This window comes from Caballeronia sp. GAFFF1, assembly GCF_023630705.1.
GTDB lineage: Bacteria > Pseudomonadota > Gammaproteobacteria > Burkholderiales > Burkholderiaceae > Caballeronia.
The window spans coordinates 115,343-172,415 of record NZ_JALQEM010000040.1; the positions used below are offsets into that span (position 1 = coordinate 115,343).

The window sequence follows — 57,073 nt, forward strand, 5'->3', positions numbered from 1 at the left end:
TTCGGCGTGAGCTCGCGGAATGCGAGCCAACCGACGACGAGGGCATAGACCACGGCGAACGCCGACACTTCCGTCGATGTCGCGATGCCCGAAGTCACGCCCTTGCCGATCATCGCGATCATGACCAGTGCGACGAGCGCGCCGCCGAGCAGCGGCAGCCACGCACGCGGGTGCGTCAGGGCATCGGCGAGATTGATGCGCCGGCCGCAGATCACGGCGACGATCGCGAGCGCCACGGCGAGCACCGCGGCCGGCACCACGCCTGCGAGAAACAGGCCGGCGATAGAAATGTTCGCGACGAAGCCCATGATGATCATGTTGACGCACGGCGGGATCGTCTCCGCCATCACGGCGCTGCATGCGAGCAGCGCGGCGGCTTCGTTCGGGTCTTCGCGGCTCTGGCGCACTGCGGGCATCACCACGCCGCCCACCGCCGCGATATCCGCCAGTTTCGAGCCGGACACGCCCGAGAAGAACGCCGTCGCCATGATCGTGATGAGGCCGAGTCCGCCGCGTACCCGCCCGAACATGCGCAGCAGCAGTTCGATCAGGCGCGACGACATGCCGTTCGTTTCCATCAAGAGGCCGGCGAGCACGAAGAACGGAATGGCGAGCAGTACGAAATGATCGGTGCCGGCCATGACCTGCTGCGAATAGACGAGCATCGGCAGCGACGGTTCCGCGAGGAAATAGAGCAGGGCCGAGAAGGCGAGCACGAAGCCGATCGGCACGCCGAGCACGAGTCCGCCGATGAAGCCGATGGCGAGCAGCGCGCCGGGCCTCATCGCGTGACCGGGAACGAGGACGTTCCACGCACACACTGCCGCCGCAATCGCCGCGCAGCCGACCAGCGTGCCGAGCACGAGTCTGCGCGTGCCGTTGAACGCATGGGCGAGGGCGAACACCGTCATGAACAGGCTGCCCGCGACGAGCGGATACACGTTGATCCACGCGGGCAGGCCGCTCGGCGTCATCTGCCCGTATGAATCGACGAGCAGCAGACACGACGACACGCAAAGATTGGCGGCGACGCCCGCGATCACCCAATGGCCGGCATGCACGAGCGACGGTTGCCAGCGCTTCGGCAGCATGCCGCGAAACAGATCGACCCCGACGTGCTGGCTTCGCCCGAGCACGGTGGCCGCGCCGAAGAAGACCAGCACGATCATCAGCGCGCGGGCGACTTCCTCGGCCCAGTCGAACGGGTCGTGCAGGAAGTAGCGATAGATCACGGACAGAAACACCACGAGCACGTCCGCCGCGAGCACAGCCGCACACAGATATTCGATGCCCTGCATCAGGCGCACGAGACCGCGGGCAAGCGGCGTCTCGCAACCGAAGTCCGGCGCGGCGAGCGTAGCTTCAGGGCCGGGCGTCGCGGAGAATGTGGTCATGGCGTCGTTCCTCCGTTCAGGCCCGGGCCGAGGCGATGGCGGTGAAAAGCGGCGCGGTCGCGGGATATTGCTTCGCGAAGCTCGCGTACAACTGCGTCTGCATTTCCTTGCGCGCGGTGTCGCGATCGGCCGGCGACATCGGGTAGAAGGTCATGCCGCGCTTTTTCAGTTCCTGCTCGGCGCTGGCGGCGGTCTGGATGGCCGCGACGCGTTGCTTCGCGGTGGCGTCCTGCGCGGCCTTCTAGAACGCGGGACGCAGGTTCTCGGGAATCTTTGCGAGTGCGCGCCGGCCCATCACGACGACGAGCGGGCTGAAGACGTGCTGCGTTTGCCAGCATGATTTCACGACCTCGTCGTACTTGCTGGCGAGCACGGTGGCGCAATCGTGCTCGAAGCCGTCGACGACGCCCGTCTGCGCGGCCATGTACAGCTCTCCGATGGGAATGGGCGTCGGCACGGCGCCCATCAGCTTGAAGGTTTCCATGAATGCCGGCGTGGGCAGGACACGCAGCTTCACGCCCTTGATGTCCGCGAGCGATTGCGTCGGCTTCTTCGTAAAGACATTGCGGCCGCCGAACGAATAGCCCCATGTGACGACGGAGCAGCCGGCGCGCTGTTGCAGCATGCTGTCGAACGACTTGCCGGGGCTGCCGTCCATCGCGCGGCCGACATGGTCGAAACTGTCGAATACGTAGCCCAGGTCGAGCATGCCCAGCTCCGGCAGCACGGTCGCCCAGATCGACGAGCCGGTGACCATCATGTCCACGGCGCCTACCTTGACCTGCTGCACGACGTCGCTTTCCTTGCCGAGCTGGTTGTTCGGGAAGTAGTCGATGCGGATCTGGTCGCCCACGCTCGCCTTCAGGTTGGCGGCGAGATTCTGATACCAGACGTAGTGCGCGGCGTTTTCGTTCGCGGGCATCGAGGACGACAAGCGCAGCGCGACGGCCGGCTGCGCGCGCGCGATGGCGGGAAAGCCCGCGCCCGCCGCCGCGAGCGACGCTGCCGAGGCCGTCTGAAGGAACCGTCGCCGGGAAATCGAATGCATGGTGTGTCTCCTGATTGCCGCGTGAGCGCGGACGAGTTTGCGCGCATGGAGCACCCGCTGCGCGACTGTATCGATTTAGTGTATCGATACAGTAGGCGAGGCGTTTTCGACGGTCAACCGGGCGTTTTCCCGTAGGCTCATCCGCTGTGCCGACTGCGTTCGCCCTGAATAACCCGCGATGCGCCGCAACGGACTGCGACAGTGCCCAACACGAGAATGCAAACGCCTCGGCGTTTTCACCTAGTTGACTCGTCCCGAGACTCTGCCCAAACTGCGTTCCATGCGGTGTGATCACACATCACAACGTCAACCGGCATGCCTTTGGGAGGCTCTCTCGTGGCGACTCGCGCATCACCGGACTTACCGGCACTCGAACTGGTCGCACGAGAGACGATGGCGAGCCGCGTCTACACGCAGTTGAGAGAAGCGATCATGACCGGACGCTTTGCGCCCGGGCAGTTGCTGAGCCTGCGCAGCGTCGCGGAAGCGGTCGGTTCCTCCACGATGCCGGTGCGCGCCGCGCTCACCCGCTTGCAGGCGGAAGGCGCGCTGATCGACGGACCCGGCCGCGCGCTCATGGTCCCGCCGATGACACTCGAACTCCTCGAAGAACTCCGCGACGTGCGCATCGCGCTCGAAGGCGCGGTGGCGAAACGGGCGGCTTCGCGGATGAGCCGCTCGCATCTCGCTTCGTTACAGGAGATCTTCGACGAGATGGATGCTCACGTGGAAGCGGGCGACGTGGCCGCCTACCTGCGCAGCAACTTCAGATTTCATAGCGCGATCTACGCGCATGGCGCAAGCGAGATCACCCAGGCGACGATCCAGAACCTCTGGATGCGCATCGGGCCGTTTCTCAACCTCGTCGCGCCTGACATTCCCCACATGCGCCGTTCGATGGACGCGCACCGTCATATCGTCGAGGCGCTGTGGCGCGGCGACGGCGAAGGCGCGCGCGCGGGTATCGAGGAGGACATCGGCGACGCCGCCGCCGATTTGCAGGAACGCCTGCAAAGCGCCACGAGCGACGAAGAAAGCGACGACGGCGGCGGCAATCTGGCGCAGGCCTGAATCGAACGAAGATTCGTACAACGAATGAAAACAACCGGACACGGACAATGACGGTTCTGCAGATGCTGAAACCGCACGCGGGCTTGCGCGTGCTCATCACGGGAGGCGCATCGGGCATCGGGCTCGTGATCGCGCGGGCGTTCGTCGATGCAGGCGCGCGCGTTCACGTATGCGATGCGAGCCAGCAAGCCATCGACGAACTCGCCCACGCCGAAGCGGGCGCGGAATTGAATCCGATCACGGCGACGCTCGCGGATGTATCGGATCGCGACGCGGTGGAGCGCGTGTTCGCGGACGTGCAAAGCCAGCTCGGCGGGCTCGACGTGCTCGTCAACAACGCCGGCATTGCCGGACCGACGGGCGGCATCGACGAGATCGACGTCAAGGCGTGGGAAGACACCGTCGATGTCAATCTGAACGCGCAGTTTTACTTCGCGCGCCGTGCGGTGCCGCTGCTGCGCGAAGCGAGGGAAGGCGGGACGATTATCGCGCTGTCTTCGGTGGCGGGGCGTCTCGGCTACGCATTCCGCACGCCTTACGCCGCGACGAAATGGGCCGTGGTCGGCATGATCAAGAGCCTCGCGATCGAACTGGGTCCCGACAACATACGCGTCAATGCGATACAGCCGGGCATCGTGAAGGGCCCGCGCATCGAACGCGTGATCGACGCGCGCGCGAAGCAGCTCAATCTCTCTTACGAAGAGATGGAGAAGCAATATCTCGCCAAGATTTCGCTGCGCCGCATGACGACGCCGGAAGAAGTCGCGGCCACCGCGCTCTTCCTGTGCTCGCCTGCGGGCAGCGGCATCTCGGGACAGGCTATCTCGGTCTGCGGCAACGTCGAAGTTCTCTAATCGCACGAGGATCATATGGCAACGAAACGCAAGGTCATCATCACCTGCGCGCCGACAGGCGCCATTCATACGCCGTCGATGTCGCCGTATCTGCCGGTCACGCCGCAGGAAATCGGCGATGCCGCGCTCGCCGCCGCCAAGGAAGGCGCCGCGATCATTCACCTTCACGCTCGCGATCCGAACGATGGCCGTCCGACGCAGGACCCCGCCGTGTTCCAGGAATTCCTGCCGCGCATCAAGGCGGAAACGGATGCCGTGATCAACCTGACGACCGGCGGCAGCCCGCACATGACGGTGGCCGAGCGCCTGAAGCCCGCTCATCACTTTCAGCCGGAGGTGGCGTCGCTGAACATGGGCTCGATGAATTTCGGGCTTTATCCGATGCTCGATCGCTTCAAGGAGCTCAAGCACGACTGGGAACGCAAGCATCTCGAGAACAGCCGCGATCTCGTGTTCAAGAACACGTTCGCGGATATCGAATACATCCTGACTTCTTGCGGCGCGAACGGCACGCGCTTCGAGTTCGAGTGCTACGACATCTCGCACTTGTACAACCTCGCGCATTTCGTGGATCGCGGGTTGGCCAAGCCGCCGTTCTTCGTGCAGAGCGTGTTCGGGCTTCTGGGCGGCATCGGCGCGCATCCTGAAGACCTCGCGCACATGAAGCGAACCGCCGATCGCCTCTTCGGCAGCGATTACGTCTGGTCGATTCTCGGCGCGGGCCGCAACCAGATCGCGCTCGGGTCCATCGGCGTCGCGCAAGGGTCCAACGTGCGCGTCGGACTGGAAGACTCGCTGTGGATCGAGCCCGGCAAGCTCGCCGATTCGAGCGCGGCGCAGGTGCGCAAGATCAAACAGGTGATCGAAGGGCTGTCGCTCGACATCGCGACGCCCGCTGAAGCGCGCCAGATGCTTCAACTGAAGGGCGCGGACAACACTAACTTCTGACCGGGAGCGCATCGTGAGCGCGAAGCTGAAAGTCGTCGCGATGCCGACGGGATGGCTCACCGTCGATCGGTCATCGCAAGTCTATGGCCGCTACTTCGGCCAGCAGATCAAGGTGCCGGTGTGGTCCACGGCCATCGTCGGGGCGAGCAAGAAGATCGTGGTGGATACCGGCATCCACGATCCGGGCTGGGTTTCCAGCTTCGTCTGCCCGTGCGATCAGGCGCCGGAAGAAAGGCTGGAACGCGCGCTGAAGGAGTACGTCGGCTGGAGCGCGGACGAGGTCGATATCGTCATTAACACGCATTTGCACTACGACCACTCGGGCGGCAATACGCTCTTCAAGAACGCGCGATTCATCGTGCAGGCGCAGGAATGGGAGTACGCGGGTCGCCCGCTGCCGACGCAGGCCACCTATTACCAGGAGTTTCTGATCGGCCGCGAGCCGCTCGCGTACTTCCGCTGGCAGTTCGTGCACGGCGTCGCCGATATCGTGCCGGGCGTGCGCGTCGTGCCGACGCCGGGTCATACGCCGGGCCATCAGTCCGTCGCCGTGGACACGGAAGAAGGCGTCGTGCTGATCGCGGGAGATTGCGCGAACTGCATGGAAAACATCGTCGATCTGGTGCCGGTCGGCATCGTGCACGAGACGCTCGCCGAAATGGGCTCGCTCGCGCGCATACGCCAGATCGCCGACTTCGTGATTCCCGGACACGATCCCAACGTCGTGCCGGGAACCGCGGGCATCGCATTGCCGGCGAGCGCGCGCTTGCCGCATGTAGTGAAAGAGGCGTAAGTCCGAAAGCAGTCAAGAAGACAACCAGCGGAGGAAGACATGAAAGCATGGACGAATACGATCCGTCATGCGGGCCGGGCAGCGCTCGGACTCGCGATGGCGACGGCGCTCGCGATGTCGGGAAGCGCGCACGCAGCGGGCAAATACAAGATTTTCCTGTCGATGAGCTATGTCGGCAACGACTGGCAGACGGAAGCCGCGAACATGGTCAAGGCCATGGCGAACACGCCGGCGCTCAAGGACAAGGTCGATCTCGAAGTGCAGGTCGCGGGCACCGATGCGCAGAAGCAGATTCAGCAGATCAACTCGATGGTGCAGGCGGGCGCGAAGGCCATCATCATTTATCCGATCTCGCCGACTGCGCTGAATCGCGCGATCAAGAATGCCTGCTCGAAAGGCGTGGTCGTCGCGGCGTATGACGCCGAAGTGACCGAGCCGTGCGCGCACAACGTGAACATCGACCAGCATCAGGCCGGCACCGTGACCGCAGAATGGCTCGCGAAGACGATCAACGGCAAGGGCAACATCGTGATGATCAACGGCGTGCCGGGCACCTCGGTGGACCGCGCGCGCACCGAAGCCGCGAAGGCCGTGTTCGCCAAGTATCCGGGCATCAAGATCGTCGCGGAAGGCACCGGCATGTGGAGCCAGGCGACGGCGAAGACCGAACTGTCGAAGATTCTCGCCACCAACAGCTGGGACAAGATCGACGGCTTGTGGATGCAGGTCGGCTGCTTCACGGCGGCGTCGATGCAACTGGACGCGGGCATCGCGGACGACAAGATCAAGCCTTGCGCGGGCGAATCGTCGAACGGCCATCGCGTGCAGATGCTGCCGCCGGGCGAGGTCAAGGGGCAAGGCGCGTATCGCTCGATCGGCTACCGGTCGATCTCGTACGGCGCGCCGCCGTACTCCGGCGCGATGGCGCTCAAGATGGCTGTTGCGAAGCTCGACGGCAAGGACTTCCCGCAGCACATCACGCTGAAGCTGCCGCTCGTGGAGAGCGGGCAATCGAAGCTGTGCAAGACGGGCGGCATCGACGAGCTGAAGGCGGGCTGCACGGCGTTCAGCCCGGACAAGGTGCCGCCGGGCTGGTTCGCGGACATCTATTCCGAGGACACGAAGGAAGTCGGCTTCAACGCGGCGCTCACGGGCAACCAGGACTAAAGGCGCTTACCATGAACGACGCATCTCTGGCGATCGATCTATCGAACGTGACGAAGCGTTTCGGCGTGACGGTCGCGCTCGACGGTGCGTCGTTCCGCGTGAAGCGCGGCGCGGTGCACGCGCTGCTCGGCGAGAACGGCGCCGGCAAATCCACCACGGTCAAGCTGTTGTCCGGCTTGATGCAGCCGGACGAAGGCAACATCCGCGTGATGGGCGCGGAGGTCGCCATGCGCGGACCGAAGGACGCGCATCGGGCGGGCGTGCAGACCGCGTTTCAGGAAATGACGCTGGTGCGCGATCTCACGGTCGCGCAGAACCTGCTGATGTCGTATGAGCCGACGGGTTTCTTCGGGCGCATCAAGAAGCGCGAAGCGCAGCGGCAGGCGTCGGAGTGGCTGGAAAAGCTGGAACTCTCCGACGTGCGTCCCGGCGCGTATATCCGCGACCTGTCCTTGCCCGTGCGACAGAAGATCGAGATCGCGAAGGCGATCGTGCGCGGACCGCAAGTGCTGCTGCTCGACGAGCCCACGTCCGCGCTTTCCGGGCGGGACGTGGCGTGGTTGTCGCGCCGCATCGATGAACTGAAGGCGAAGGGCGTGACCTTCGTGTTCATCTCGCACCGCATGCAGGAAGTGCGCGAGTTCTGCGACAGCCTCACCGTGTATCGGAACGGTCGCGATGTCGGCGAGTTCGATGCCGCCGATATTACGGACGACGAAGTAATCAAGCTCGTTATCGGCAGATCGCTCGAAGCGAAGTATCCGCCGAAGATCGAGCCGCCCGCGCTGCGCGAAGCGGCGCCGAAGCCGCCTGCGATGGAGGCGCGCGGCGTGCGCGTGGACGGCGTGGTGACCGACTTCGATCTCGTGCTCAAGCCTGGCGAGGTGCACGGCATTGCCGCGTTGCAGGGAATGGGGCAGCGCGAGCTGTTCGAAGCGCTGTTCGGCGCGACGTATGTCGACGACGGGCAAATCCTCATCGACGGCAAGCCGGTCACGCTCACATCGACCGCCGATTCGCTCAAGGCGGGCGTTTCGACGAGCTTTCTGCCGGAGGATCGCAAGACCGAAGGCCTGTTCCTCCGCCTGGCCGGCGGCGACAACGTGTCCCTGCCGGTGATCGGGCGTTATTCGCGATTCGGACTGATTGACCGCAAGCGGGAGCAGGCCGCCATCCGCACGTCGCTCGCGCAGATGGAAGTCAACCCGCGCGCGCTCTACAAGCCCTGTCTGTCGTTTTCCGGCGGCAACCAGCAGAAGATCGCGATGGCGAAATGGCTGCTCACGCAAAGCCGCGTGTGGCTCATGTTCGATCCGACGCGCGGCATCGACGTCGGCACCAAGCATCAGATTTTCGTGCTGATGCGCGCTTTCGCGGCGGCGGGCGGTTCCGTGCTGTTCTATTCCACCGATGTCCCCGAGCTCGTCAACGTCTGCGACCGCGTGTCGGTGATGTATCGCGGCCGCAATGTCGGCGAGCTTTCCGGCGACGCGCTCACGGAAGAAAACGTGATGCGCAAGATGCTTTCGACTTGAGAGGTGCTTCCATGAAGGTAGCCATTGCGTCGCCCGACAGCGAGACCGTCAAGCCGGGCACGGGAACGGGATGGGGCGCGCGTCTGGATCATCATCGCGGGCTGATCATCGCGATCGGCGCGTTGCTCGCCATGCTGGCCGCGTGGGTCGCGCTGTCCGCGACGCCGGTCGGCATGTACGACCTCGGCTCGGTCATTTCCAGCGCGACGACGCTCGCGCTCGCGGCCATCGGACAGACCATCGTCGTGCTGACCGGCGGCTTCGATCTGTCGGCCTCCGCGGTCGTCTCACTCGCGAATGTGCTTGCAGTGCGATTCGTCCAAGGCACGCCGCTCGAACAATGGATGGGCGCGGCGCTCATCATCGCGATCGGCGGCGGCATCGGGCTCGTCAACGGCGCGCTCATCGCCTGGTTCCGCCTGCAATCCATCGTCGTCACGCTCGCGACGATGTTCATGGTGCAGGGCATGACGCTCCTCATCCAGAACAAGCCGGGTGGCAGTGTCGGCGATCAGTTCGGCGCATTCCTCACGTCGGATCTGATTCCCGAGAAGTTGCCGATGTCCGCGGGCGTCCTGATCGTCGCGTTGTTGATCTGGGCGTTCGTGAAGCGCACGCGCTTCGGCGTCGGCCTGTACGCGCTCGGCAGCGATCCCGACGGCGCGTTCGCCAACGGCATGCCGGTGACGCGCTATCGCATGGCGACGTATGCGCTCGCCGGCATGTTCTACGCGGCCGCGGGGCTCTACGTGTCCGCGCAGACCGGTTCCGCCGATCCGCTCGTGGGCCGTCCGCTGCTGCTGTCGATGTTCACTGCCGTCGTGCTCGGCGGCACCTTGCTCGGCGGCGGGCGCGGCGGCTGTGTGGGCACCGTGTTCGCCGCGATGACGCTGATGATTACCGTGAACATTCTACTGGTGCTGAACGTGTCGGCGTTCTTCACGACGATCGCCGAGGCGGTCATCCTCATTCTCGCGGTGCTCGGTGCGTCGATCGGCAAGGAATCTGCGGCGCATGAGTCCATGCGTCACGCGGCGCAGTGGCTGAAGGCGGTGCGCACCGGAACGCGCGTCAGGAGCGACGCGCAGGCGCGGCGCGTGACGTTCCAGGTGAACGACTTCCGCCCGATCGAGAACACGGAACTAAAGGGGCGCGCAATCGGCGACTGGATCGAGCGCAATCGCGAATGGGCGAAGTATGTGCTGCCCGCCTATCTGCTTTTCATCGGCGTCGTCGCGGTGACGGGTGTCGTGTACGGGCCGGGCGTGCTCTTCAGCGCGAATTTCTATAGCAGCCTGCTCACGCTCACGCTGTTTCTGGCGATCCTCGGGCTCGGCCAGGGCGCGGTCATCCTGACCGGCGGCCTCGATCTGTCGATGCCGTGGCTCATCACGCTCTCCGGTGTGCTGCTGACCGGTCTCACGCACGGCGTCAATGGCGCGGCTGCGTGGGCCGTGCCGGTCGTGCTGGGCGTGGGCCTTCTCGTGGGTCTTTTCAACGGCATCGGTGTCGTCATGCTGGGGCTGCCGCCTATCGTCGTCACGCTTGCGGCCAACGGACTGCTGCAAGGCCTGACGCTCATCTACTGCAACGGCTCGCCGCAAGGTTGGGCCCCGTCGGCGGTCAGCGACTTCACCAATGGCCGGCTCGGGCCGCTGTCGCTCGCGGCGTGGAGCGTGCCGCTGTTTCTCGCGTTCGCGCTATTGCTTTTGCATCGCACGCCGTTCGGGCGTCGCATCTATGCAGTCGGCAACTCGCAGATCGCGGCGAAGCTCTCCGGCGTGCGCGTGGGCGCGGTCCTGATCGCCGTGTACTGCGTCTCTGCCGTGTGCGCGGCGCTCGTCGGGCTGCTGCTCGCCGGCTTCAGTTCGCAGGCATTTCTCGGCATGGGCGACCCGTATCTGTTGCCGTCCATCGCGGTCGTCGTGGTGGGAGGCGCGCTCATTACCGGTGGACGCGGCCACTATCTCGGCGTGTTCGGCGGCGCGCTGCTGCTGACGGCGCTCGGGACGCTGCTCGCCGGCACGACGGTTCCGCCGGCGGTACGCGACATCATCAACGGACTGGTTGTATTGGCTGCCGTCATCACGCTGCGCGACAAACGCGCCTAATATAAGGAAAACGAAACATATGAGCACCAGAGAGATAGCAGTGATCGGTTCGGGGCGGATCGGCCGCGCATGGGCCATCGTGTTCGCCCGCAGCGGCTTTACCGTGAAAATCCACGATGCCTCGCGAGAGATGCTTTCGGGCGCGATCCCCGCGATTCGCGAGAGCGTCGAGGATCTCGCTTCCTTCGGCCTGATCGACGAGAGCGTGGACCGTATCGTCGGGCGCATCGAGGCGTGCGATACGCTTGCCGAAGCGGTGGCCAATGCGGATCTGGTGCAGGAGAACATCGCCGAGATCGTCGATGTGAAGCGCGCTATGTTCGCCGAACTCGACCGTCTGACGAAGCCCGAAGCGCTGCTTGCCAGTTCCACATCGGGGCTGCCTGCGTCGACGTTCACGGAGGGTCTGGAGGGCCGCGCGCGGTGCCTCGTCGCGCATCCTGTCAATCCGCCGTCGCTCGTGCCGCTCGTCGAACTTTGCGGCACGCCGTGGACGTCGCAAGAGACGCTGCAACGCGCGCGCGCCCTCTACGAGGAAGCGGGGCAGAGCCCCGTCACGGTCAACCGCGAAATCTCGGGCTTCCTGCTGAACCGCATTCAGGGGGCGGTACTGGACGAGGCGTTGAGCCTCTACGAGCAAGGCTACGCGAGCGCCGCCGATCTCGACACCGTCATGCGCGACGGGCTCGCCATGCGCTGGTCGTTCATGGGCCCGTTCGAAACCATCGACCTGAACGCGCCCGGCGGCGTGGCGGACTATGCGTCGCGCTATGGCGGCACGTATCGCAGCATCGCCGACACGCGCGTGCCGTTTTCGTGGTCCGAAGAAGCCATCGCCAGTCTGCACGCGCAGCGCCGCGAACAGCTTCCGGCCGATCAGATCGAGGCGCGCAGCCGGTGGCGCGATCGCCGTCTGATGGCGCTGCTCGCGCACCGGCGCGCCGAGAAGAACAAGAACGACTGACAGAACGAACCCATCAAGGAGACGACGATGCCCGAAGTACGCTTGCTGGTCGATGCCAATAATCACCTGGGCGAGGGACCGCTCTGGGATGTGCAGCAAGATCGGCTCTACTGGATCGACAGCACGGCAGCCGAAATCTACAGTTGCCGCGCGGATGGAAGCGAGGTCACGCGTTACTTCGTGCCGCATCATATCGGCTCGATGGCGTTGCGCGAAAAGGGCGGCGCCGTGGTGGCGCTCGCCAACGGTCTGCATTTCTACGACTTCGAGTCGCAGACCGTCGAGTTCATCGCCGATCCCGAATCCGACGATCCCGAGACGCGCTTCAACGACGGCAAGGTGGATCGGCGCGGCCGCTTCGTCGCGGGCACGATGGCCTATGACTTCGACCGCTATTTCGCGGATCGCGGCCAGCGTTCGACGCGCAGCGGCGCGTTGTACCGGCTCGATGCCGACGGGCGGGTGACGCGGCTCGACAGCGGAATCACCTGTTCGAACGGTCCGTGCTGGAGTCCCGATAATCGCACGTTCTATTTCACGGATACCTACAGCAAGGAAATGTACGCCTACGACTACGATATCGAAACGGGCGGCATTTCGAACAAGCGGCTTTTCGCATCGGCGCGGAACATGGCGGGAACCTTCGATGGCGCGACTGTCGACGAGGAGGGATATATCTGGTCGGCGCTGGTGTTCGGAGGACGCATCCTGCGCTTCTCGCCGGATGGAAAGCTCGATCGCGTGGTGCCGTTTCCGGTGCGCAATCTGACGAGCGTGATGTTCGGCGGTCCGAACCTCGACACGCTCTACGTATCGACCATGGGCCGGCCCATGTGGGGCATTCCGCAGAAAGAGCAGGACAAAGGCGGATTGTTCGCTGTGACCGGACTCGGCGTGCGAGGTCTTCCCGAGCCGCGTTTCGCTGGATGAATGGCATATGCGCCGGAACGGCCGAGTCAGGCGAGGAAATGCGTTCCGGCCTATTCAATGAGCATCCGGACTGAATCGACAAGGGCTGCATCGCGCTGAACGAATGCCAGCGCTATCCGAAACAAGCAACCCCGAGGCTGCGGAGCGCAAGGCAATCACCCGCGCTCCGCTCCTCCGCGCGCGCTTTACTTCGCCACCTGCTCGCGCCACTTGTAGGCCTGTTGCCAGCCGAGCAAGCGCTTGAGCTTCTCGTTGCTGAGCAGGGTTTCGGATTCCGCCAACTGCTTCTTCACCGGCACGTTTGGATAGAAGCGCTTCAGCAATTCAGCGGTGGGCAGATCGGACGAGACGTCGTCGGCGGCGACGTTCATCACCTGGAACCCCAGACCGTCCTTCTCGATGGCGAGGCGCGCTGCCGTCGCGAGGTCGCGTCCGTCGATGTAACTCCACGCGATGCGCTTTCTCAACGCGGGGTTTTCGAGCCACGCCGGGAATTTCTGGTAATCGGCGGGATCGAGCACGTTGCCGATGCGAAAGCAGTAGATATCCGCGCCCGTGCGGGCGTGAAACGCTTTCGCCGTGACTTCGTTGATGACCTTCGAGGTGGCATAGCTGTCCATCGGATCCACGGGATACTCTTCGTCCAGCGGGAAATACACCGGGTCGCGATGCCGGTGCGCGAACACCACGCCGTATGTCGTCTCGCTCGATGCGACGATCACCTTCTTGATGCCGAGTTTCGACGCCGCATCGAGCACGTTGTAGGTGCCCATGACGTTGATGCGAAAGACTTCATTGTCGGTCGTGACCAGAATGCGCGGAATTGCCGCGAAATGCACGATGGCGTCGATCGGCTTCGGCTCGATGTCATCGTCGAACTCCTTCGGCGTCGTCGTGGATGCGAGCGCGTTGAAGACCTGCCCCGCGTCGGTGATGTCGGTGATGAGCGTGCGAGCGGTGCCCCTCGCCATGGGCACGCGGTCCACGTTCAGCACTTCGTAACCGTGCGCGACCAGATCTTCCACCACCCACTTGCCGGCCAGGCCGCTACCGCCGGTCACAATCACTCGCTTCGTCATGCTGCGCTCCTTTGAAATCGATAAGTGTGTCCGCGCATCGTAGCCCTTCTTAGCGTTCCATTTCTGTGACGCGCGTCATAGCGGCGCGCGAGTTGTTCTACGGGTCATCCCCGATGCCCGACTATGACGCGCGTCACAGATTTGCCGTTTGCATCGCGCCTATGATCGGCCTCAGCCTGAACGGAGGAGCGATCGGTGAGCGCACTATCGTCGAACAAAGCGTCGGACAAGCCGCAGCAGTCATCTCGCGGCGTGGCACTGCTGCGTGCCTGTCTGCGCATCCGCGAGCTGAATGTACTCTCCGTGGTGTTGCTGGTCGGAATCCTGATCAGCGCGTTCTCGCCGTACTTTCTCACCACCAACAACCTGATGGGCGTGTTCCGCTCGTTCTCGCTCGTGGCGCTCATGTCCATCGGCATGATGCTCGTCATCATCACGGGCGGCATCGATCTCTCTGTCGGCTCCGTCATGGGCCTGTCGTCGCTCGTGACGGCGCTCGCCTTCCAGCACGGCATGACGGCGCTCGCCGCAATTCTGTCGGGGCTCGCGGTCGGCGTGATCGTCGGCGGCTTCAACGGCCTGATGATCACGTGGATACAGTTGCCGCCCTTCATCGCGACGCTCGGCACCTTGTCGATCGGGCGAGGGCTCATGTACATCATCACCAAGGGCGTGCCGGTCACGCCGGACGTGCCGGATGCCTTCACGTTCATCGGACAGGGGTATATCGGCTTCGTGCCGTTTCCGGTCGTCATCCTGCTCGCCATGACCGGCGTATTCTCCGTCGTCATGCGTCAGACGCGCTTCGGCCGTCACGTCTACGCGACGGGCGGCAACGAAGTGGCCGCGCGGTTGTCCGGCGTGCGCACCGCCCGCGTGAAATTCGCGGTGTACGTGCTGTCCGGACTGATCGCGTCGATGGCGGGCGTCATCGCGTTCTCGCGCTTCGTGTCGGCGGAGCCGGCGTCGGGGTTCGGGGCGGAACTGGATGTAATCGCGGCGGCGGCCATCGGCGGCGCGAGTCTTTCGGGCGGCGCCGGCAGCGTCGAAGGCGCAATCATCGGCGCGGCGCTCGCCGGGATCATCACCAACGGCGTGGTGCTCCTCAACATTGATACCTATGCGCAGCAGGCCATTACCGGCTGCGTGATCCTGATTGCGGTGAGCATCGACATATGGCGCGTGCGCCGCAAAGGGCCCTGATTCGAGCCTGATCGACAGAAACCAGAACGGGAGACGAAGCATGAAGACCACGCCAAGGATCATCGCGGGCTTGACGCTCGCGCTTTGCGCCACGCTCGGCAGCGCTGCGCACGCAAAAGAAGGGAAGGACATATCGGTCGCCGTGATTCCCAAGGTCGCGGTGCCGTTCTTCGACGACTGCAACAAGGGCGCGCAGTCCGCCGCGGACAAGGCCGGCGTCAAGTATCAATGGGTCGTGCCGCAAAACACGCAGGGCTCGACGCAAGTGCAGATCATCGAAGACCTCATCTCGCGTCACGTCGATGGCATCGCCATTTCCGTGAACGAGCCCAAGTCGGTGGAAGGCGTCATCAAGCGGGCCGCGCAAAGCGGCGTTAAGGTGTTGACCTACGATTCGGATTCGCCGAAGAGCGGCCGCTCGATGTACATCGGCACGAACAACGTGCAGGCAGGCGAGACGATGGCCGACACGATGGGCCGTGCGTTGAACGGCAAGGGCGAGGTCGCGATCGTGACGGGCCAGCTCGGCGCGGTGAATCTCAACGAGCGCATCGCCGGCATCAAGAAGGGTCTCGCGAAGTACCCCGGTATCAAGATCGTCGAGACGCAGGGCACGGACGACGACCTTGCGCGTGGCGTGTCGGTCGTGGAGACGACGCTGCGCGCGCATCCGAATCTGAACGGCATCTTCGGCGTGAGTCAGGTCGGCGGCCCGGCGGTGGCGAAGGTGCTCAATACGAAGGAATTCGGCGCGATGAAAGGCAAGCTCGAAGTGCTCGCCTTCGACGACCTCCCGGATACGCTCAAGGGCCTGAGAGATGGCTACATTCAGGGCATCATGGTGCAGCGTCCGGTGACGATGGGTTCGCTCGCGGTTCAGCATCTCGTCGCGCAGATCCAGGGCAAGGAAACGCAGGAGAAGGACATCGACACGGGCGTCACGGTGGTGACGAAGGAAAACATCGGCAGCTACACCAAATGACGCCCGCCGGCGACCGTACGAAGCCCTTTCTGGAGATGCGCGGCATCTCCAGAACGTTTCCCGGCGTGAAGGCGCTCGATCACGTCGACCTCGCAATCTACAGGGGCGAAGTGCTCGCGCTCGCCGGCGAAAACGGCGCAGGCAAGAGCACGCTCATGAAGGTGCTGACAGGTGTGTATGCGCCCGATCCCGGCGGCGTCATCCTCGTCGAAGGTCGCGAAGTGACGATCGCCAACAGCAATCATGCGCGCGCGCTCGGCATCAACACCATCTATCAGGAGCTGGCGGTCGTCGAAAATCTGACGGTCGGCGAGAACATCTTTCTGGCGAAGGAGCCGCTCACGCGCTTCGGCTTCATCGATCGCGCGCGCATGCATCGCGAAGCGCGCGAGGTGCTGCAGATGATCGACATGGACGTCGATCCGGCGACGCGCGTGAGCGAACTGAGCGTCGGGCAGCGGCAGATGATCGAAATCGCGAAGGCGCTGTCCGCGCAGTCGAAGGTCATCGTCATGGACGAGCCGACCGCATCGCTCAGTCATCACGAGACCAGCGTGCTGGTAGGACTCGTCAAACGGTTGCGCGAGCGGGGCATTGCTGTCGTCTACATCTCGCATCGGCTCGAAGAGGTCTTCGAACTCGCGGATCGCGTGACCGTGCTGCGCGACGGCCGCACGGTCAGCACCATGCCGATCGAGCGCGTGACGCGTGAAACGCTCGTGCGTCAGATGGTCGACCGCGAGTTGAGCGAACTCTATGGGGAGCCGCAATCGCACGCGACCGGCCATCCTGTGCTCGAAGTGCGCGATCTTTCGCTCAAGCAGAGCAAGTCCGCCGATGCGCGCATACGCGATATTAGTTTCACACTGCATCGCGGCGAAGTGCTCGGCATCGCGGGGCTCGTCGGCTCGGGACGCACTGAGATCATGGAGATGATCTTCGGCATGCGTCCGTCGACCGGCTCGATCCTGATGGAGGGCGAGCCGGTCGCGATACGCAACCCGCATGATGCGATTCGCGCGGGCATCGGCTTCGTCACCGAGGACCGCAAGGCGCAAGGCCTCGTGCTTGGCATGAGCGTGCGCGAGAACTTCAGCCTCACGCATCTCTCGCGCTATTCGCCGTTCCAGTTCGTGCAGCACGCGCGCGAGCGGTCCAGTTGCGCGGAGTACGTGCGTATGCTCGGCATCAAGACGCCGGGCGTCGAGCAGAAAGTGGTGAACCTGAGCGGCGGTAATCAACAGAAGATCGTCATTGCGAAGTGGGTCGCGCGCCAGCCCAGGGTGCTGATCGTCGATGAGCCCACGCGCGGCATCGATATCGGCGCCAAGGCGGAAGTGCACGCCCTCATTGCGCGGCTCGCGTCGCAGGGCATCGGCGTGATCGTGATTTCGTCGGACCTGCTGGAGGTTCTCGCCGTGAGCGATCGCATTCTGACCGTGCGCGAAGGGCGCATCAGCGGCGAATTGCGCCGCGAGGAAGCCACTCAAGAGAAGGTGATGGCGCTTGCCACTGCCTGACATTCACTCATTCAAACGTTAGAGCGAAGCATGGCAAAGATCGTCGTAGTGCATACCGGACCCGTTACCGTCGAGCCTCTCAAGGCGCAGTTCGCAGAGCAGTTGCCGGGCAATCGCGTCATCAACATCGTGGACGACAGCCTGCTTGCCGATGTGCGCGCGGCAGGACGCCTGACTCCCGAAGTGACCGCGCGTCTCTATGCGTACATGTCGAGCGCGCAGGGCATGGGCGCGGACATCATTCTGAACGCATGCTCGTCGGTCGGCGAAGCGGCGGATCTGCTTCGCGGCCTCATTCGCACGCCCATTGTCAAAGTGGATGAGTCGATGGCGGAAGAAGCGAGCGCGCTCGGCGCGCGTGTCGGCGTCGTCGCGACGGTGTCGACCACGCTCGAACCCACTGTCCGTCTCATTCGAAGCAAGGCGGCGGAGCATGGACGGCGGGTCGACGTGACCGAATGCATCGCGCAAGGCGCATTTGAGGCGCTGCTCGCGGGGGACGCGGGCCGGCACGACGACATCTTGAAACGCGCGATCATCGAACTGGCCGATCGGGTCGACGTGATCGTGCTGGCGCAAGTGTCGATGGCACGCCTCGTGCCCGCGCTCGGCTCGCTGGCCGTGCCGGTGCTTTCGAGTCCGCAAAGCGGCGTGGCCGCCGTCAAGCGGGCGCTCGCGAATATCGCCTAAGCCGTCGCGAGCGCGTGTGTTCTGCCGATGAAGCGCGAGACGAACGCGGGCGTCAGCACGATCTTGCGTTCGCGCATGTCGACCAGACCTTCGGCCTTGAGATCGCTGATATGCCGGTTCACCGATTCGCGCGACGTGCCGATGAATTCCGCGAGCTTGTCCTGCGCAATCGGCAAGTCGATGAGAATCGCATCGCCCTGTTCGGCGTAATCGCAGGCGATGCCCACTTGTCCCGAGAACATCACGAGGATGTTGGTGAGCCGCTTGCGCACGTCATGCAGCGAAAGATTCTCGATCAACTGCTGCGCTTCCTGCCAGCGTAGATAGTGGTTGCGCAGCACGAACTGGTTGATGACGTCGTAGCGCGCGAGCAGGTCCTTGAAATCCTGCTTGCGGATAAAGCAGACCATGCTCGGCGCGAGCGTCTGTGCGTGATGCGAATAGTTCGCCTGATTCAGCACGTCGCCATCGCCGAAAATCATGCCGGCCTTCACGAACGCCAGTGTGATCTCCTGACCGTCCTCGGTCAGCCGGTATAGCCTGACGCTGCCGCTCTTGAGCAGATAGACGTGCTCGCTCGACTCATCGGGGCGATACACGATGGTGTTCTTGCGCAGCGTCCGGTGATCGCTGAACGCGGGCATTACCTCGTCGAGGCAATTGCGCTGGATGAGTGAAAGCAGTTCGCTCTTGCCGACAAACCACATTGCCGTCTCCTTGGGGTTGCCTTTCGATCGGCTCTCTTTCCGGGCGCTCGTTCATGGCGCATGCGGAGCCGTACTTCAGGACGGCTCATTCTACACACGCAAGCATTGGCCGGTGTCCCATGCCGGGTGCGTTGCACCGCACTTTTTTCCTGCGACGCGATAAGCGTTATTGCAATGCGACGAGCGCATGCGCCAGCGCTGGCGGGATTGCGTTACTAAAAATGCTGCAGGCGCGGAATGTCGCTCAAGTAGACGAACGCATGCGGCTAAGGGAAAATCCCGACAAGAACATCAGACGTCTGATGTATATTTGACCTCATGACACCTGCGGGAGCCCCATGCGTTTAAGCGTCGAGCGTTCGATGAGCGACAAGATACAGGAGTCGCTTCTCACGATGATCCGCGAGCGCAAGCTCAAGCCCGGCGACCAGATTCCGACGGAAATCGAGCTATGCGAGTTGCTCGGCGTGGGGCGTTCGAGTCTGCGCGAAGCAGTCGCGCAAATGATCTCGCATGGACTGCTCGAACGCGTGCAAGGCAGGGGGACGTTCATCAGACAAATTTCGCTCAAGCTGCAAGGCGGGCTGGATGATCTGATGTCCGTGACCGACATGATCAAAAGTGTCGGTGCGGTGCCGTCGACGAGCCGCATCCGCATGGACATCGTCGGGGCATCGGAGAGTCTTGCGGAAAAGCTGGGTATCGAGGCAGGCGACGAATGCGTACGCATCGAGCGCGTGCGCCGCGCGGACGACGCCATTGCCGCGTACTGCATCGACACCATTCCGAAGACGTTGTTCGATGCCGCGGACGGGGAGCTGGGTGAATCGCTGTTCGGCATGTTCGCGCGTACCGGGCGCCGTTTGTCCCACACGCATACGTCGATACAGCCGACCATCCTCACGCCGCGCGATCTGCCGGAACTGGGCGATGGCTTCGGCCTGTTTCTGCTGCTGGACGAAGTAGATTTCGATCAGAGCGGCGAGCCGCTTTGCTATAGCAACGACTACTACAACACGAGCATCTTCAAGTTCGACCTGGTGCGCAAACGTCGCTGAAGCGTTCCGCTGACTCGCGCGCTCAACACATCGGAGGAGACACCGATGGAGTTCGAAGCATTTACCGCAGCCGCACTTGCCGATTACCTCGGCGGCATCCCCGAAGTGCGCGCGCGGCTGGGCGATCCCGATGATCTCGAGATCGTCGAAGTGGGGGACGGCAATCTCAACTTCGTGTACTTCGTGACCAATGCGAAGGCGCGCGAGCGCAGCGTCGTCGTGAAGCAGGCGCCGCCGTTTCTGCGGCTCGTCGGCAAGAACTGGCCGCTGTCCTGCCAGCGCATGGACCATGAGGTCGCGGCGTTGCGGCGCTTCGGCGCGTTGTGTCCGCAGCATGTGCCGCAGGTCTTTCACGCCGACGGCAAGCGCTTCCTGATGGTCATGCAGCATCTCTCGTCGCATCGCATTTTGCGGCACGGGCTCATGGACGGCGTGAGGTATCCGCTCATGGCCGAGCATCTGTCGACGTATCTCGCGCAGACGCTTTTCTTCGGCTCCGATCTCTATCTCGCGCCCGACATCAAGAAGCAGGCCGTGGGCGCCGCCGTGAACGCGGAGTTGTGCAAGATCACCGAAGATCTCGTCTTCACGTTTCCGTTCGAAGACCATCCGTCCAACGTCTACAGCGCGGCGTTGCCGAAGTCCGCGCTGGAGCGCCTGCGCACCGACGATGCGTTGCGCCTGGCCGCCGCCGACATGAAATGGGCCTTCATGAATCATGCGGAAACGCTGCTGCATGGCGATCTGCACACCGGCTCGATCATGGTCAATGAACGCGAGACCTATGTCATCGACCCGGAATTCGCCTTCTACGGGCCGATGGGCTTCGACATCGGCGCGCTGATCGCGAACCTGCTGCTCGCTTACTTCTCGCGCGATTATCACGGCCGCCTCGATGGCGGTGAACCCGGCGCGTATCAGGAATGGCTTCTCGACCAGACGGCGCGCATCTGGAACGGCTTCAGCGCGAAGTTCCTCGCGCTCTGGCGCGATCACGAAAGCCGAAGCGGCCGGCCCTTTATCGGCGGATCGGCGGATAGCCGCGCGGCCGAGGCATACCGCGCGCACTTCATGCGGCGGCTTCTGGCGGACACGCTGGGCTTCGCGGGCTGCAAGATGATCCGGCGCATCGTCGGCATGGCGAAAGTTGCGGAAATCACGCGCATTCCCGACGCCGAAGTGCGCGCGCAGATCGAAGTGCGCTGCCTGCGCTGCGCCGAAGCGCTGCTCGTGCAGCGCGCCGCTCTGACCGGCATCGAAGATGTCACCCTGCTCGCGCGCGACATGCAGCGCGAGGCCGTCGAACAACGCTGACTGGAGCATGAATGAATTCGCAGCCCTTGTTTCCTGCGCTCGCGCCCACCATCGAGTGGCGTGACGGCAAACTGCTGCTGCTGAACCAGACGCGCCTGCCGCACGAGATCGTCGTGGAGCATGTCGCCGATGCCGCCGCCGTGTGGCGTGCCATCCACGAACTGCGCGTGCGCGGCGCGCCTGCCATCGGCGTGGCGGCGGCATATGGGCTATGCGTCGCGATGCAGGATGCGCGCGCGTTGCCCGTGGCGCGGTTCCGGGCGGAACTGGAACGGCGCGCCGCGTGGCTCGACAGCGCGCGTCCCACGGCTGTCAATCTGAGCTGGAGCCTGAGGCGCATGGTGCGGCGCGCGCGCGAATGCGACGCGCAGGATGGCGCGGCGCTCTACGACGTGCTCGTCGACGAAGCGAAGCGCATCCACGAGGAAGACATCGCGCTATGCGAAGGCATCGGCGTGCATGGCATGTCCCTCATCCGGCCGGGCAGCGGCGTGCTCACGCACTGCAATGCAGGCGCGCTCGCGACAACCGGTCTCGGAACGGCGACGGCGCCGATTTACGCGGCGCATCGCGCGGGCGTCGCATTCAACGTCTTTGCCGATGAAACCCGGCCCTTGCTGCAAGGCGCCCGCCTCACGGCGTTCGAGTTGCAACAGGCGGGCGTCGACGTGACGCTCATCATGGATGGCGCGGCGGCTTCAATCATGTCGCAGGGTCTGGTGAATCTCGTGATCGTCGGGACGGACCGCGTGGCCGCGAACGGCGACTTCGCGAACAAGATCGGCACGCTGGGGCTCGCGATCGCCGCGCGCCATTACGGCATACCGTTCTATGTCGCGTGTCCTTCTTCGACGCTGGATTTCTCGACGGCGACGGGCGAGCGCATCGAGATCGAGGAGCGCTCGGGAACCGAGGTCACGCATCTCGCCGGGCAGCGGATCGCGCCTGACAACATCAAGGCGCGCAATCCCGCATTCGATGTGACGCCGCACGCCCTCGTCACCGGCTTCATCACGGAACGGGGCATCGTGGAAGCGCCGTTCGAGCGTTCGCTCAGGAACCTCTTTGCCGCCGAAGGCAACGCGGCATGAACGCGACGGATGAGGGCACGCTGCGCCGGGGCATCGTGGAGACGGCGCTCGAAATGGAACGCCTCGGCATCAACCAGGGCACGTCGGGCAATGTCAGCGCGCGTCTGCGCGACGGCTTGCTGATCACACCGAGCGGCATTGCGGCACGCGAGCTGGACGCCGCGAGCATCGTGTATCTGCCGCTCGACGTGCGCGACGACGATGACGTGCTTCGCTTGCAACGGCCTTCATCGGAATGGCGCATTCATCGCGACCTGCTGCGTGCGCGCCCGGACATGCATGCGGTGGTGCACACGCACTCGACGGCGGCAACGGCGCTCGCCATTCACGGCCGCGATATCCCGGCGGTTCACTACATGGTGGCGGCAGCGGGCGGCGCGTCGATACGCTGCGCGCCGTATGCGCTTTTCGGCACGCAGGCGCTATCGGACCACGCGCTCGCCGCACTGGAAGGAAGACGCGCGTGTCTGCTCGCGCATCACGGTGTCGTCGCGCTCGGCGCGAATCTCGCGCGCGCCGTGTGGCTCGCGCATGAAGTGGAAGTGCTCGCGAGGCAATATCTGCTCGCGTTGCAACTGGGCACGCCGCCTATCTTGAGCCACGAGCAGATGGACGACGTGCTGGAACGATTCAAGACGTACGGCAAGCGCAGCAAGGACGATTGAAACCCCGCGACACGACCTGAAGCAAACTGCATTGAACAACTCATACAAAGGAGACAGTGATGGCCTGGAGTTCTGCACGATTCGATAGTTGGGGAACGTTCGGCAAATCCACCGGGGCGCTGCTGCTTTGCGCCGCCGCGCTCGCGGGATGCAACAAGAGCGAAAACACATCGTCGGGCAGCAGTGCCGCCAAGAGCGCCAGCGAAAGCGCGAGCGCGCCGGCGAGTGCACCCGCAAGCGCACCGGCAAGCGCGCCGGCGGCGGCCGCCGCGAGCGGCGCCAAGCCCAAAATCGGCTTTTCGATCGCGACGTTGAACAACGCGTTCTTCGTGGGCCTCAAGGCCGGCGTCGAGCGCGGCGCGAAGGATCAGAACTTCGACCTCGTGCAGACCAACGCGAACGGCGATGCGCAGCAGCAAGTGAACGATGCGCTCAATCTGCTGAGTCAGGGCGTGACGGCGCTCGTGCTCAATCCGATCGATTCGAAGGCGATCATCCCGGCCGTCGAGAAGGCGAACCAGATGAACATTCCCGTCTTCACGCTCGATCGCGGATCGGATGGCGGCAAGGTGACGTCCTTCGTCGCGTCGGACAACGTCGCGCTCGGCCAGACGGCGGCGAAGTGGATCGCGGAGCAGCTCAAGAAGCGATACGGCTCGGAGAAGGGCAACGTCGTCGACCTGATCGGTCTCGTCGGCACCACGGCGGCGACCGATCGCGAGAAGGGCTTCAGCGACGAGATCGCGAAGTATCCGGACATCAAGGTCGTGGCTCGCCAGGAAGGCGCATTCGACCAGGAAAAGTCGCTTAACGCGATGACCAACATCCTGCAGAAGTATCCGCAGATCGACGCGGTATTCGGCGCCAACGACGACAACACCGTGGGCGCGGAAAAAGCCATCGACAACGCGGGGCGCTACAAGCCGCTCGACGATAAGGCGCACATCATGGTGATCGGCGCGGACGGAACCGCACAGGCCCTCTCCGCGATCCGCGCGGGCAAGCAGGACGCGACCATCTCGCAGAACCCCATCAAGATGGCGGCAAAGTCGTTGCAGTTCATCGCGGACTTCAACGCGAAGAAGGACGTCCCCGCGAATTATGCGTGGCCGACCATGCTCATCGACAAGTCGAACATCGGCTCGGACGCGGTCAAGCAGTACGGCCTGTGGTCCGAAGAAGTGAAGCAGTAAGGCCAACCGGCGGCCGCGCGTGCTTCAGGGCGCGCGGCCGCGAGCGGAATGCGAACATGACAGTCGAAACGGAACCGCGCACGCGCGCGCCTTCGAGCACGAAGGCGCCGCTTCTGCGCATGCAGGGCATCGTCAAGAGCTTTCCCGGCGTGAAGGCGCTGCGCGGCGTGAGTCTCGAATTGCAGGCGGGACATGTGATGGCGATCGTCGGCGAGAACGGCGCGGGCAAGTCGTCGCTCGTGAAGACGCTTTCGGGCGCTTACGAGCCGGACGAAGGCGACATCGAGATCGACGGCAAGCCGCTTGCGCGCGGCACGAACGCCGCGATCGACGCCGGTGTTGCCGTCATTTATCAGGAGCTTTCGCTCATCAACGACATGACGGTCGCGGAGAACCTGTTTCTCGGCCGCATGCCAGCGACCAAAGGCTTCGTGAGGCAGCGCGAGGCCCATGCGATGGCGCGCGAGGCGCTCGCGCGCGTGGGGCTCGACGACGTGGCGCCGTGGATGCGCCTCGGCGATCTCCCGCTCAACAAGCGGCAACTCGTGGAAGTCGCCAAGGCCATTGCACGCGACGCGCGCATCCTCGTGATGGACGAGCCGACCGCCGCACTGCAAAGTCACGACATCGAGAACCTGTATGCGGTCGTGCGGCGCTTGCGCGAAGAAGGACTCGGCATCATCTTCATTTCGCACCATCTCGAAGAAGTATTCGAGCTGGCGGATTCCGCGGTCGTGATGCGCGATGGCGCGACCGTGGGCGCGCGTCCCATGTCGCAATGGACCGAAGCCGAACTCGTGCAGGCGATGGTCGCGCGCAATCTCGAATCGTTCTATCCGTGGGAGCCGCGCGATTACGGGGAGGTCGTGCTCGAAGTGCGCAACCTCGCGAGCGCGCCTCTGCTGCGCAACGCGAGCTTCACGGTGCGCGCGGGCGAGATCGTCGGCATTGCGGGAATCGCGGGCGCGGGGCGCACGGAACTGCTGAAGACGATCTTCGGCGCGCTGCCCGCCACGCATGGCGAGATCTTCGTGAAAGGCAGGAAGGTCTCGAATCATTCGCCGACCGAAGGCGTTCGTCACGGGCTCGTCTATACGTCGGAGGATCGCAAGCTCGAAGGGCTCGTGCTGGATGCCAGCATCGAAGAGAACATTGCGCTGTCGAGTCTCAGGGCGCTCGCGAGCGGCGGCTTCGTGCGCGGCGCGAGAAAGCGCAAGCTCGCGCAGGAGGCGAGCACGCGCTTCGGCGTGCGCGCCTCCTCGGTGTTGCAAATCACGGGCACGCTCTCGGGCGGCAACCAGCAGAAGGTCATTCTCGGACGCGCCACTGCGACCAATCCCGCCGTCATCATGCTCGACGAACCCACGCGCGGCATCGACGTGGGCGCGAAGACCGAGATCTACGCGCATATGGTGGCGATGGCCCGCGCGGGCGCGGCGGTCGTCATGGTCAGCTCGGAACTGCCGGAACTGCTCGGCATGTCGGATCGCGTGCTGGTGATGTATCGCGGCAGCATCGTGACCGAAATAGCCCGCGACAAGGCGCACTCCGAAACGGTGATTCAATGGGCAACGACAGGAGCAGGGGCATGACATCCACGGCAGCCAACCGGGCGGACACCGAAGCGCTGTCGCGCCGCGTGATCCGTCAACTGAGAAGCGGCATCGGACCATTGTTCGCGGCGCTCGTCATCATCTGCGTCGCGTTGTCGATTGCGTCGCCGGAATTCCTCACGACGAGCACGCTCACCAACATCATGGTGCAAGTATCCGTCGTGGGCATCGCGGCGGTCGGCGGCACCTTCGTCATCATCACGTCGGGCATCGACCTGTCGGTCGGATCGCTCGTCGCGCTGAGCGGCATGGTCGCCGCGACCTTCATGGCGGGATCGAGCCCGGATGCGGTCGGTCTCGGCATAGGCGGGCTCTTCATTGCGCTTGCGACGGGCGCGGCGGTCGGTGCGATCAACGGCTTCGCCATCTCCTGGCTGCGACTCGTGCCGTTCATCGTGACGCTCGCCGCGATGGCAATGGCACGCGGCCTCACGCTTGCCATTTCGGACGGCCGCACGAAGTTCGACTTCCCGAACGCGTTCACCGTGTTCGGCGCGAAGGCCATCGCGGGCCTGCCCATGCCGATGATCGTGATGCTGGTCGTTTTCGTCATCGGCCACGTATTGCTGCGCAAGACCACGTTCGGTCATCAGGTGTTCGCGGTCGGCGGCAATCAGGAGGCCGCGCGGCTTGCGGGCATTCCGGTGCGGCGCGTCGTGTTTCTCACGTACATGCTCGCAGGCGTCACGGCGGCGATCGCGGGCATCGTGCTCGCGGGACGGCTGAATTCCGCGCTGCCGTCGGCGGCGAACGGTCTCGAACTTCAGGTCATCGCGGCCATCGTCATCGGTGGCACGTCGCTCGCAGGAGGGCGCGGCTCGATCGTCGGCACGTTCATCGGCGTGGTGCTGATCGGGGTCATCAACGTCGGCCTGTCGCTGCTGGGCGTAAACCCGTTCTGGACGCAATTCATTCAGGGCGGGGTGATCTTCGCCGCCGTTCTGCTGGATGCGCTGAGCCAGCGACGCAAGCTGTGACACGCGCGACGTCAACGAATAACGCAGGACATCGAGAGGCAAACCAAGGAGACACGCGAAGATGAAGAAGATAATCAACAACCCGGAAACCTTCGTCGATGAGATCATCGACGCGCTCTTGCTTGCGCATCCGAAATGGATCAAGGCGGCCAATTCGGACAAGCGCGCGCTCGTTCGTGCGGATGCGCCCCGCGAAGGCCGCGTAGGCATCGTGACCGGCGGCGGATCGGGCCATATGCCGGGATTTCTCGGCTACGTGGGCGAAGGCTTGTGCGGCGGCGTCGTGGTGGGCAACGTGTTTTCGTCGCCGTCGTCGGAACAGATTCTGGAGGCCACCAAAGGCGTGAATGGCGGGGCGGGCGTGCTCTACGTGTACGGCAATTACGGCGGCGACGTGCTCAACTTCGATCTCGCGTCGGACCTCGCGGATGCCGAAGGGATCGAAGTGAAGACCGTCGTGCTGACCGATGACGTCGCATCAGCGCCAAAGGAGCGCGCGTCCGACCGGCGCGGCGTCGCGGGCATGGTGTTCGCGTTCAAGTGCGCGGGCGCGGCGGCCGAACGCGGCGATTCGCTCGAAGAAGTGGCTCGCATCTGCGCGAAGGCCAATGCGAACTGCCGCACCATGGGAGTCGGGCTTTCGCCGACCATCCTGCCCGCGGCCGGCAAGCCCACCTTCACACTGCCGGATGGCGAGATGGAGATCGGCATCGGCATTCACGGTGAACCGGGAACGCATCGCGGGGCGCTGCAGTCGGCCGATGCCATCGCCGAGAATCTGATGCGCCAGATTCTCGACGATCTCGCGGCACCCAAGGGCTCGCGGCTCGCGCTGCTCGTCAATGGTCTGGGCGCGACGCCGCTCGAAGAACTGTATCTGCTGTATCGGCGCGCGGCGAAGATCGCAGAGGGCGATGGCCTGTCGATCGCGTGGTCGTATGTCGGCGAATACGTGACGAGCCTGGAAATGGCGGGGGCCTCGATCACCGTCATGCTGCTCGACGATGAACTCGAAGCGCTGCTCGCAGCTCCTGCGCATTCGCCCTTCTTTCGCGAAGGCACGCGTGCCTGATCAGGAAACCTAAATGATTACGACGAGTCAAATGCGGGACCTGCTATCCCACGCATTGAGTGAGCTTCCGTCTCATGCCGACGAGCTACGCGACCTCGATGCGGCACTCGGCGACGGCGATCTGGGTATCACCGTGCGCGCGGGGTCGGAAGCGGTGGTCAAGGCGATAGGCGCGCTGCCGGACGAGGCCACGCTCGGCGACGTGCTGCTCGCCGCAGGAAAGGCGTTTTCGACGGCCAATCCGTCGACATTCGCGGCGTTGGTGGGCGGCGGCTTGCTTGCCGCCGCGAAGACGGTGCAGGGCAAGGATGCGTTGGGACGCGACGAGGCGCTCGCCATCGGCCGGGCGGTGGCGTCACGCATTACCGAGCGCGGCAAGAGCAAGATCGGCGACAAGACCGTGCTCGATGCGCTGGCGCCCAGCCTCGACGTGCTGGAAGCATCGCAGGCAAGCGCGGCCGAGACCCTCGACGCGATGATCGCCACGGCGAGCGAACGCGTCGTGGAAACGGCGAAGATGCAGTCGCAGAAGGGCCGCGCGGCGTGGGTGCAGGAACGGAGCATAGGCCATCCGGATCCCGGCGCGACGGCCTATGTGCGTTTCCTTGAAGCGTTGCGCAAGGCGGTCGACCAAGGCGCCGGCGTGAGTGCGGGGGCGTCCGTCCCGCGCCCCTGAACGCTATCTGTGAGAGAGCGCGCGCGCCGATTGCAGAAGGTCGTCGAGCATGGCCTGCCGGCGGTCCGGAGTCGTGTCGCGGCCTGTCATGAAGCAGAGCGCCGCGACCGGCGTTCCGGCGCGATCGCGAACGGGCGCGGCCATGCACAGGCGAAACGCGTTCGAGAGTCCCTCGGTGCAGCAGTAGCCCAAGTCGCGCGCGAGCTGGACATCGCGCATGAATGCCTGGAAGTCGATACGAACGCCGTTGTCGAGAACGAAGTCTTCCTGCGGAATCAACGCGCGGATCTCGTCGGCGTTCATGTGGCCGAGCAAAAGGCGTCCGGTCGCGGTCCACGGAATCGGCACTCTCACGCCGATGTCCGAACTGATGTTGAAAGGGCGCGCGCTGTTCTCGGATAGAACGACGGTGTACTTGTTACCTTCGAGCATGCACAACTGCGCGGTTTCCTCGTGCTTGCGCACCAGCGCGAGAATCGATTGATGCGCGCGGCTAATCAGGTCGTTGTGCGTTGCGTAGTCGGAGCCGTAGTAATGCATCTCCCGTCCGAAGAACACGCTTCCGTCGGCGGTGCTCTCCAGCCAGCCGACTTCGGCGAGGATAGCGACGAGTTCATAGATGCTCGATCGCGGAGCGCCGGTCGCTTCGATCAACTCGCGAATCGACATGGGACGCTGCGCAATATGCAGTTGCCTGAACATCGCAATCACGCGATCCACGCCCCGGGCGCGCGACGATTCCATCACAGCCATTCATCCGCTCCATCGTGCGTCAATGATCGAGCACCCGATGCAGAAACTGCCGGGTGCGCTCGTTCGACGGATTGACGAAAATCTGCTCGGGATCGCCTTGCTCCGCGATCACGCCCTTGTCCATGAACACGACGCGATCAGCGGTCTTGCGCGCGAATCCCATCTCGTGCGTGACGACGACCATCGTCATGCCATCGCGTGCGAGACCGCGCATCACATCGGTGACTTCGCCGACGAGTTCGGGATCGAGCGCAGAGGTGGCTTCATCGAAGAACATGATGCCGGGCTCGACGGCAAGCGCGCGGGCGATGGCGACGCGCTGCTGCTGTCCGCCGGACAACTGGCTCGGATAATGATCCGCGCGCTCGGCGAGCCCCACGCGATCGAGCACGTCCATCGCGCGCCTGCGCGCGTCGGCAGGACTCATCTTGCGGGCCTTGATCAACGCGAGCGTGACATTGCCGAGCGCGGTCTTGTGGGGAAAGAGATTGAATTGCTGGAACACCATGCCGACGTGACCGCGAATGTCGCGCGCGCGTTTCGGGTCGTGCAGCGGTACTTCGTTGACCCACACTTCGCCGGAATCCGCCGTTTCGAGGCCCGCCATGATGCGCAGCACCGTGCTCTTGCCCGATCCCGATGCGCCGATGAGTACGAGGACTTCGCCCGCACGCACGTCGATATTGATTTCGTCGAGCACGCGTGTCGCGCCGAATGCCTTGCTGACGCGCGTGAGCGCAATGACGGGCTTGTTCTGGCTTTGCTCGCTCACGAGAGTCTCCTGCGGTCATGGTGGCGCACCCACTGCGAAAGCGGGAAGCACACGACGAAGTAAATGAGTGCGACGAGCCCGTAGATTTCGACGGGCTTGCCGATCCGGTCGACAATAGCCTGTCCGCCGTGCATGAGTTCCGACATGCCGATCATGCTGACGATCGACGTGTCCTTGATGAGCGACAGATACTGTCCCACGAGCGGCGGCAGCACGATCCTTCCGGTCTGCGGTAGCACGACGGCGCTGAAGGTCTGCATGCGCGACAGTCCGAGGATCTGCGAGACTTCCCACTGGCCTCTCGGCACCGCCTCGATTCCCGAGCGGAACACTTCGGCGATATAGGCGCCCTGATACACGCTCAGACCGATGACGCCGGCAGCGAACACGTCGATCGCATAGCCGAAGTAAGAGACGCCGAAGTAGATGAACATCAGCGTGATGAGCACCGGCGTGCCGCGAAAGAGCTCGATGTAGAGCCGGGCGATACGATCCGTGGCCCACGGCCCGAACGTTCGGAGCACGGCGGCGAGAAGGCCGATCAGCGTGCTGCCGACGATGGCCGCGACGGACAGCAGCAGTGTCGTCACGAGACCCTGCAGCAGGATCGACAGACTGGTGCGCAACAGTTCGAGTGACATGATCCGGCTCCGGTTCGCGGCTCAGGCGCGATTGGCGCGGCGCAACGTGAGAGCGCCGAACCGCGCGCGCGGTGGCACGACGAGCGGTGGATGAAACAGCCGCGCGCCGAGCCGGCTCGCAAGCCAGGACAGCACGTTGCTCAGCACCAGATAGGCGACGAGCACGACCGCGAACGTCTGAACGTAGAGCAGCGTGCGCGAGTTGATGACCGTCGCTGTTCCGGTCAATTCGGGCAAGGCGATAGCGGACAACAGCGAGGTGCCGAGCAGCAACTGGATCAGATAGTTGACGATCGCCGGATAAACGGCGCGGGCGGCCTGGGGCAGGACGATCTCGGACATGATTTGTGCGCGCTCCAGACCGAGGATTGCCGCAGCTTCCAGTTGCCCGCGCGGCACCGACTGAATGCCCGCGCGAAACACTTCGGACAGGTAGGCGCCGACATTCAACCCGAGCGCGATGACGCCTGCCCAGTACGCATCGAGCGCAATGCCCGCCGACGGCAAGCCGAAGAACACGATGAAGATCTGGAGAAGCACCGGCGTGTTGCGGATGATCTCGACGTACGCCCGCGCGAGGAAACGAACGACGCCGAGTGGGGACATGCTGGCCAGCGCGGCCACGAGGCCCAGAACGATCGACAGGACGAACGCGAGCAGCGTGACTTGCAGAGTCAGCCAGCCGGCTTTCAGGAACTCTGGAACATAGCCCCACAGGGTCAACCACTCATAACTCATGTCCTTCTCCCTATCGGAGGTATCGGACCTATCGAATAGGTCCATCTTCGGCCGGCGATCCCATCATGCGCTGCTCAGAATTGCGGATTGAGCGGAAAGCGCGGATCGACGCCGAACCACTTCTTGTAAAGCTGCGCGTTCACCTTCGACGCATTGATGTTGAAGAGGAACAGGTTCAGGTAGTTGAGCCACGCCTGATCGCCGGCTTTCACGCCGAACGCGTTGTACTCCAGCGGCACCAGCGCTTCGTTGGTCACGGTCAGTTCGGGGTCCAGCTTGGCCTGATAGGCGAGGAAGTTGTTGTCCTCGATCATCGCGTCGGCTTGCCCTTGCTTGACGGCGAGAATAGCGGCCTGCGAACTGTCGTATTCCTGAATCTTGACCTGCATGTTCAGCGAGCGCACTTCATCGCCATTGGTCGAACCTTTTACGGTCGCGATCGTGCGGTTAGTCATGTCCTTCACCGACTGAATGCCGCTGCTCTTCTTGACCAGCAGCGCTTCACTCGCGACGACGTAAGGCGACGTGAATTCGATGACCTTCGCGCGTTCGAGATTGCGGGTGAAGTTGCAAAAGACCACATCGACCTTGCTCGTCTGCAGGTTGGGAATACGGTTGGCGCTGGTCGTGTTCACGACTTCGAGCTTCACGCCCATCTGCCGGGCCAGTTCTTTCGCGAGATCGACGTCATAGCCGTCCGGCTGGCCGTCCTTGTCGTAGAAGCCGAACGGCGCGAACGTCAGACAGTCGCCGACGCGCAAGGTCCCGCGCTGCAGGACTGCCTGCAGGGTCGAGGAACTCGTTGCCGCAGGGCTTTCGGCTGGGGTGGAGACCTTCGTGCATGCCGCCAGGGCAATCGTGCCGATGACGAAGAGAGCGGCCGCTTTACCGCGAAGAGCAACGAAATTCATTTGCAGGTCCTGATTCCAAGGTGGGCGAGGGACCGGTTCCAGAACTGCATCCGAAAGGCACCGGAGTGTGTTGTGTCCGATATACCGGACAGGCATCTGACTCTTTGGAATGAAGTTCAGTGTTGACCGAGAGTATCTTGGTGGCAAGCGGCCAAATTACGGATTGTGTCGGTCTTTTTGATGAGATAAAGGCTCGGATCCGGCAGCCCAGTTGTGGGGGCTCGATCGTTGCGACACGTCGAACGCGGCGTGTGCGAGGGCGATGCGCTGCGGTCTCGTGAAGTGAGTGCGATCCGGCGGCATCGTTGCGGCCGTGCTTACTATCCGATACTCCGTGACAGAGATGAGCGTATCTAAATCCGACATCGAAGATTGCCTGCTGCAACTGCTTGGGCAGCGCGCCGCTACTTCCTCGATCTGCCCGTCAGACGTTGCGCGCGCCCTGGCTGCCGATGAAGACGCATGGCGCGCGCTGATGCCCGTGGTCAGACAGGTGGCCTTGGCACTGGCGCATGAAGGGCGCATCATCGTCACGCAAGGAAGCGAAACGGTGCATCCGGATGCGATCAGTCACGGGCCTATCCGCTTGCGACGCGGCCCGACGTTCGAGCAGTCAGAGTGACGCGCAGCGGGCAGCAGAACGCACGGCACATAGCCTCTTGAAAGGACCACGGCCGCGTTGCGAGCCTTCCAGCAAACCCGGTATCTGATTTCAATGCAGAACGGCTTGCGCTATTCCCGCAAGCGCGCAGCCAATCACCACGACGAGTGGCGGAACTTTCCAGCGTACCAACAGGAAAAAGCCGATGACAGCGATTGCAAAGTCGGACGCCGTGCGCACGGCGCTGATCCAGACCGGCGAGTAGAGCGCTGTCGCGAGCAATCCGACAACGGCCGCATTGACTCCCGACAACATGGCAGCCATCGACGGCCGGGCCTGCAGCGCTTGCCAGTACGGCAAGGCTGCGAGCACGAGCATGAGACCGGGAAGGAAGATGCCGGCGGTCGCGAGCAGCGCTCCCCACGCGTGATGGCCTGTCCCGCTCATGGTCCAGCCGAGAAATGCAGCGAAAGTGAATAGCGGACCCGGAACCGCCTGCGCGGCGCCGTATCCCGCGAGAAAGTCGTTCGACGATACCCAGCCCGTCGCCACGGTTTCCCGCTGAAGAAGCGGAAGGACGACGTGACCACCGCCGAAGACGAGCGCGCCCGAACGGTAGAACGCATCGAACATCTGGAGTGAGTGCGTCGGATCCGTCGCCATCAAGACCGGAAGTCCGAAAAGGAGAACACAGAACAGAGCGAGCGCGATGGCGCCAGCCGCGCGCGGCACACGAAACGCTTGAGCGTGTTCATGCGTGGCAGCGAGGCTTCCCGCCGTGGCCTTGCGGCACAGCGCGATGCCGAGCAGTGCGCCCGTCGCGATGACGATAAGCTGCGCGTACACCGTGGTCAGGGCGGCGAGGATTGCGATGGTAGCGAGCGCAATGCCTGCCCGGCGATGATCGGGACACAGGCGGCGCGCCATATCCCACACGGCTTGCGCAACGACCGCAACGGCGACGAGCTTGAGCCCGTGAATCAGGCCGCTGCCCACCGGCCCGCCGAGCGATGGGGCAAGGATCGCGAAACCGATCATCAGCGCGACAGACGGCAGCGTGAATCCGCACCACGCTGCGATCCCGCCGAGCCAGCCCGCCCGCAGCAAGCCGATGGAGAAGCCCGCCTGGCTGCTGGCCGGTCCGGGGAGAAATTGGCAGAGACCGATGAGATCGGTGAAGGTCTCGTCGTTGAGCCAGCGGCGCCGCTCGACGAACTCGCGGCGGAAATAGCCGATGTGCGCGACCGGTCCGCCGAACGACGTCAGCCCGAGCTTCAGGAAGACCATAAGCACCTCGAGTGCCGAGCCTGCCCGGTTCCGGCTGGGCGTTAGCATGTTCGCTTCCATCGTGGCCTTTCGATCATGGATTGCAACGAGCGCGACGCGAGGGACTGCGCGGCGGAAGCGGTCCTGGGAAACGGGGCGACGCGTTCATGCACTTCGTGATTGCCGGGGGCGCTGCGCCGCATCTGGCCGTGGTTGCGCGATCGCAGGCCGCGCTGAATAGCGTAAGGCATGTGCGGAAAGTTGAATGAGGCTCGCGGAGTGATTCTCGACCAGCGCTTCCTTTTCGCATAGGCATTGAGACATGAGCGAATCGTCGTCCATAAAGTAAGTCATAGGACCATCGCCGTGTGCCAGAACATAGCATCCGGCGCACAGCACGATCAGAAACAAGATGCCGATGATGACGCGTGTCATCGCAGTCCTCCCGTGGCGGTTCGATTGCACAATTGCGCGATCCGACTGTAAAGCGCCTCAGCGCACGACCAGAAGATAGGACCAACGCGCGCATTGAAACAGTCGCTATTAGCGGGGTGGGCTATACCCGCAACAGGAGGGACGGGACGTGTCGAGCGACTTTGCGCACTGAAGCGGGCGCAAGCGCTTGGGGACCATAGAAGGCGTTGGCGTCCGTCGCACGGGCCCGACAAGTGGCGAGAGCGTTCGACGGTGAGATCAGCGACCGTTGTTGGCGTCAGAGGTGACTAGCCGGCTGTCTCGTCGGAGCTTAATTGGCGGCACGGACTGCCCGAGGTCTGCGCAGTCTGCATGGGCTTTCGCATCGCCGCATAGGATCACGACGCGTTCGCCGGATCGACGCGGCCGCAATGCTGCGCGCGCGGCCGCCGCCATTCTCTAAGACGCACAGTCCGCGTCATGTCGCCGTACGGCGACAGTTCTGCGCAGCATCGTCGCACGGCGCCGCGCGGCTGGCCTGCGGCGCGTCTTCGGCAGACTGGCCGTACAGTTCCGCCACCTTGCCGCTCGCGATGCCTTGCCCGAGCTTCTGCAAATCGAGCGACGTATCCTTCGCGAGCAGCACGTAAGCGAGGCGGTTGCTGCGCCATGTCACGGTCTTCATTTCGCCAACTTGCTGGGTACGAACGGGCTCATCGCTCTTCGCTTCTTCGATCACGCAAAGCGCGACCGGATCGCCGCGTTCAGGCAGATAGACCATTTGGATGAGCGGCCGGTCGTGATAATTGAGCCGCTGCACGCGCTTGAACTTCAGTCCCGCCTGCCGCAAGTCAGGCACGTTCACCGGCATGCCATCGCGCTGATGAATGTCCGCGAGAACCTGCTCGGTGCTCACCTTGTCTTCGCGAATGTTCGCAACGGTATCGCGTCCGTATAGCACCTGATAATCCGCGACGCTGCGCACCCACGGATCGACGCCCGGCTTCAGCGGATTCATGCCCCCGAGATAACCCGTCAGCACGCCGGAGCAGATGGCGCCCGCGACGAATGCAGCGGCTGCCCATTGCATCGGAAAGCGTCCATTCGCGCGGGCAGGACGGCGCTTTTGCGCGGTGGTCACGCTGACGAGTTCGTCGATGCGGCGCGTCAGACTCTCGGGCACCGGCGGCACCGGACGGCGTTCGTATGCGGCGCGATACGGAAGCACGGACGCCTGCAGCGCGGCGACACGGCCCGCCAGATCGTCCGAATGCGCGATGGCCGCTTCGACTTCCGCGCGTTGCTCCGGCGCGAGTTCCCCGTCGACATAGGCCATCAGCAGTGTGTCGTCGACATTCATCATAAGGATTCTCCTTTTTGTCCTTTCTGTGCCGCAGCCGGCGCCTGCACGCCGAATTGCTGACCAATCGTCAGCCGAGCGCGAGAAAGCCGGCTCATGACCGTGCCGATGGGTACGTCCAGCACGTCGGCGGCCTCCCGATAGCTCAGACCTTCGATCGCCACCAGCACCATGACGACGCGCTGCGCTTCGGGCAACGCTTCGACCGCGTTGAATACCTGGCGGTGCATCAAATCGACTTCCGGGTTATGCCCGCCAGGATCGGCCAACGACTCGATTTCCTCGTCCTGCCAGTCCATGCTGCCGCGGCTGCGTATCGACCGGGAGCGCAACTCGTTCATCCACGTCGAATGGACGATCGAGAAGAGCCAGCTCAGCGTCGACGTGCCCGGCTGTAACTGATTGCGCCGCTCCAGCGCCCGCACGCAAGCTCGCTGGACGAGGTCCTCGGCGTCGTGCTGGTTCTGCGTGAGCCTGAGCGCGAAGCGCCACAGGCGCGGCAGCAGTGTCGGCAGGACGGCGGGCAGGTCGTCGTCGTTCATCGGGGCAGCTCCTGGTGTCGGCGCGCTCATGATTGATAACACCCGAGCGGCCCGCTTATTCCAGTTCTTTTTCGATTTTTTATGCGGAATAAGCCGGCGAGTCCGGTTGTTTTCGGGTCACTGCTCGCGCAACGAAGCGCACTCGAAAGAACGAATAGGAGACAGATCATGGCGACCCTCCTCGACCAGGCCCGAACGGTCATGCGAAAGGCGTATGTCGAACGCACACGTTTTCCTAGCATAGTCGGTCCGGCACGCATGCAGGGACTCTTTACGGAGACCATCGGCGAACAAGTCGCCATTTGACCTGATTCGATGCTTTCCCGATGTGGAGGAAAGCATGGCAAGTAGTTAGGAAAACGAAGCAAGGACGACGCATCGACCCCTCTCGCGCTCAAACGACGCGATTTCACCGTGCCGTAACACGCACATTCATTATCTGGAGACTGACATGGCTGTAGACATTTTCATGAAGCTCGGCGACATCAAGGGCGAATCACAAGACTCGGTTCACAAGGAAGAGATCGAAGTCCTGAGCTGGTCGTGGGGCTGCGTGCAGACCGGAACCACGCACAGCGGCACGGGCGGCGGGACGGGGACGGCATCGGTGCAGGACCTTTCGTTCAGCAAGTATCTCGACAAGAGTTCGCCGACCATCGCGCAAGCCTGCTGTCAAGGCAAGCACATGCCCGAGGTCGTGCTGACCATGCGCAAGGCGGGCGGAAAAGAGCCGGTCGAGTACATGAAGGTCACGCTCAACGAAGTGATCATCAGCAGTTACTCGGTGGGCATGGGCGGCGGCGACCAGGGCATGGACAGCATCACGCTGAACTTCGCCAAGTTCAAGGTCGAATATCAGCCGCAAGACAACAACGGCGCGAAGAAGGGCGGGGTCGTGACCGGCAAGTGGAACGTCCCCGAGAACAAGTCGGAGTGACGTACGAGCACGCCGCCGTAACCTTCAACGCATCGGGACATCGACATGAATCACGCCGATATCGCTGGCTGGCTCACCGACATCGCGCCGCACGCGCCCTGCGGCGACGACGAGGAATACAGCGCCGACTTTCGCGCGCTCGAAGAGGCGGTGGCGGGCAAGCCCGATGCGCAATACGGCGGCGTCATGATCGCGGCGACGCCGCCCGACTGGGCGCTCGCGCTCTCGCTTGCGACGACGCTCTTTGCGCGCACGCGTGACTTGCGGGTGGCCGTGCATTACACGCAGGCGAGCACTTCACGCGACGGCTTCGAAGGACTCGCGCGCGGCCTCGCGTTGATCGAAGGCTTGCTCGATTCGCAATGGGGCAGCGTCCACCCTCAGCTCGACGATGCCGATGGCGACCCCACCGCGCGAGTCAATGCGCTTGCGGCGCTGCTCGATGCTGCAGGGATTGCCGGCGCGTTGCGCGATGTGCCGTTCGTCGCGCCGCGCGGTCATCGCGCGTTTGCACTGCGTGACCTCGAAATGATGGCGGGCGAGTTGCCGCTCGCGGAGGGTTGCGAGATGCCGAGCATGGCGACCATCGACGCCGCATTCGCGCTCGCGGGCGCCGAGGCTGCTCAGGACGCATGCGATGCGCTGGCGTCGGCGCGGACTTCGCTTCTGCGAATCGAGTCGCTGCTGACCGAGCGCGTCGGCCCGGCGCGTGCGCTGGATTTCGGCGCATTGGCAAGGCCGCTTGCCCGCATCGACGAGTTCGTCGCGGCTCGCGTTGCGGCGCTCGATCCACAGGTGATGCAACGGGGCGGTGCGATGGAGACCGACAGCAGTGAAGAGGGCAGCCATTCCGGATCGGCGGCGCATGAGCCGGCCATGCCCGGGATCGCCATGGCCCCGCGCATTGCCAACGCAAGCGACGTGATCGACACGCTCGATGCCATCTGCGCGTACTACGCGGAGAACGAGCCGTCGAGCCCGCTGCCGGTACTGCTGCAGCGCGCGCGAAGGCTCGTTGGCAAGAGCTTCATCGAGATCATCGAGGACGTCGCGCCGGATGGCGCGCATCAGTTCAGGCATCTGGGCGGCGTCGAATGAGTAACCCAGTTATCTAGTTAGATATCCGAAGGAAATACATCATGGCTAAGGAAAGCAGTCAGAAGTTCATCGCGCGCAATCGAGCGCCGCGTGTGCAGATCGAATACGACGTCGAAGTCTACGGCTCGGAGAAGAAGGTGAACCTGCCCTTCGTGATGGGCGTGCTCGCGGATCTCTCCGGCCAGCCGGCCGAGGCGCTGCCGAGCGTCGCGGAACGCAAGTTCCTCGAAATCGACGTGGACAACTTCGATGAACGCCTGCGCTCGGTCAGGCCGCGCGTGGCGGTTCAGGTGCCCTACACGCTGACGGGCGAAGGCAACGTGGCCGTGGACCTGACGTTCGAGTCGATGGACGACTTCACGCCCGCCGCGATCGCGCGCAAGGTCGAGCCGCTTCGGCAGTTGCTGGAGGCGCGCACGCAGTTGGCGAACCTCCTCACGTACATGGACGGCAAGACCGGTGCTGAAGCGCTCATCGCGCGTCTGCTGGAAGAACCGGCGCTCATGCGGGCGTTGTCCGCCGAGCCGCACCCGGACGCAACCCCGACCAACGCGCCCAACCACGGAGCATGACGCGATGAACGATCTCAGCATCCACCCGCAGGCCGCGACGGACGTCGCGTACGGACAGGCCGCGCCCGAAGTGAGCGACTTCTCCGCGCTTCTGCAAAAGGAGTTCAAGCCGAAGTCGGAGCGGGCCCGCGAAGCCGTTGAAAACGCGGTGCGCACGCTCGCCGAACAGGCACTGCGCGACACGCAGGTCATTTCCGGCGATGTCCTCGCGACCATCGAGGCGCTCATCGCGCAGATCGATCAGGCGCTCACGGCGCAGATCAATTTGATCCTGCACAGCGAAGCTTTCCAGAAAGTGGAGAGCGCGTGGCGCGGCCTGCACTACCTTGTGAACAGCACGGAGACGGATGAGTCCCTCAAGATTCGCGTGCTGAACATCTCGAAGCCCGAGTTGCACAAGACGCTCAAGAAGTATCGCGGTGTCGCGTGGGACCAGAGCCCGCTCTTCAAGAAGCTCTATGAGGAAGAATACGGCCAGTTCGGCGGCGAGCCGTACGGCGCGCTTGTCGCGGATTACTACTTCGATCACAGCGGGCCGGACGTGGATTTGCTCACGCAAATGGCGAAAATCGCCGCGGCAGCGCACGCGCCGTTCATCGCGGGGGCGGACCCCGCTGCGCTGCTTATGGAGTCGTGGCAGGAGCTTGCCAATCCGCGCGACCTGACGAAAATCTTTCAGACGCCGGAGCATGCTGCATGGCGCTCGCTGCGCGACTCGGAAGACTCGCGCTATATCGGTCTCGCCATGCCGCGCTTTCTCGCGCGAGCGCCGTATGGCGCGAAGACCGACCCGGTCGAAGCGTTCGATTTCGAGGAAGACACCGCCGGCGCGAACAGCAGCCATTACGTGTGGGCGAACGCATCGTATGCGATGGCGGCGAACATCACGCGCTCTTTCAAGACCTACGGCTGGTGCTCGCGCATTCGCGGCGTGGAATCGGGCGGCGCGGTGGAAGGGCTGCCCGTGCATGCGTTTCCGACGGACGATGGCGGCGTCGACATGAAGTGCCCGACCGAGATCGCGATCAGCGACCGGCGCGAGGCGGAACTCGCGAAAAGCGGCTTCATGCCGCTCGTGCACAAGAAGAACTCGGACTTCGCCGCGTTCATCGGCGCGCAATCGCTGCACAAGCCCGCCGAATACGAAGACGCCGACGCCACCGCGAACGCCAATCTCGCCGCGCGCCTGCCGTATCTCTTCGCGTGTTCGCGCTTTGCGCACTATCTGAAGTGCATCGTGCGCGACAAGCTCGGTTCGTTCAAGGAGCGCGACGACATGGAGCGCTGGCTGCAGAACTGGATTCTGCAATACGTCGATGGCGACCCTGCGCATTCGTCCGACGACACGAAGGCGCGCAAGCCGCTCGCGGATGCGCAGGTCGTCGTCGAGGAAGTGGAGGGCAATCCGGGCTACTACACGTCGAAGTTCTTCCTGCGTCCGCATTATCAGCTCGAAGGCCTGACGGTGTCGCTGCGGCTCGTCTCCAAGCTGCCGACCGCCAAGACCGCGTAACGCGCGCATCCCTGACCACGACGAGAGGAACCCGCCCATGTCCGATCCGACCACGCGCGACCGCCTGCAACCGTCGCTGCTCGACCGCCTGACCGATCACGAACCGCACGCGCGAACCGAACCGCGCGAGCGTCGCGTGATGTCGTCCCGGGCGCTGCGCGAGAGCGTGCGGCGCGACATCGGCTGGCTGTTGAACGCGAGCGGTCTTGCCGCCCGCATCGATACGGCGGGTTTCCCTCACGTGGCGACGTCCGTCCTCAACTATGGGCTGCCGGATCTTGCCGGATGCAACGTCGCAGCGCTCACGCCGGGCGCGGTCGAGCGGCTGATCCGCGATGCGCTGTGGGCCTTCGAGCCGCGGCTCGCACGCGAATCGGTGCGCGTCACCGTGATCGACGACGCGAAGAACACGGCGCGCGGCCACGTGATCTGCTTCGAGATCGAAGCGCAGATGTGGTCGCGGCCGTATCCCGAGCGGCTGTATCTGCGCACGGAGCTGGATCTCGAAGCAGGCGAAGCGCGCATAGCGGACGCCGCGCCCGCGCGTAGTGTCCACGGCGAAACGGGCGCGGAGGTGCAGGCATGAACCCGGCATTCCTCAAGTACTACAGCCAGGAGTTGCGGCATCTGCGCGAAATGGGCGGCGAGTTCGCCGCCGCGTTTCCGAAGGTCGCGGGCCGGCTCGCGCTCGACGGCCTGGAATGCGCGGACCCGTATGTGGAGCGGCTGCTGGAAGGCTTCAGCTTTCTCGCGGCGCGCGTGCAGATGAAGCTCGACGCCGAGTTTCCGCGTTTTACGCAGCATCTGCTGGAGATGACGTATCCGCACTATCTGGCGCCCACGCCTTCGATGACCGTCGTGCAGTTAATGGCGGATCACGCGAACCCGCAACTCGCGGCGAGCGCCCATGGCGTCGCGGTGCCGCGTCATACCGTGCTGCGAAGCATGCTCGACGCGTCGTCGTCGACGCGCTGCGAGTTCCGCACCGCGCACGCGGTCACGCTTTGGCCGGTCGAAATCGCGCAGGCGAAGTTCGTGACGCAAGGCGCTTCGGCGAGCGCGAAGGTCGCATCGAGGGCCGCGCTGCGCCTGCGGCTGCGCGCGACAGGCACGCTCGGCTTCGACCGCCTCGCGCTCGACCGTCTCGTAGTGCATCTGCGCGGCGCGGACGGCCTCGCGCTGCGCATTCACGAGCGGCTGCTTGCCGGTTGCACGGGCGTCGCCGTCGTGCAGCCGGGCAAGAACGGCGCGGCCGATACGACGCTCGCCTTGCTGCCGAAGACCGCGCTGCGCCCGCTCGGATTCGCCGAAGACGAGGCGCTGTTGCCGGTCAGTCAGCAATCGTTCGATGGCTACCGCCTCTTGCAGGAGTACTTCGCCTTCGCGCCGCGCTTTCTGTTCGTCGAGATTGCGGGCTTGCGCGACGCTTTGCGCCACTGCCGCGAACGCGAAGTCGAAATCGCCGTCCTGCTCGATCAGGCCGATGCGTCGCTGGAACGCACCGTCGATGCAGCGCATTTCGCGCTCAACTGCACGCCCGCGATCAACCTGTTCCGCCGCCGCACCGACCGCATCGCGCTCACGCATACGGACTTCGAATACCACGTCGTGGTCGATCGCACGCGGCCGATGGACTACGAGATCCACCATATCGAGGACGTGACCGGCTACGGCTCGGGCGCACAGGCGCAGCGGCCATTCAGGCCGTTCTACTGCGCGAAGGACCTCGACGCGCCGGGCGAGGGCGGCGCGTTCTACCAACTGCGCCGCGAGGCGCGGCGCGCGTCGGTGCGCCAGCAGCGCGACGGCGCGCGCAGCGGCTATCTCGGCAGCGAGGCGTTCATCGCGCTCGTGGATGCAGCGAGCGCCCCGCTCGACGGCGACATGCGGCAACTCGGCATCACAGCGTGGTGCACGAACCGCGATCTGCCGCTTTCCATGCCGCTCGGCGCGGGCACGACCGACTTCACGCTCGACGCCGAAGCTCCCGTCACCGCCGTGCGCTGCGTCGCCGGCCCGAGCCGTCCGTTGCCGTCGTTCGCGCAAGGACCGGCGGCGTGGCGGCTGCTCGATCATCTGTCGCTCAACTATGCGTCGCTGGTCGATCACGACGCACAAGAGGGCGCGCGGGCGCTGCGCGAAATGGTCGCGCTCTACTGCCCGGCCGACGACGCGGCGGCGCAGCGGCAAATCGAGGGATTGCGCTCGGTGTCGTCGGAGCCGGTCGTGCGCCGCCTGCCGTCGCCGGGGCCGATCGTGTTCGGCCGTGGCCTCGCCGTCACGCTGAATTTCGACGATGCCGCGTTCGAAGGCGCGAGCGCGTTCCTGCTCGGCGCGGTGCTCGCGCAGTTCATGGCGCAGTACGTGTCGATCAATTCGTTCGCCGAGACCACCGTCGCGACGCTCGCGCGCGGTTCCATCATGCGCTGGCCGCACAGGAGCGGACGATGCCCGACGCTCTGAGTCTCGACGACGTGCTCACCCGCGACGCCCGCCGCTTCGACTTCTTTCAGGCGCTGCGGCTCATCGAACAGATGAACGCCACGCGGCCGCGCCTCGGCCGTTCGGCGAGCCCTCACGACGACGCGGTACGCCTCTCGCAGGAGCCCGAACTGATTTTTCATCCGACGACGCTTGGCGGCTACACGGCGGGCGAAGGCGGCGAGCCGGGGCGCCTTGCGGTGAATTTCCTCGGCCTGCTCGGCCCGAACGGACCGCTGCCGACGCATCTCACCGCGTATGTCCGCGAACGCGCGCGCAACGCGAACGACCCGACGCTCGCGCGCTTTCTCGATGTCTTTCATCACCGGATGCTCTCGCTGTTCTACCGCGCGTGGGCCGACGCGCAGCCGGTCGTGAGCGCCGACCGTCCGCAGGAAGACCGCATTGCGGATTACGTCGGCAGCTTGTTCGGCCTCGGCGCGCCGGGCATGCAGAACCGCGACGCCGTGCCGGACCACGCGCGCCGCCATTTTGCGGGCGTGCTCGCCGCGCCGACGCGCCACGCGGGCGGCCTGCGGCTGATTCTCGCGCGCTTTTTCGGCGTGCCCGTCGCCATCGAGCCGTGGCGCGGCCACTGGATCGCGCTGCCCGCCGATTCGCTCGCGCGGCTGGGCGTTGCGCGGCTCGGCGTGTCGGCCGTGGCCGGCACGCGCGTATGGGACTGCCAGCACAAGTTCCGCATCGTGATCGGGCCGCTTTGCTACGCCGATTTCCTGCGCTTCCTGCCGGGCGGCGCAAGCCTTCGCAAGCTGCGCGACTGGGTGCAGAGCTACGTGCGCGACCCGCTCGACTGGGACGTCGCATTGCATCTGAAGCGCGACGAAGTGCCCGCGCTTCGCCTCGCGAGCACGCCGAAGGGCGGCGCGCGCCTTGGCTGGACGACGTGGCTCACGAGCGGCGCGCCGGTCCATGACAACCATCGGGTCGTGATTGCGCGAAATGCGCGTACGAGCCACATCGAGGAGACACTCCATGACTGAAATCAGCCGCCAGGCCCTGTTCGGCAAACTGCATCCCGTTGGGTATCGCGCGATAGAGAACGGCACCGCGTTCTGCAAGCTGCGCGGCAATCCGTATGTCGAACTGGCGCACTGGGTTCATCAGATCCTGCTCGCGCCGGATTCCGACCTGCAACGGCTCGCGCGCGCGTTCGAACTGGACGAAACGCGGCTCGCCCGCGACCTGACCGCGGCGCTCGACCGCCTGCCGCGCGGCGCGAGCTCGGTATCGGATATCTCGGCGCAGGTGGACGAAGCGGTGGAGCGCGGCTGGGTCTTCGGCTCGCTGATGTTCGGCGCGACGACCGTGCGCACCGGGCACCTCGTCATCGGCATGTTGCGCACGCCGAACCTGCGCAATGCGCTTTTCGCGCTCTCGCGCGAGTTCGAGAAGATCGGCTTCGACGCGCTTTCGGCGCGCTTCGACACGCTGCTCGACGGTTCGCCCGAAGCGAGTATCGGGAACGCGGCGCATGTCGAATCCGCCGATGCCGCCGCGCCGCTCGCCACGCCGCTCGCCGCGCACGAGGCGCTCGACCGCTACACCGTCGATCTGACCGCGCAGGCGCGCGAAGGCAAGCTCGACCCCATCGTCGGACGCGACGCGGAAATCCGCCAGGTCATCGATATCCTGATGCGCCGCCGCCAGAACAACCCGATCCTGACCGGCGAAGCGGGCGTCGGCAAAACCGCGGTCGTGGAGGGCTTCGCGCAGCGCATCGTCGCGGGCGAGGTGCCGCCCGCGCTGCGAAACGCCATCGTCCGCACGCTCGATATCGGCTTGCTGCAAGCGGGCGCGAGCGTGAAGGGCGAGTTCGAGAACCGGCTCCGGCAAGTGATCGACGAGGTTCAGGCGTCGGCCACGCCCGTGATCCTGTTCATCGACGAAGCGCATACGCTCGTCGGCGCGGGCGGCGCGGCCGGCACCGGCGACGCGGCCAATCTGCTCAAGCCCGCGCTCGCCCGCGGCACGCTGCGCACCATCGCTGCGACCACATGGGTGGAATACAAGAAGCACATCGAGAAGGACCCGGCGCTCACGCGGCGCTTCCAGGCGGTGAAGGTGCCGGAGCCGTCGGAGGCCAATGCCATCGCGATGATGCGCGGCCTCGCGCGCAAGATGGAGCAGCATCACGGCGTACAGGTGCTCGACGAGGCGCTGGAGGCCGCCGTGAAGCTGTCGCATCGCTATATTCCTGCGCGGCAGTTGCCCGACAAGGCCGTGAGCCTGCTCGATACCGCGTGCGCGCGCGTCGCGGTGAGCCAGCAGGCGCTGCCGCCCGCCATCGACGATGCGAAGCGCCGCATCGAAGCGTGGCGGCTGGAAAGCGGAATCGCGGCGCGCGAGGCGGCGCTCGGCATCGCGTCGGCGGATGAGTCGAGAGCACGCAGCGCGGATATCGCCGCGAGGCTCGACAGCGAAGAAGCGCGCCTCGGTACGCTCACCGCGCGCTGGGAAGCGGAACGCGCGCTCGTTTCGCGGATTCTCGCGGCGCGCGCGGAGATAGATGAACGCGGCGCAGCGTCGACGGAAGCGCTCGCGAACTTGCGCGAACTCACGGGCCAGCTCGCCATCGAGCAGGGCGAAGCGCCGCTCGTGTTGCCCGCTGTGGACGCGCATGCCATCGCATCGGTCGTGCAGGACTGGACCGGCATCCCGGTCGGCCGCATGGTCCGCGACGAAGTCAGGAGCGTGCTCGACCTCGCCTCGGCGCTCAACCGGCGCATCGTCGGCCAGCAGCACGCAATGCAGATGATCGCGCGCCGCGTGCAGACCTCGCGCGCAGGACTCGACAATCCGGAGAAGCCGGTCGGCGTCTTCATGCTCGCGGGCACCTCGGGCGTCGGCAAGACGGAGACGGCGCTCGCGCTCGCTGAGTCGCTTTATGGCGGCGAGCAAAACGTCATCACCGTGAACATGAGCGAGTATCAGGAAGCGCATACCGTTTCGCTGCTCAAGGGTTCGCCGCCTGGCTACGTCGGCTACGGCGAGGGCGGCGTGCTGACGGAAGCGGTGCGGCGTCGTCCATACAGCGTCGTGTTGCTGGACGAGTTCGAAAAAGCGCACCCGGACGTGCACAAGCTCTTTTTTCAGGTCTTCGACAAAGGCCGCATGGAAGACGGCGAGGGCCGCGAGATCGACTTCAGCAACACGCTGATCCTGCTCACGACGAACGTCGGCACCGAACTCATGACGCAGCTTTGCGCGGGGCGGCAGCATGCGCCGCCGCCCGACGAGATCGCCGAGGCGCTGCGCGCGCCGCTCGTCGACGTGTTTCCGCCCGCGCTGCTCGGCCGCGTCACGGTGATTCCCTATTACCCGCTCGACGACGCGATGCTCGACGCGATCATCCGCCTGCAACTCGCGCGCATCGGGCGGCGCATCGAGGCGCGGTATCGCGTCGGCTTCGCGTATGACGACGCGGTCACGCGCGAGATCGCACGCCGTTGCACCGAGCTTCAGAGCGGCGGACGCATGATCGACGCGATTCTGACCAACACGGTCCTGCCGCGCGTGAGCACCGAATTTTTGAGCCGCCTCGCCGATGGACGCAGCGTCGCGAAGGTGGCGATCGGCGTATGCGATGGCGAACTCACCTACGCGTTCGACTGAATCGGAAAGGAGCCTGCGATGCCTCAACAAGTCAGCATGGGCGCGACGCTTCAGTGCTCGTTCGGCATGGCGCCGTCGACGCTCGTCGTGCTGCCGAAGAACCGCGTGCTGTGCGAAGGGCCGCCCGCCGCGAACATCATGGATCACATACCGCTCGTGAACATCATGCCGTTCGGCATGTGCAACGCGCCCGCGAATCCGGCCGTGCAGGCAGCGACCGCCGCCGCATTCGGCACGCCGACGCCCGCGCCCTGCGTGCCCGCCACCGCGCAGCCGTGGACGCCCGGCGCGATCACCGTGCAGATCGCTCATGCGCCGTCGCTCGACAACGTGTCGGTGTGCCCGTGCAACTGGGGCGGCGTCGTCACCGTGGCCGATCCCGCCACGCGCAAGACCGAGCTTCCCTGAGATAACCAACGAGACCGTGATGACGCTCACCGACACTCACCGCATTGCCCGCGTGACCTGCGCGCTCGGCGCCGACGCCTTCGTGTTCTACCGGATGCGCGGCCACGAAGCACTCGGCCGCCTCGCGCAGTGGGACATCGAACTGCTCGCGGACGACTCGAACGCCGATATCGCGAAACTGCTCGGCCAGGACTTCTCGCTATCCGTCGAGATTCCGGGCGGCGGCACGCGCGAATTCAATGGCATCGTCACCGCTTTCGAACTGGCGCGGCCAGCCAGCACGAAGCCCAACCGTCCCGCGCTCTTCCGGGCGACGGTGCGGCCGCGCCTGTGGCTGCTCACGCGTGCCTCGCATTGCCGCTTCTTCTACAAGATGACGACGCCGGACATCATCGCGCAGGTGCTCGGGGACTATCACATCGACTTCGAGAACAAGTGCACGGCTTCGTATCCGAGCCTCGAACACTGCGCGCAGTACCGCGAGACGGACTTCGATTTCGTGAGCCGGCTTGCGGAGCGCGAGGGCATCTACTACTACGTGCGGCATCACGGCGGCAAACACACGCTGATTCTCACGGATTCGCCGCACGTTCACGAAGCGATTCCGCACTACGGTGAGCTTCCGTTTCGTCCGGCAAAGACCGCGCCGCGCGAGCATGAATGGATCTATGCGTGGCATGCAGGCGCGCAGGTGCAGGCGGGTATCGCCGAAGTGAACGACTACGACTTCGAGAAGCCGTCGCAGAGCGAGCAGCAAGGGCTCGTTGCGCGAGCGAGACGCAGCGAGCCGTTCGACTCCGCGCTCTACACGATGCAGGAACACGCCGTCGGCTATACGCGCGCCGAGGACGCCGAACGGCGCGCGCGCGTGCACGCGGAAGCGCATCAGGCGGGCAATGCCTGCGTGAGCGCGCGCGCGACGGTGCGCGGCATCTGGCCGGGCGGTCTCATTAGGCTCGCCGATCATCCGCTGGCTTCGCACAATGGCGAGTATCTGATCGTGTCGGCGGACTATTCGATTAATTCGGACGACTATGTATCGACGCTGGACAACGCAACCATAGCGCATGTCTTCGATTGCGCGTTTCGCGCGCTGCCCCGCGACGCGGGCTTTCGTCCCGAGCGCATCACGCGCCGCGCGACGGTCGCGGGGCCGCAGACCGCGCGCGTCGTCGGACCGGCCGGCGAAGAGATTCATACGGACAAGTACGGCCGCATCAAAGTGCAGTTTCATTGGGAGCAGCTCGCCAGCCAGACGTCGCGCGACTCGCTGCAACGCTGCTGGGTGCGCGTCGCGCAGCCGTGGGCCGGCAAGAGCTACGGCGCGTTCTTTCTGCCGCGCATCGGGCAGGAAGTGCTCGTGCATTTCATCGAGGGCGATCCGGATCAGCCGCTCGTGATCGGCAGCGTCTACAACGCCGCGCAGACGACGCCCTACGCGCTTCCTTCGAAGATGGCGCGCACGACCATCAAGACGAATTCGACCAAGGGCGGCAACGGCTTCAACGAAATCCGCTTCGACGATACGAAGGATCACGAGCAACTGTTCTTTCACGCCGAGCGGGACATGGAGACGTGGGTGGGGCACGACGCGCTCGAACGCATCGGCAACGAGCGGCATGTGATCGTGGAAAGCCACGATTTCGCGCGCTGCGGCGGCAATCGCAGCGATGCGGTCAAAGGCAGTCACAGCGAGCAGATCGGCGGTAAGTGCTCGCTGGAAGTCGGCGGCGACACGCATTCGAAAACGGCAGGGAATTTTGCGTTGGGGGTGGGTGTTAACGTCGACATCAAGGGCGGTGCAAACGTGACTATCGAAGCGGGCGCGACGCTTACGCTCAAGGCGGGCGGCAACACCATCGTGCTCGGGCCGTCCGGCATCGCGATCAATGCGGCGGGGCCCATCACGATCGACGGCGCGACGGTGCAGATCAACTGCGGCGGCGCGGGCGCGGCGGCAGGCGCGGCGAGCGCATCGCCCGATGCGCCGGCTGATCCGCGGGAAGCCGACGACGGTTCCCGATGAGCGCTGCTTCCGCCGCTTCACTCATGCACGCGCAGGAGACGCCATGCACATCACGCTCGCAGTCAGGACGTACCAGGGCGAGCCGCCGCAGACGCCGGGTACGCCGCTCGTCTGCCGACTCGACGCAGCGGGCGGGACCATCGGGCGCGGTCCGGGCAACACGATGGTGCTGCCTGATGCGGCAAAGACCGTCTCCCGCGTGCAGGCGCGCATCGACTGGACGGGCGAGGGCTGGCGGTTCGCGGATCTCGGCAGCAATCCGAGCCGGCTCAATGGCCGCGTGCTGGCAAGCGGCCAGACGGCGCGTCTTGCGAAGGGCGATTGCATCGAAGCGGGGGCGTACCGGCTGGAGGTGTCGTCGCTGGATGACGACGCGCAAGCGTCCCACGCACCCTTAGCCGTCCTCGATTACGCGCATGTCGCGGGGGCGGGCGGTCATCGGGCGAATGGGCGCGGGCTCGAGCCGGCGTTCGCGCTCGGTGCGGCCGCTAATGAATGTGTCGTGGCGGCTCGTGACGCTGCGGCGAACCGCTTGGATGGCAATGGTACGCGCGAGCCGTGCGCTGCTGCTGGCAGTGCGTTCGCTAGAGAGCCGTTCCTCGCGCCGATGAGCGATTCGCCGGCTGCCGACGCTCGGGCCGCGATGCGGACGGTCGAAGAACGCGCGGTGCCCGGAAAGGCGACTGATACGCAAGCCGCGGCGCGCCCTGCGCTTGCCGACGACGACATCGCGCACTGGCATGCATCGGGCGACGAGTCGCGCTTGCGCTCTGGTGGTGCTCCGGCGGGTGCGTTCGCAGGCAGCGGCATCGCCGATTCGCATGCCTTCGCCCACGATCCGCTTGCACGGGCAGCGGTATTGTTCGCGGCGCCGTTGCCGGCTGCGCAATTCGATCCGCTCGGCGGCCCGCTTCCCGATCTTTGCACGCCGGCACGCGCCGATGGCCGCGCGCCGTTTGCGGGTTCCGCCAGCGACCACGTCCCGCCCGAGCAGTTCGCGTACACGCCGGGTTGGGCTCCGGTTGCCGGGCTCAACGGCGGGATTCCGCTCGACTACGATCCGCTCGGCGATGTAGCGTTTGCGGCAGGAGCGCCGGCAGCCGCGCGCGCCGCCGATAGCGGGACTGCCGCGACGCGCCCGGCCGGCGCCGAGAACATCGACGCGAGCCCGCAAAGTCGGGCGGCAAGCAGTCCGCTGACTACCGCAGCGCAGAGTGCCGCCACGAACGCTCTCTTCGACACCGCCCCGAGCGCCAACGCCGTCGCAACATCGCGTCCGTGCGCGCAAGCAATCGCCGACGCCGCGGTGCAATCCGCCGCCGCCGAGAGGGACAACGCGAACCCGCCCGCCGACCTCACCCTCGCCGCGCTCCTCGACGGCCTGAGCGTCGACGCGAGCGTCCTGCGCGGTCGCGCTGCTCCCGAGTTCGCGCGCATCGCCGGATCGATGCTGCGCACCGCGATACGCGGCACGGTGAACGTCATGCTCTCGCGCTCGGTGATGAAGCGCGGCATGGGCGTCGATACGACGATGCTCGTGCCGCGCGGCAACAACCCGCTCAAGTTCTTCCCGGATGGCGACAGCGCGCTCGCGCACATGCTGCGCGGCGCGGGCGCGGGCTATCTCGCGGGCGATGACGCGCTCGAAGGCGCATTCGACGACATCCGCCGACACGAGCTCGCCGTGCTCGCGGGCATGCGCGCCGCCATGCAGCATCTGCTGCGCCGCTTCGACCCCGATGTCATCGCAGGCGAGAGAGCGTCGCGCGGCTGGCTCGACTGGCTGCCCGGACGCCGCAAGGCGCAACAGTGGGACCGCCTCGCCGCGCTGCATCGCGAACTCATGCGCGCGAGCGCCGACGACCTCGCGGCGCTGTGCGGCAACGCCTTCTACGACGCCTACGAGCGGCACGCAGACGGGTCGCCCGAACGCGCGCCGCACGCTTCCTCACACGCATAGCGAGATCGACGATGTCCGCCAACAACAAGGTGATCTGGTCCGAAGGCATGCTGCTCCAGCCGCAGCATCTGCAACAGCACGACCGCTATGTGCGCGCCCAGCTCGACGCGCGCTGCGCGGCGCTGCGGCCCTACGCGTACGGCTTCTCGGAACTGGCCGTCGATGGCGAGCAACTGAAGCTCGGCCGTATCGTGCTCACGTCTTGCGCGGGCGTGTTGCCCGACGGCACGCCGTTTCGCCTGCCCGCCGACGACGACCTGCCCCTGCCGCTCGCCGTCCCCGAAGACGCGCGCGATCTGACTGTCGTGCTGGCGCTGCCTGTCGCGCGTCAGGGCGTGCCCGAGGCGACGTTCGGCGGCGAGACGGCGGCCGGACCGGGGCGCGAGGGCTTCGCGCGGCATCGCATCGCGGAAACGGAAGTGCTCGACAGCAACGAGGGCGCAACGGGCGCGGCGCTCGTGCAAGTCGGCAAGCTGCAACTGCGCCTCGCGTTCGAACAGGACGTGGCGCACGCGCATAGCGCGCTCGGCGTCGCGCGCATTGTCGAGCGCCGCGCGGACAACAGCATCGTGCTCGACGCGGCCTACATTCCGCCGTGCCTCGACTATCGCGTATCGCGCCGCCTGTGCGCGTTCGTCGATGAACTGGTCGGCCTCATGCACCAGCGCGCCGATGCGCTCGCCGCCCGCCTCGCGCAGCCCGCCGCCACGGGCGCGGCCGAAATCGCGGACTTCCTGCTGCTGCAAGTGCTCAATCGCGCCGAGCCGCTCTTTGCGGCGCTCGCGTCGACCACCGGCCTGCATCCGCACGACCTGCATCACCATGCGCTGCAACTGGCGGGCGAACTGGCGACCTTCACCGCGCCGGGCAAGCGGCCGGCGCCGTTTCCGGTCTATCGGCACGAGTGGCTCGATGCCGTCTTCACGCCGCTCGCCGATGCGCTGCGCGCGGCGCTCAGCGCCGTGATGGACCCGCATGCGGTGCCCATCGAGTTGGAGGAGCGCAAATATGGGCTGCGCGTCGCCATCGTGCCGGATCGCGATCTGTTTCGAAGTGCGAACTTCGTGCTCGCGGTCAAGGCCGATCTCGCGCCCGCCGCGCTTCTCAACGGCTTCGCGCAGCAGGCGAAGCTCGGGCCGGTCGAGCGCATTCGCGATCTCGTCAATCTTCAGTTGCCCGGCATCGGCTTGCGGGCATTGCCGGTCGCGCCGCGCCAGTTGCCGTTTCACGCGGGCTTCACGTATTTCGAACTGGACCGCGGCAGCGACCTGTGGAAGCAGTTCGCGGGATCGGCCGGTGTCGCGCTGCATGTCGCGGGCGACTTTCCCGGTCTCGAACTCGAATTTTGGGCGATACGCCCATGAACGAGCACGCCGCTGACCTCTCCGATGCCTCGAAGGAACCGACCGTGAATGCGCGAACCTTGCCCGATGCCGGCTTCGATCCGGACGAAACTATCCTGATTCCACAGCCGGGCGGCCGGCGTGTCGCGCCGGCGGATGATCGGTTGCAGACAGCGCCTCGCGGGGAACCATCGGCGCTCCTCGTCGCAACGGGCCTGAACCCGCTCGTCCGCGCAGCCGGTCCGCTGCTGGAACTCGCCGTGCCTTTGCGCACGCGACACGCAATGGCGGATATCGAAGTCCTGCGCGCGGAACTCGTCCGGATGGTGCCTCAGTTCGAACGCGATGCGCGCGCAAGCGGCATCGGCACCGAACGGCTCGCGGCGGCGCGCTATTGCCTGTGCACCTGCATCGACGAAGCCATTTCGGGCACGCCGTGGGGCAGCGGCGTGTGGGGCAGCCGCAGCCTGCTCGTGACGTTTCACAACGAAGCGTCCGGCGGCGAACGCTTCTTCCTGATTCTGCGGACGCTCGCGCAGGACCCGTCGCGCAACATCGACGTGCTCGAACTGCTGTATGTGATCCTTTCGCTGGGGTTCGAAGGCCGTTACCGGCTGATCGACGGCGGCCGCAATCAACTCGAATCGGTCCGCGAGCGGCTTGCGCGCATGATCCGCGCGGAGCGTGGCGCATGCGAAGCCGAACTGTCGCCGCACTGGCGGCCCGTCGAGCGCGCCCGGCCGCCGCTCGTGCAGCGCGTGCCCCTGTGGGTGTACGTGGCGATGGCGGGCGTCGTGGCCGCCGCCACGCATGTCGCGCTGGCGGTCGGCCTCAACCGGACATCCGACCCGCTCTTCGACGCGATGAACCGCATTCGCGTCGCGGCGCCGCAGACGCCGCCAGTGGTCGCTGCCGCGCCGATGCGCGCCGCCGCCGCGTCGCTCTCGACATTTCTCGCGCCCGAGATTCGGCAAGGGCTCGTCAGCGTGCGCGAGGGCGCGGACCGCTCCATCGTCACGATCAACGGCGACAACCTGTTCGCATCGGGCAGCGCGACGCTCGACCCCGCATACGAATCGCTGATCGCGTGCATCGCGGATGCGCTCAGGAGCGTGCCGGGCAAGGTCGTCGTGACCGGGCACACCGACGATCAGCGGCTCTTGTCCACGCGCTATCCGTCCAACTGGCACTTGTCGCAGGCGCGCGCCGAGAGCGTGCAGGCGATGCTCGCCGCGATCACCGGCACGCCCGCGCGCTTCACCGCCGAAGGCCGCGGCGACGCGGAACCGCTCGCGCCCAACGACACGCTCGCGGGCCGCGCGAAGAACCGCCGCGTCGAGATCACGTTGCTGGCGCCGGGCGCGTCGTCGTGATGCGCGCATCGACAGTTGAGAATCAGGAGACACCGATGAAGAAGATCGCAGGCTCGATGAAAACGCCGCAATGGATCACGCTTGCGGGCGTGGCCGCGCTTGTCCTGTTCGTCTGGTTCGAGGGGCCGCTTTTCGCGTATGCCGGACGCGCGCCGCTCGAGACGCAGAAGAGCCGTTTCATTGCGATGGCCGCGATCGCCGCGGCGTGCGTCGTCGCATGGGGCGCGCGGCTCGCGGCGGCGCGCTACCTAAACCGGCGATTCCTGAGCGGTGTCGGAGGCGAGAGCGGCGGCGAGCAGGCGCAGCCGGCGTCGACCGGGGAACTCGCCGTCCTGCGCGAGCGGTTCGACGAGGCGCTCGCGACGCTGCGGCAAGCGCGCATGAAAGGCGCGAACGGCCGGCAATGGCTTTATCAGCTGCCGTGGTACATGTTCATCGGCGCGCCGGGCACGGGCAAGACCACGGCGCTTTCGCACTCGGGCCTGCGCTTTCCGCTGCGCGACAAGCTGGGCGGCGACGCCATCGGCGGGATCGGCGGAACGCGGCATTGCGACTGGTGGTTCACGGACGACGCCGTGCTCCTCGATACGGCAGGCCGCTTCACCACGCAGGACAGCGACCCGCACGCCGATCAGTCCGCGTGGACCGGGTTTCTGCACCTGCTGCGCAAGTACCGGCCGCGCCGGCCGCTCAACGGCGTCATCGTCACGCTGTCGGCGGCGGATCTCATCCGTCAGGACGATGCCGACCGCGACGCGCACGTTCGCGCCATCCGAAGCCGCCTGAAGGAACTGAACGAGCGGCTCGGCATGCGCTTTCCGGTCTATGTCGTGGTCACGAAATGCGATCTCGTCGCGGGTTTCACCGAGTTCTTCGACGATCTCGGCGAGAAGGAGCGCGCGCAAGTGTGGGGCATCACGTTCCCGCTCGACGAAAACGGCACATCGGCGGGCGCGCAGCAATCGCTCGCCGTCTTTCCCGCCGAGTTCGATGCGCTCGGGGCGCGGCTGCGCGCACGCGTGATAGAGCGCATGCAGCGCGAAACGGACACGACGCGGCGCGCGCGCATCCACGGCTTTCCGCAGCAGTTCGCGGGACTGGAGCCGGCACTCGCGCGCTTTCTCGGCGATACGTTCCACGGCACGCGCTTTGAGGCGTCGCCGCTCTTGCGCGGCGTCTATTTCACGAGCGGCACACAGCACGGCAGGCCCATCGACCGGGCGATCAGCGCGCTCGCGCAGTCGCTCGGGGGAGCGCGCGACGCCGCTTCGGCGCGCGACGCCTCCGGCCGCGCGTATTTCATCGAACGGCTGCTGAAGGACGTGGTGTTCGCGGAAGCCGGCCTCGCGGGCGTCAACGCACGGCTCGAAGGGCGTCGCGCGTGGCTGCGGCGCGGCGCGCTCGCGATCGTCGGCGTGTCGCTCGCGCTCGCGCTGGCGGGCATGGCGGTGAGCTATCAGCGCAACCGCGCGTTCGTCGCGGAGTTCGCGCGGCAGACGGAGCACGTTCGGCAACTGGCGCGCGATGCGAACGCGAGCAGCGACCCGCTCGCCGCGCTGCCCCTGCTCGACGCGGCGCGCGCGCTGCCCGGCGGTTACGCGGATGCCGGCAAGCCGGTGCCCTGGCTCACGCGGCTCTGGCTGTATCAGGGCGACAAGCTCGGACAGGAAGCGCGCGTGACGTATCGCCGGCTGCTCGACCAGACCTTGCTGCCGCTCGTCGTCGGCAAGCTGACGCTCGAATTGCGCGACAGCGGCAACGGCAACGGCAACGGCAACGACGCGCCGGGCGCAGCCGAGTATCGCTACGACGCGTTGCGCACCTATCTTATGCTCGGCGACCCGCATCATTACGACGCGAACGCGGTGCGCGCGCACATGCTCGCCGCGCTTTCGCGCAACGCGGATGCCGGGCAAAAAAGCGCGCTCGATACGCATCTCGCCGCGCTCTTCGACAAAGCGCGCTTCGATCCGTCGCTGCCGCTCGACGACGCGCTCGTCAAGGATGCGCGCGCCCGTCTCACGGAACTGCCGCTGTCGCAGCGCGTGGGCAATCGCGTGGATCGCGAACTGGCCCAAGCGAGTCTCGCGGCGTTCAGCGCGAGCGCCGCCGCCGGGCCGAAAGCGCCGCTTCTGCTGCAACGGGCGAGCGGGGCGTCGCTGACCGGCGGCGTCGCGGGCGCCTACACGCGGGCGGGCTACGCGGCTTATCGGCGCGTGCGAGACACCGCGCTCGCCGACGTCGCGGGCGACGCATGGGTGCTCGGGCGGGACGATCTGCCGCAAACCGCCGACGGCCTCGCGACGTTGCGCGCGGCGCTCGACCAGCGTTATTTCGACGCGTATATCCGCGCGTGGGACGCCCTGCTGGACGACATGACCGCGACGCCCGCTACGAGTCTCGCGGACAGCGCGCGCATTGCCAACGAACTGTCCGCCCCGGATTCGCCGCTCGCCCGGCTCGTCGTCGCGGCGGCGCGGGAAACGACGCTTGGCGGCGCGGCTGCGGCGACCGCCGTCGATGACCACTTCGACGCGCTGCATCGGCTGGCGGGCAAGCCGGGCGATCCAGCCGCGCTGGAGCGCGCGTTCGCGCCGCTGAAAGACGCCGCCGTCTATCTCGACGCCGCCGACGCCGCGCGCCGGCTTGGACAAGCCGCGCCCGCCGGCGATGCGCTCGGCAAGCTGCGGCTTGCCGGCCAGACGAGCGCCGCGCCGCTGACGGGCGTGGTGGCGTCGGTTGCGGCGGCGGGCGCGTCGCTCGTCGAGGGCGGCGAGCGCGCGCGTCTGGTCGCGCAGTGGAACGCGGGCGTCGGGCCGCTTTGCCACAAGGCGCTCGACGGCCGGTATCCGCTCGTGCGCGCGTCCACGCGCGACGCCGCCGCCGATGATTTCGCCAGGCTCTTTGCGCCGGGCGGTCTCATCGACGACTTCTTTCAGAAGAACCTCGCCGCGCTCGTCGATACGAGCAAGCCGGTCTGGCAATGGCGCGCGGGCGCGACGCCGGCTGGTTTGCCGCGTGATGCGCTCGCGCAGTTCCAGCGCGCGGCGCAGATCCGCGATGCATTTTTCGGCGA

General features: G+C 65.2%; 50 protein-coding genes and 1 pseudogene (2 of these 51 cut by a window edge). 38 read left to right on the forward strand and 13 right to left on the reverse strand.

Annotated elements, in window-relative coordinates; translation table 11 throughout:
• Positions 1-1,394, reverse strand: the 5' portion of a protein-coding gene (locus NCR37_RS24745) for a TRAP transporter large permease (RefSeq protein WP_250475446.1). 502 nt of this gene lie to the left of the window's left edge; 1,394 of the gene's 1,896 nt are visible here — the first part of the coding sequence; its start codon is at positions 1,392-1,394; its stop codon lies beyond the left edge, outside the window.
• A gap of 16 nt (positions 1,395-1,410) precedes the next feature.
• A pseudogene (locus tag NCR37_RS24750) lies at positions 1,411-2,442 on the reverse strand (TRAP transporter substrate-binding protein).
• Between the two features lie 336 nt (positions 2,443-2,778).
• Here NCR37_RS24750 and NCR37_RS24755 point away from each other — a divergent pair.
• Genes NCR37_RS24755 through NCR37_RS24795 form a run of 9 tightly spaced genes read left to right on the forward strand, consistent with a single transcriptional unit; the run spans position 2,779 to position 12,815 of the window.
• Positions 2,779-3,513, forward strand: coding sequence for a GntR family transcriptional regulator (locus NCR37_RS24755; protein ID WP_502800588.1), 735 nt, complete (start codon positions 2,779-2,781; stop codon positions 3,511-3,513).
• Between the two features lie 47 nt (positions 3,514-3,560).
• The gene (locus NCR37_RS24760; RefSeq protein ID WP_250475447.1) at positions 3,561-4,367 is read left to right on the forward strand and encodes an SDR family oxidoreductase; all 807 of its coding nucleotides are present in this window, start codon (positions 3,561-3,563) and stop codon (positions 4,365-4,367) included.
• Between the two features lie 15 nt (positions 4,368-4,382).
• Positions 4,383-5,315 carry a 3,5-dioxohexanoate:acetyl-CoA acetone transferase gene (kce, locus tag NCR37_RS24765; protein WP_175942647.1) on the forward strand — a complete coding sequence of 311 codons (933 nt, stop codon included), beginning with the start codon at positions 4,383-4,385 and terminating at the stop codon, positions 5,313-5,315.
• Between the two features lie 13 nt (positions 5,316-5,328).
• Positions 5,329-6,108, forward strand: coding sequence for an N-acyl homoserine lactonase family protein (locus tag NCR37_RS24770; protein ID WP_250475448.1), 780 nt, complete (start codon positions 5,329-5,331; stop codon positions 6,106-6,108).
• Positions 6,109-6,147: 39 nt separating this feature from the next.
• A complete protein-coding gene (locus NCR37_RS24775) occupies positions 6,148-7,275 on the forward strand; it encodes a sugar ABC transporter substrate-binding protein (protein ID WP_250475449.1) in 1,128 nt (375 codons plus the stop codon).
• A gap of 11 nt (positions 7,276-7,286) precedes the next feature.
• Complete coding sequence (locus NCR37_RS24780; protein WP_250475450.1) at positions 7,287-8,810, forward strand: sugar ABC transporter ATP-binding protein; 1,524 nt, start codon at positions 7,287-7,289, stop codon at positions 8,808-8,810.
• Between the two features lie 11 nt (positions 8,811-8,821).
• Positions 8,822-10,921, forward strand: coding sequence for an ABC transporter permease subunit (locus NCR37_RS24785; protein ID WP_250475451.1), 2,100 nt, complete (start codon positions 8,822-8,824; stop codon positions 10,919-10,921).
• A 19-nt stretch (positions 10,922-10,940) separates the two neighbouring features.
• On the forward strand, positions 10,941-11,885 hold the full coding sequence (locus tag NCR37_RS24790; protein WP_250475452.1) for a 3-hydroxyacyl-CoA dehydrogenase: 945 nt from the start codon (positions 10,941-10,943) through the stop codon (positions 11,883-11,885).
• A gap of 27 nt (positions 11,886-11,912) precedes the next feature.
• Positions 11,913-12,815 (forward strand): SMP-30/gluconolactonase/LRE family protein, encoded by a 903-nt coding sequence (locus NCR37_RS24795; protein WP_250475453.1) that lies wholly within the window; start codon positions 11,913-11,915, stop codon positions 12,813-12,815.
• Between the two features lie 185 nt (positions 12,816-13,000).
• Here NCR37_RS24795 and NCR37_RS24800 read toward each other — a convergent pair whose 3' ends face one another.
• Positions 13,001-13,894, reverse strand: coding sequence for an NAD-dependent epimerase/dehydratase family protein (locus tag NCR37_RS24800; RefSeq protein WP_250475454.1), 894 nt, complete (start codon positions 13,892-13,894; stop codon positions 13,001-13,003).
• Between the two features lie 195 nt (positions 13,895-14,089).
• Here NCR37_RS24800 and NCR37_RS24805 point away from each other — a divergent pair, with 195 nt between their 5' ends.
• From NCR37_RS24805 to NCR37_RS24820, 4 genes are read left to right on the forward strand one after another with little or no spacing between them, the layout of a single operon-like run.
• Positions 14,090-15,097, forward strand: a complete 1,008-nt coding sequence (locus NCR37_RS24805) for an ABC transporter permease (RefSeq protein WP_250475455.1) — start codon at positions 14,090-14,092, stop codon at positions 15,095-15,097.
• A gap of 40 nt (positions 15,098-15,137) precedes the next feature.
• A complete protein-coding gene (locus NCR37_RS24810) occupies positions 15,138-16,079 on the forward strand; it encodes a sugar-binding protein (protein ID WP_250475456.1) in 942 nt (313 codons plus the stop codon).
• Positions 16,076-17,599 (forward strand): sugar ABC transporter ATP-binding protein, encoded by a 1,524-nt coding sequence (locus NCR37_RS24815; RefSeq protein ID WP_250475457.1) that lies wholly within the window; start codon positions 16,076-16,078, stop codon positions 17,597-17,599. Before NCR37_RS24810 ends, NCR37_RS24815 begins: the two co-directional genes overlap by 4 nt.
• 30 nt (positions 17,600-17,629) lie before the next feature.
• Positions 17,630-18,289 carry an aspartate/glutamate racemase family protein gene (locus NCR37_RS24820; RefSeq protein WP_250475458.1) on the forward strand — a complete coding sequence of 220 codons (660 nt, stop codon included), beginning with the start codon at positions 17,630-17,632 and terminating at the stop codon, positions 18,287-18,289.
• Here the strand turns inward: NCR37_RS24820 and NCR37_RS24825 are convergent.
• Positions 18,286-18,996, reverse strand: coding sequence for a Crp/Fnr family transcriptional regulator (locus NCR37_RS24825; RefSeq protein WP_250475459.1), 711 nt, complete (start codon positions 18,994-18,996; stop codon positions 18,286-18,288). The two genes, NCR37_RS24820 and NCR37_RS24825, sit on opposite strands and share 4 nt — an antisense overlap.
• Positions 18,997-19,358: 362 nt before the next feature.
• Here NCR37_RS24825 and NCR37_RS24830 point away from each other — a divergent pair, with 362 nt between their 5' ends.
• From NCR37_RS24830 to NCR37_RS24870, 9 genes are all read left to right on the forward strand, one after another.
• Entirely contained in the window at positions 19,359-20,054 is a 696-nt protein-coding gene (locus NCR37_RS24830; RefSeq protein ID WP_244140150.1) for a GntR family transcriptional regulator, read from the forward strand.
• Positions 20,055-20,099: 45 nt separating this feature from the next.
• Positions 20,100-21,368: an S-methyl-5-thioribose kinase gene (gene mtnK / locus NCR37_RS24835; protein WP_250475460.1), complete on the forward strand. Its 1,269-nt coding sequence runs from the start codon at positions 20,100-20,102 to the stop codon at positions 21,366-21,368.
• Positions 21,369-21,379: 11 nt separating this feature from the next.
• Complete coding sequence (mtnA, locus tag NCR37_RS24840) at positions 21,380-22,459, forward strand: S-methyl-5-thioribose-1-phosphate isomerase (protein WP_250475461.1); 1,080 nt, start codon at positions 21,380-21,382, stop codon at positions 22,457-22,459.
• Positions 22,456-23,124 carry a class II aldolase/adducin family protein gene (locus tag NCR37_RS24845; protein ID WP_250475462.1) on the forward strand — a complete coding sequence of 223 codons (669 nt, stop codon included), beginning with the start codon at positions 22,456-22,458 and terminating at the stop codon, positions 23,122-23,124. Before mtnA ends, NCR37_RS24845 begins: the two co-directional genes overlap by 4 nt.
• A gap of 59 nt (positions 23,125-23,183) precedes the next feature.
• Entirely contained in the window at positions 23,184-24,317 is a 1,134-nt protein-coding gene (locus tag NCR37_RS24850) for a sugar ABC transporter substrate-binding protein (protein ID WP_250475463.1), read from the forward strand.
• Between the two features lie 56 nt (positions 24,318-24,373).
• Positions 24,374-25,909, forward strand: coding sequence for a sugar ABC transporter ATP-binding protein (locus tag NCR37_RS24855; RefSeq protein ID WP_250475464.1), 1,536 nt, complete (start codon positions 24,374-24,376; stop codon positions 25,907-25,909).
• Positions 25,906-26,907, forward strand: a complete 1,002-nt coding sequence (locus NCR37_RS24860) for an ABC transporter permease (RefSeq protein ID WP_248323863.1) — start codon at positions 25,906-25,908, stop codon at positions 26,905-26,907. The genes NCR37_RS24855 and NCR37_RS24860 overlap by 4 nt, the downstream gene beginning before the upstream one ends.
• Positions 26,908-26,968: 61 nt before the next feature.
• A complete protein-coding gene (locus NCR37_RS24865) occupies positions 26,969-27,979 on the forward strand; it encodes a dihydroxyacetone kinase subunit DhaK (protein ID WP_250475465.1) in 1,011 nt (336 codons plus the stop codon).
• A 13-nt stretch (positions 27,980-27,992) separates the two neighbouring features.
• Positions 27,993-28,655, forward strand: coding sequence for a DAK2 domain-containing protein (locus tag NCR37_RS24870; protein ID WP_250475466.1), 663 nt, complete (start codon positions 27,993-27,995; stop codon positions 28,653-28,655).
• 3 nt (positions 28,656-28,658) lie between these two features.
• On the opposite strand, the gene NCR37_RS24875 is transcribed toward NCR37_RS24870, so the two are convergent.
• The 5 genes from NCR37_RS24875 to NCR37_RS24895 all read right to left on the reverse strand — a co-directional run bounded on the left by NCR37_RS24875 (position 28,659) and on the right by NCR37_RS24895 (position 32,470).
• Positions 28,659-29,408: an IclR family transcriptional regulator gene (locus tag NCR37_RS24875; protein ID WP_250475467.1), complete on the reverse strand. Its 750-nt coding sequence runs from the start codon at positions 29,406-29,408 to the stop codon at positions 28,659-28,661.
• Positions 29,409-29,427: 19 nt separating this feature from the next.
• Positions 29,428-30,180, reverse strand: a complete 753-nt coding sequence (locus tag NCR37_RS24880; protein WP_250475468.1) for an amino acid ABC transporter ATP-binding protein — start codon at positions 30,178-30,180, stop codon at positions 29,428-29,430.
• Positions 30,177-30,821: an amino acid ABC transporter permease gene (locus NCR37_RS24885; protein WP_250475469.1), complete on the reverse strand. Its 645-nt coding sequence runs from the start codon at positions 30,819-30,821 to the stop codon at positions 30,177-30,179. The genes NCR37_RS24880 and NCR37_RS24885 overlap by 4 nt, the downstream gene beginning before the upstream one ends.
• Positions 30,822-30,842: 21 nt before the next feature.
• The gene (locus tag NCR37_RS24890) at positions 30,843-31,559 is read right to left on the reverse strand and encodes an amino acid ABC transporter permease (RefSeq protein ID WP_250475470.1); all 717 of its coding nucleotides are present in this window, start codon (positions 31,557-31,559) and stop codon (positions 30,843-30,845) included.
• A gap of 74 nt (positions 31,560-31,633) precedes the next feature.
• Positions 31,634-32,470, reverse strand: coding sequence for an ABC transporter substrate-binding protein (locus NCR37_RS24895; protein ID WP_250475471.1), 837 nt, complete (start codon positions 32,468-32,470; stop codon positions 31,634-31,636).
• 343 nt (positions 32,471-32,813) lie between these two features.
• Between NCR37_RS24895 and NCR37_RS24900 the strand changes: the two genes are divergently transcribed.
• Positions 32,814-33,092 carry a DUF3253 domain-containing protein gene (locus tag NCR37_RS24900; protein WP_250475472.1) on the forward strand — a complete coding sequence of 93 codons (279 nt, stop codon included), beginning with the start codon at positions 32,814-32,816 and terminating at the stop codon, positions 33,090-33,092.
• Positions 33,093-33,182: 90 nt separating this feature from the next.
• Here NCR37_RS24900 and chrA read toward each other — a convergent pair whose 3' ends face one another.
• The 4 genes from chrA to NCR37_RS24920 form a co-directional block, all read right to left on the reverse strand.
• Positions 33,183-34,358 (reverse strand): chromate efflux transporter, encoded by a 1,176-nt coding sequence (chrA, locus tag NCR37_RS24905; protein ID WP_502800589.1) that lies wholly within the window; start codon positions 34,356-34,358, stop codon positions 33,183-33,185.
• Positions 34,359-34,502: 144 nt separating this feature from the next.
• A complete protein-coding gene (locus tag NCR37_RS24910; RefSeq protein WP_250475474.1) occupies positions 34,503-34,772 on the reverse strand; it encodes a hypothetical protein in 270 nt (89 codons plus the stop codon).
• A 457-nt stretch (positions 34,773-35,229) separates the two neighbouring features.
• Positions 35,230-36,114, reverse strand: a complete 885-nt coding sequence (locus NCR37_RS24915; RefSeq protein ID WP_250475475.1) for an anti-sigma factor family protein — start codon at positions 36,112-36,114, stop codon at positions 35,230-35,232.
• Entirely contained in the window at positions 36,111-36,653 is a 543-nt protein-coding gene (locus NCR37_RS24920) for an RNA polymerase sigma factor (RefSeq protein ID WP_250475476.1), read from the reverse strand. The genes NCR37_RS24915 and NCR37_RS24920 overlap by 4 nt, the downstream gene beginning before the upstream one ends.
• Positions 36,654-36,821: 168 nt before the next feature.
• Between NCR37_RS24920 and NCR37_RS24925 the strand changes: the two genes are divergently transcribed.
• From NCR37_RS24925 to tssM, 15 genes are all read left to right on the forward strand, one after another.
• Positions 36,822-36,959 (forward strand): hypothetical protein, encoded by a 138-nt coding sequence (locus NCR37_RS24925; protein ID WP_250475477.1) that lies wholly within the window; start codon positions 36,822-36,824, stop codon positions 36,957-36,959.
• Between the two features lie 145 nt (positions 36,960-37,104).
• Positions 37,105-37,590, forward strand: a complete 486-nt coding sequence (locus NCR37_RS24930) for an Hcp family type VI secretion system effector (RefSeq protein WP_250475478.1) — start codon at positions 37,105-37,107, stop codon at positions 37,588-37,590.
• 45 nt (positions 37,591-37,635) lie between these two features.
• Positions 37,636-38,688: a type VI secretion system protein TssA gene (gene tssA / locus NCR37_RS24935; RefSeq protein ID WP_250475479.1), complete on the forward strand. Its 1,053-nt coding sequence runs from the start codon at positions 37,636-37,638 to the stop codon at positions 38,686-38,688.
• Positions 38,689-38,729: 41 nt separating this feature from the next.
• Positions 38,730-39,260 (forward strand): type VI secretion system contractile sheath small subunit, encoded by a 531-nt coding sequence (gene tssB / locus NCR37_RS24940; RefSeq protein WP_250475480.1) that lies wholly within the window; start codon positions 38,730-38,732, stop codon positions 39,258-39,260.
• Between the two features lie 4 nt (positions 39,261-39,264).
• Positions 39,265-40,773: a type VI secretion system contractile sheath large subunit gene (tssC, locus tag NCR37_RS24945; RefSeq protein ID WP_250475481.1), complete on the forward strand. Its 1,509-nt coding sequence runs from the start codon at positions 39,265-39,267 to the stop codon at positions 40,771-40,773.
• Positions 40,774-40,810: 37 nt separating this feature from the next.
• Positions 40,811-41,359, forward strand: coding sequence for a type VI secretion system baseplate subunit TssE (gene tssE / locus NCR37_RS24950; protein WP_250475482.1), 549 nt, complete (start codon positions 40,811-40,813; stop codon positions 41,357-41,359).
• Positions 41,356-43,236 carry a type VI secretion system baseplate subunit TssF gene (gene tssF, locus NCR37_RS24955; RefSeq protein ID WP_250475483.1) on the forward strand — a complete coding sequence of 627 codons (1,881 nt, stop codon included), beginning with the start codon at positions 41,356-41,358 and terminating at the stop codon, positions 43,234-43,236. Before tssE ends, tssF begins: the two co-directional genes overlap by 4 nt.
• Positions 43,221-44,255: a type VI secretion system baseplate subunit TssG gene (gene tssG, locus NCR37_RS24960; protein WP_250475484.1), complete on the forward strand. Its 1,035-nt coding sequence runs from the start codon at positions 43,221-43,223 to the stop codon at positions 44,253-44,255. Before tssF ends, tssG begins: the two co-directional genes overlap by 16 nt.
• Positions 44,248-46,887, forward strand: a complete 2,640-nt coding sequence (gene tssH, locus NCR37_RS24965; RefSeq protein WP_250475485.1) for a type VI secretion system ATPase TssH — start codon at positions 44,248-44,250, stop codon at positions 46,885-46,887. The genes tssG and tssH overlap by 8 nt, the downstream gene beginning before the upstream one ends.
• A gap of 18 nt (positions 46,888-46,905) precedes the next feature.
• Positions 46,906-47,295, forward strand: coding sequence for a DUF4280 domain-containing protein (locus NCR37_RS24970; protein ID WP_250475486.1), 390 nt, complete (start codon positions 46,906-46,908; stop codon positions 47,293-47,295).
• Between the two features lie 19 nt (positions 47,296-47,314).
• Entirely contained in the window at positions 47,315-49,321 is a 2,007-nt protein-coding gene (locus tag NCR37_RS24975; RefSeq protein ID WP_250475487.1) for a type VI secretion system Vgr family protein, read from the forward strand.
• Positions 49,322-49,364: 43 nt separating this feature from the next.
• A complete protein-coding gene (gene tagH / locus NCR37_RS24980; RefSeq protein ID WP_250475488.1) occupies positions 49,365-51,281 on the forward strand; it encodes a type VI secretion system-associated FHA domain protein TagH in 1,917 nt (638 codons plus the stop codon).
• Between the two features lie 11 nt (positions 51,282-51,292).
• Positions 51,293-52,645: a type VI secretion system baseplate subunit TssK gene (gene tssK, locus NCR37_RS24985; protein WP_250475489.1), complete on the forward strand. Its 1,353-nt coding sequence runs from the start codon at positions 51,293-51,295 to the stop codon at positions 52,643-52,645.
• Positions 52,642-53,997: a type VI secretion system protein TssL, long form gene (gene tssL / locus NCR37_RS24990; protein WP_250475490.1), complete on the forward strand. Its 1,356-nt coding sequence runs from the start codon at positions 52,642-52,644 to the stop codon at positions 53,995-53,997. The genes tssK and tssL overlap by 4 nt, the downstream gene beginning before the upstream one ends.
• A 35-nt stretch (positions 53,998-54,032) precedes the next feature.
• Positions 54,033-57,073 carry the 5' portion of a type VI secretion system membrane subunit TssM gene (gene tssM, locus NCR37_RS24995; protein WP_250475491.1) on the forward strand. It continues 400 nt past the right edge of the window, so 3,041 of the gene's 3,441 nt are visible here — the first part of the coding sequence; it begins with the start codon at positions 54,033-54,035; the stop codon falls past the right edge of the window.

What these genes read in the sequence shown, in the direction of transcription:
- NCR37_RS24760 (WP_250475447.1), top strand. Translation starts at nt 3,561, where the DNA reads ATGACGGTTCTGCAGATGCTGAAACCGCACGCGGGCTTGCGCGTGCTC.
- kce (WP_175942647.1), top strand. Translation starts at nt 4,383, where the DNA reads ATGGCAACGAAACGCAAGGTCATCATCACCTGCGCGCCGACAGGCGCC.
- NCR37_RS24775 (WP_250475449.1), top strand. Translation starts at nt 6,148, where the DNA reads ATGAAAGCATGGACGAATACGATCCGTCATGCGGGCCGGGCAGCGCTC.
- NCR37_RS24780 (WP_250475450.1), top strand. Translation starts at nt 7,287, where the DNA reads ATGAACGACGCATCTCTGGCGATCGATCTATCGAACGTGACGAAGCGT.
- NCR37_RS24785 (WP_250475451.1), top strand. Translation starts at nt 8,822, where the DNA reads ATGAAGGTAGCCATTGCGTCGCCCGACAGCGAGACCGTCAAGCCGGGC.
- NCR37_RS24790 (WP_250475452.1), top strand. Translation starts at nt 10,941, where the DNA reads ATGAGCACCAGAGAGATAGCAGTGATCGGTTCGGGGCGGATCGGCCGC.
- NCR37_RS24795 (WP_250475453.1), top strand. Translation starts at nt 11,913, where the DNA reads ATGCCCGAAGTACGCTTGCTGGTCGATGCCAATAATCACCTGGGCGAG.
- NCR37_RS24800 (WP_250475454.1), bottom strand. Translation starts at nt 13,894, where the DNA reads ATGACGAAGCGAGTGATTGTGACCGGCGGTAGCGGCCTGGCCGGCAAG.
- NCR37_RS24810 (WP_250475456.1), top strand. Translation starts at nt 15,138, where the DNA reads ATGAAGACCACGCCAAGGATCATCGCGGGCTTGACGCTCGCGCTTTGC.
- NCR37_RS24815 (WP_250475457.1), top strand. Translation starts at nt 16,076, where the DNA reads ATGACGCCCGCCGGCGACCGTACGAAGCCCTTTCTGGAGATGCGCGGC.
- NCR37_RS24820 (WP_250475458.1), top strand. Translation starts at nt 17,630, where the DNA reads ATGGCAAAGATCGTCGTAGTGCATACCGGACCCGTTACCGTCGAGCCT.
- NCR37_RS24825 (WP_250475459.1), bottom strand. Translation starts at nt 18,996, where the DNA reads ATGTGGTTTGTCGGCAAGAGCGAACTGCTTTCACTCATCCAGCGCAAT.
- NCR37_RS24830 (WP_244140150.1), top strand. Translation starts at nt 19,359, where the DNA reads ATGAGCGACAAGATACAGGAGTCGCTTCTCACGATGATCCGCGAGCGC.
- mtnK (WP_250475460.1), top strand. Translation starts at nt 20,100, where the DNA reads ATGGAGTTCGAAGCATTTACCGCAGCCGCACTTGCCGATTACCTCGGC.
- mtnA (WP_250475461.1), top strand. Translation starts at nt 21,380, where the DNA reads ATGAATTCGCAGCCCTTGTTTCCTGCGCTCGCGCCCACCATCGAGTGG.
- NCR37_RS24845 (WP_250475462.1), top strand. Translation starts at nt 22,456, where the DNA reads ATGAACGCGACGGATGAGGGCACGCTGCGCCGGGGCATCGTGGAGACG.
- NCR37_RS24850 (WP_250475463.1), top strand. Translation starts at nt 23,184, where the DNA reads ATGGCCTGGAGTTCTGCACGATTCGATAGTTGGGGAACGTTCGGCAAA.
- NCR37_RS24855 (WP_250475464.1), top strand. Translation starts at nt 24,374, where the DNA reads ATGACAGTCGAAACGGAACCGCGCACGCGCGCGCCTTCGAGCACGAAG.
- NCR37_RS24860 (WP_248323863.1), top strand. Translation starts at nt 25,906, where the DNA reads ATGACATCCACGGCAGCCAACCGGGCGGACACCGAAGCGCTGTCGCGC.
- NCR37_RS24865 (WP_250475465.1), top strand. Translation starts at nt 26,969, where the DNA reads ATGAAGAAGATAATCAACAACCCGGAAACCTTCGTCGATGAGATCATC.
- NCR37_RS24870 (WP_250475466.1), top strand. Translation starts at nt 27,993, where the DNA reads ATGATTACGACGAGTCAAATGCGGGACCTGCTATCCCACGCATTGAGT.
- NCR37_RS24875 (WP_250475467.1), bottom strand. Translation starts at nt 29,408, where the DNA reads ATGGCTGTGATGGAATCGTCGCGCGCCCGGGGCGTGGATCGCGTGATT.
- NCR37_RS24885 (WP_250475469.1), bottom strand. Translation starts at nt 30,821, where the DNA reads ATGTCACTCGAACTGTTGCGCACCAGTCTGTCGATCCTGCTGCAGGGT.
- NCR37_RS24890 (WP_250475470.1), bottom strand. Translation starts at nt 31,559, where the DNA reads ATGAGTTATGAGTGGTTGACCCTGTGGGGCTATGTTCCAGAGTTCCTG.
- NCR37_RS24895 (WP_250475471.1), bottom strand. Translation starts at nt 32,470, where the DNA reads ATGAATTTCGTTGCTCTTCGCGGTAAAGCGGCCGCTCTCTTCGTCATC.
- NCR37_RS24900 (WP_250475472.1), top strand. Translation starts at nt 32,814, where the DNA reads ATGAGCGTATCTAAATCCGACATCGAAGATTGCCTGCTGCAACTGCTT.
- chrA (WP_502800589.1), bottom strand. Translation starts at nt 34,358, where the DNA reads ATGGTCTTCCTGAAGCTCGGGCTGACGTCGTTCGGCGGACCGGTCGCG.
- NCR37_RS24910 (WP_250475474.1), bottom strand. Translation starts at nt 34,772, where the DNA reads ATGACACGCGTCATCATCGGCATCTTGTTTCTGATCGTGCTGTGCGCC.
- NCR37_RS24915 (WP_250475475.1), bottom strand. Translation starts at nt 36,114, where the DNA reads ATGATGAATGTCGACGACACACTGCTGATGGCCTATGTCGACGGGGAA.
- NCR37_RS24920 (WP_250475476.1), bottom strand. Translation starts at nt 36,653, where the DNA reads ATGAACGACGACGACCTGCCCGCCGTCCTGCCGACACTGCTGCCGCGC.
- NCR37_RS24925 (WP_250475477.1), top strand. Translation starts at nt 36,822, where the DNA reads ATGGCGACCCTCCTCGACCAGGCCCGAACGGTCATGCGAAAGGCGTAT.
- NCR37_RS24930 (WP_250475478.1), top strand. Translation starts at nt 37,105, where the DNA reads ATGGCTGTAGACATTTTCATGAAGCTCGGCGACATCAAGGGCGAATCA.
- tssA (WP_250475479.1), top strand. Translation starts at nt 37,636, where the DNA reads ATGAATCACGCCGATATCGCTGGCTGGCTCACCGACATCGCGCCGCAC.
- tssB (WP_250475480.1), top strand. Translation starts at nt 38,730, where the DNA reads ATGGCTAAGGAAAGCAGTCAGAAGTTCATCGCGCGCAATCGAGCGCCG.
- tssC (WP_250475481.1), top strand. Translation starts at nt 39,265, where the DNA reads ATGAACGATCTCAGCATCCACCCGCAGGCCGCGACGGACGTCGCGTAC.
- tssE (WP_250475482.1), top strand. Translation starts at nt 40,811, where the DNA reads ATGTCCGATCCGACCACGCGCGACCGCCTGCAACCGTCGCTGCTCGAC.
- tssF (WP_250475483.1), top strand. Translation starts at nt 41,356, where the DNA reads ATGAACCCGGCATTCCTCAAGTACTACAGCCAGGAGTTGCGGCATCTG.
- tssG (WP_250475484.1), top strand. Translation starts at nt 43,221, where the DNA reads ATGCCCGACGCTCTGAGTCTCGACGACGTGCTCACCCGCGACGCCCGC.
- tssH (WP_250475485.1), top strand. Translation starts at nt 44,248, where the DNA reads ATGACTGAAATCAGCCGCCAGGCCCTGTTCGGCAAACTGCATCCCGTT.
- NCR37_RS24970 (WP_250475486.1), top strand. Translation starts at nt 46,906, where the DNA reads ATGCCTCAACAAGTCAGCATGGGCGCGACGCTTCAGTGCTCGTTCGGC.
- NCR37_RS24975 (WP_250475487.1), top strand. Translation starts at nt 47,315, where the DNA reads ATGACGCTCACCGACACTCACCGCATTGCCCGCGTGACCTGCGCGCTC.
- tagH (WP_250475488.1), top strand. Translation starts at nt 49,365, where the DNA reads ATGCACATCACGCTCGCAGTCAGGACGTACCAGGGCGAGCCGCCGCAG.
- tssK (WP_250475489.1), top strand. Translation starts at nt 51,293, where the DNA reads ATGTCCGCCAACAACAAGGTGATCTGGTCCGAAGGCATGCTGCTCCAG.
- tssL (WP_250475490.1), top strand. Translation starts at nt 52,642, where the DNA reads ATGAACGAGCACGCCGCTGACCTCTCCGATGCCTCGAAGGAACCGACC.